Source organism: Kitasatospora sp. NPDC001119 (assembly GCF_053598475.1).
Window position 1 is genome coordinate 1 of sequence record NZ_JBSFKI010000003.1, and the last position, 56,294, is coordinate 56,294.

The following is a 56,294-nucleotide window of genomic DNA, read 5'->3' on the forward strand; positions in this document are numbered from 1 at the left end:
CGGTCCGACAACCGCTCACCCGCAGGCGACTTGACCTGCCCCACCCTCGCCACACCACACCCAACGAGCCAAAGCCATCAAAGTCACTGGCATTGCGGCTAGGACTTGCCCGGTCGATCACGTGACTCACTAGACTCCCCTCATCCCGGAGGGGGTGGCTGAAGCAGTGATGGCTCGTGAGTCGGCCATTGCGATGGTGCAGAAGATCATGGATGGGGACTGCTACAACGACGCCGAGATCGACCGCACGCTGGAGGCACTGGACAGGGGTCTTGGCTGTCCGAGTGGCTACGTCAGCGACTTGATCTACTCGGCCGACGGGCCGGAGCCGACAGCGGCCGAGGTCGTCGAACTGGCCCTGGCCCACCGACCGTTCGCGCTGTGAGAACGACAACCGCTCGGACGTGCTTCAACCAGTGCAGCGCATTGTCACACGGGCGGGTGGGCCGACGGCCGACGCCCGTACGGGAACCGGTGCCGCTGGCAGGATGGCGGCCATGTCGAACACCAGGCGCGTGAAGCCGCCCACCCGTTCCCGGACCGCCCCGGGAACGTCCGTCCACACGATCAAGGTCACCCTGTCCGGTTCCAAGCCCCCGATCTGGCGTCGCCTGCAGGTGCCGTCGGGCACGGATCTGCGGCGGCTGCACGACCTGGTCCAGGCCGCGTTCGGCTGGGAGGACTACCACATGTGGGCCTTCGAGACCGGGCGGGAACGGTACGGCGTCACCGATCGGGACCTGGGGATCCGCAACGCGACGGCGATGCGCCTCGACCAGATCGCCCCCGGCGTCGGCACGCGGTTCCGCTACATCTACGACTTCGGCGACAACTGGGAACACGACATCCTCGTCGAGGCCGTAGGAGACGCCGAACCCGGTGTCTCCTACCCTCACTGCCTCACCGGCCGACGGGCCGGCCCGCCCGAGGACTGCGGCGGGATCTGGGGATACGAGTACCTCGTCGAGGTTCTCACCGACCCCGGCCACGAAGAACACGAGGAACGACTCGAATGGCTCGGCCTCGACTCGGCCGACCAGTTCGACCCCGCCGCGTTCGACCCAGCCGAGATCAACACCGCCCTGGCCGACTACACGGCCGTACTCGTCCACGACTGAAACCGGACCGCGCCCAGCCGATCGCGCCCCCACCCCCGCCGGGGGCGATCAAGACCATCGCAGGATCAACGCGGTGCTGCACCGGGTCTCGATCGCGGTCGTCAGAAGTAGCCGAAGAAGCGGTCCGACCAGGTGGGCCGCTGAATGTACGAGGGCAGTCGGCTCGGCCCGTCGTAGTCGCTCTCCAGTAGTTCCTCGGCAACCACGACATAGCCGAGTCCGGCCAGCGCCCGGTTGACCCTGGCGAGGTCCGCGCCGTCCAGCTCGCCCTCGGTCCGGGCCTCCTCCGTTCCGAGGAAGGCGCCCGGGTTGTCGGCGCAGACCAGCGCCAGTGAGCCGAACTTGCTGACGCAGACGACGATCCGGGTTCCGCAGACGGTCGCGTCCCCGGGAACGACGACACGTCCGTACTCGCTGGAGTCCTGGGCGTCCTGCTCAGCCGGGCAGGGAGCAGCGAAGTCGCCTTCGAGCCGAGCCACCAGAGCACCGAAGCGAACCGCGGTCCCGCGACGGTCGTAGCGCTGCGGCCACTCCAGCCACGCCGGATCATCGAGCTCGCGCAGCAGCGCCGGCAGGTCCGCTTCACTCTCGGTCATGCGCTCATCCTGGCGCGGCAGCCACCCGCGGAACAGTCCGGGGCACCGGCACACTCGGCGCCCCCCGACCTCACCCGCCCAGGTTCAGTAGCATCAGGGATTCCGATCGTGAAGGAGTGCCGACCGCGTGAGACTCGTCAGCGACCCCGTGTACGGCGAAGTGGATCTGGCGGCGTCGGCGGAGGAGCTGAACCGTCTGGCGGACGCGGTGGCCGAGGGCAAGGGGCTTCTCGGCTCTACCCCCTCGCCGGACACCGACGCCCTGGCGGGGATCGAGGTGAAGGGGACCGCCGGCCCGGGCGTCCTTGTCCATCTGGACTCCGAGCGGCAGTTCCTCGTGATCAGCGGTGACTCCGCCGGCCGGGCGGTACTCGCGGACAACCTGCGCGGCATGGCCTCCGCCGAGGACGGCGGCCACCTCCACATCGACTACTTTCCCGGGCACTTCTACCTTGCCGAGGGCTCCCTGCCGCTGGTGGTCAACAGCCCGCACGGAGGCATGCCGACCCGCTGAACCGGCCGTTGGTTGTCTGTGGTGACCGAGGATCCGACCAGCGGGATGCCCGCCGGGGCGGTGGTCGCTTCGTCAGTCCTGGAGCCGGCCGAGCAGTCCCCTCCTGAGCGGCGGTAGCGGTCCCGGAGAAAATGGATTGCCTTGGGGGCGGCGCTCACGTTGGCTGGGCAGCATGGCTGAACTGCGTACCGATCGCCTCGTGCTCCGTCGATGGCAAGACTCCGACCTTGAACCGTGGGCGGCTATGAATGCCGATCCTGAGGTTCGGGAGCACTTGGGCGACCTGCTCACCCGTGAACGGAGCGATGCCTCCGTGGCGCGGTTCCAGGCCGAGTTCGACCGGCGAGGCTACGGATGGTGGGCAGTTCAAGTACAGGCCACGGGCGAGTTCATCGGCTTCGCGGGCTTGGACCAGGTGGATGATGACATGCCGTTCACGGGGGTAGAGATCGGTTGGAGGCTCGCTCGCTCGGCCTGGGGCCAGGGTTACGCCACCGAGGCCGCCCTGGCTGCTCTTGCCTTCGGCTTCGAAACGCTTGAACTCCCCGAGATTCTTGCAGTGACGACCGCCACCAACATCCGTTCCCAAGCAGTGATGCGCCGGATCGGCATGACCCGCGACCCGGCTGACGATTTCGACGACCCCACCGCGCCCGAAGGGCCACTGCGCCCGAACGTGCTGTACCGAATCGCGCGTGGTGTGAGGGCCTGACGCTCTCCCTCCTGGTCGGTCGACCTGCGCACGCGGACAGGCTCAGCCACCACACCCCCAACGGTCGCATCGGACGTCTCCGGACATCCAACCGCTCGAACCGCCGATCCGGCGAACCTTCCCGGTCAGTACGACTAGACCAAGGCCCCCTGCCCTGCGGGCCGGCGCGGGACGCCGTGGAACACCTGGCGCGTGTGCCACTGCCGGTGGCGGTCGGCGACCGGGGGGCGGCCGGGCTGGGGGCCGATGAGCGGGCGGCCGGAGAGTGCGAGCACGTGGCGGCGGCTGGCCTCGCTGCGGCCGACGAAGCGGTCGGAGACCAGGATGCGATGGCCCTCCCCGAGGCCCAACACGCCCTTGTCGAAGAGCTTGTGGTGCAGTGAGCACAGGCACAGGCCGTTGTCGACCTCGTCCGGCCCGTCGTGCGACCACCAGCGCACGTGCGCGGCCTCCAGCCCGACCGGGCTCGCTCCGAGGGCGCCGTCGTAGCCGCAGAAGGCGCACTGGAACTCGTAGGCGGTGAGTATCAGTTCACGCATCCGCCGGTCGCGCTGCCGCCGGGCCGCGGCCTCGGGCCCGCCCACGGCCCCGGTCTCGGCCCGTTCCAGGTCGAGGCCGACCGCCTCGCAGAGGTCGGCGTGCAGGGACGTCGGGAAGTGGGCGTCCAGCAGCACCCGGGCCATCCGGCCCAGCAGGGCCGGCTCCTCGCCGAGCGCGGCCCGCAGCGCGGGCGCGAGCCTGCCGGCGGCCCCGCTCGACCGGAGGACCCCGACCCCGCTGCCGGGGCTACCCGGCCCCTGGTCGGTGCGGACCTCCCACACCCCGTCGCTGACCAGGTGGTGGAACGGGTAGGCGGGGGTCGTCGGACGCGGCGGGCCGTACTCGACGAGCAGCCGCTTCAGCTCCTCCTCGACCGCGCTGTACCGCAGTTCGCCGCCGGCGTCCCGCTGGTAGCCGCCGAGCGCGTAGAGCAGCAGCAACGGCTTGTGCGGCGCACGCTCGCCGCCCTTCGTCCAGCGCCTCAGCCGTGCCACGCGATCGAGCCAGTCCATGCCGGCCAGCGTAGTTCGCGGCACGACGAAGGGATCACCCGGGCCGACGGGTCTGCCCCCGGCTCCCCGAGCCGGTCGAGGTCACTCCGGCCGGAATGCGCTGGCCTCGAGCGTGACGGGTGAGCCACGATGCCCTCTCGTGCCGGTTGAACGGGGGAGAGTCATGGCCGAGGTGGCTCCGATGGATCTTGTCGTTCTCGCTGACGATGAGGGCAACGGCGTCGGCATCACGGTCCTGGGTCGGCACCCGCGATGGTCCGGCGGGCTTGCGGCCGAGATCGCCGTGGCGACGCCCTTCGTGAGTGGGCGCATCGACCTGGTGCTGTCGGCCTCGAAGTTGGAGGAGTGGGGCCTGGCCCTGGACAGGCTCGATGCCGGCCAGGACATCGAGTGGATGGAGATGGGCAGCGGACCGTCCGTCTTCATCCAGCTCACCGGTGAGCGCGGGTGCCCCGAGGTGGTTGTCGAGGACGAGTCGGGCTCGATGGTCACCGTGCGGGTTCCGATCGACCTGCCGGAAGGGTGGATCGCGGACCACCGCGAACGCCTCCGGAACCTGCTGGACGCCTGGAGCCCGATCCCGTCAGGGTAGGGACGGCAACGGCCCGGCCTGCTGTCGGCCGGAGGCGAGCTGGTCGTACTGGTCGTACTGGTCGAGGAGTTCGGCCGTCGCGGCTTGGTCCGGCGCGACCTCCGGGGCTGCGACGAGGTGGTGGCGCGGCGGGCAGGGCCGGATCGAAGGATCGGTGGAATTTTTTTTCCGGATCGACCGGATGCCAACCACCCAACAGCGGCAGGCATTGTCGGCATGCCATCCAAAAGTGCCCACGAGAGCGGCCCGTCCCGCAAAGTTCGGACTTTCGGGCTGGAACGGCGTCGAAATGTGGCGCGCTTCTTTCTGCGGCGATTTCACGAATTCGCAGGTGGAGATGTGCGCTCCGTAGACGAAACCATGGCTCTGACCTGCGGAGATCAGCAATAATTTATATCAATCTGCACTGCTCCAACGGCCCGCACAGGACCATCGCTTCGGAATCAGGAGGCGGTCCACACTCTGCCCGAGCGTGGGTATCCTCGTCACCGGACCCGCAGACGGGCATGAAATGGGCGCCGCTCCCTCGCCGGAACGGCGCCCGTATGCCTCATCGGGTTCGAAATCCGTTATCCGATCCGGAAGGCATTGCCATGCTCTCACAGGAAACACCCGCACCGACCCCGTCCCGGTCCCGGCGACTGCACCTGCGGGTGACCGCCGGCGGTCTCGGCAGCCTGGCGACGGCGGTCGACCTGGGCCTCGGGTGGCGTCTCGTCCGGGCCGGGATGGGCGCGCCCCAGGCCGGGGCGATCTGCGTCGGCCTCCTGGCCGTCCCGGTGTTGGTGGCACTGGCCGCTGTCCTGTGGTCCGCGGACCGGCTGGAGGCCTCTCCCCGGAGCTGACCGAACAGGGATGGTCCGAGCACCCAGTAACGTTACTGGGTGCTCGGACTGCCCTTGCCTGGAGGGGAGTTGTCATGGATCACGTGATCCATGACCTACCCGGCCCGCCGCACCGCCGCTGCGCCGTGCGCCAGGCGGCGGTGACGGCCCGGTGGGCGGCGGCGGTGGCCTCGGGGATGTCGCCGGGCAGGTGGAGCGGGGCGCCGAGGTGGACGTGCAGGGCGGGGCGGCGTACGGGGGCGGTGGCGAGTCCGGCGAGCTGTTTGGCGGTGCCGCCCGAGCTGAGGCGGCGGGCGCCGCACTGGCCGAGCGGCACCACGGGGGCGCCGGTCGCCGCCGCGAGCCGGGCGAGGCCGGTGCGGAAGGCGCCCGGTTCCGCGTCGCGGGAGTCCCGGTGCTTGGGCAGGCCGCCCTCGCCGTAGATGAGGACGACCCGGCCGGCCGCGAGCGCCGTCGCGGCCGCGTCGAGGGCTTCGGCCGCCCGGGCCGTGCCGCGGTGGACGGGGATGTGCCCGCCGGAGCGCAGCACTCCGCCGAGCACCGGTACCCGCCACAGCCCGGCGGTCGCCATCACCACCGGCTCGGTGCCCAGGCGGCGCAGCGCGGCCAGCACCACGCCGGGGTCGGCGGCCGAGGTGTGGTTGGCCGCGACGACGCTGCCCGGGGCGACCGGGCCGGGTGTCTCGGAGGTGACGGAGAGGCGCCCGAGGACGGGCACCAGGGCGGCGGCGATCCGACTGAGCATGGCGGGCCCTCCGTGGCCTCCGGCGTCGTGGGACCGCCATCGTCCCGGCACACCGGCCCCGCCCGCCTGAGTAGCGGTACTCAAACGGGACCGGGTGCCGGCCGCCGGGTCAGCCGCGCTGTACGGTGACCCGGTCCACGGCGGTGCCGTCCTCGGTCAGCGAGCGCACCTCCATCCGGGCGGGCCTGCCCGCGACGGCGGGGCTCACATCGACCGCCACCAGGCAGTAGCCGGTGTACCGGACCCTGGACCAGGTGACCTTGACGGTCTGGTTGTGGCCGCTCCGGTCGGAGACCACCATCGGCACGGGCTTGTCGTTGGCGCTCTCGTGCCCGAGGTAGGTGTCGGCGGCGGGGAAGGAGTAGAGCCCGCCGCCACCGCCGCCCGCGACGACGTAGGTGGTGCCGTCCTTGACCGGGTCGACGGTGTCGCCGGAGGCGACCTTGCGGGTGGGCTTGCCGGCCCGGATGGGGTCGGTCCGCTCGTAGACGTGGTTGTGGCCGCTGAGCACCAGGTCCACCTGGTACTTGTCGAACAGCGGGGCCCAGTCCTGCTGCGCGCCGAGTTCGGCCCCGTTGTCGTGGCAGGTGGAGTACGTGCACTGGTGCAGGTAGACGACGATGAAGTCGATGCCGGTGTCGGCGCGGAGCGCGGCGAGCCGGCTCTCCAGCCACTTCTTCTGCTTGCCCTTGGTGTAGTCGAGGTTGGCGGGGGTGTTGTAGCAGACGTCGTTGCCGTCGAGGCTGATCAGGCCGACGTTCTGGTAGCGCCAGGAGTAGATGCCGGTGGACTGGCTCCAGGCGTTGTCGGGCGTGGTGAAGCGGGCGCGCATGCCGCCGTAGCCGTCGGTCCCGTACCAGGGCTCCATCTCGTGGTTGCCGATCGCCGGCATCCACGGGGTCCGCGCGGCGACGGGTTCGTTCTGTACGAAGAAGGAGTCCCACAGGCGGGCGTCGTACGCGTCGCTGGTCTTGCCGCTGCCGCCGGCGTTGGCGTAGGAGAGGTCGCCCATGTGGAGGTGGAAGGCGGGGTCGAGGCCGGCGATCAGGTTTCCGGTGGCCGCCGCGTTGTACCCGATGCCCTGGTCGCCGAAGGCGGTGAAGGTGAATCCGGCGCCGCGGCCGGGGGCGGGCGCGGTGCGGAAGCTCGCCACGTCGCCGAGCCGGGCGCCCTGGCCGGCCGGGTCGTAGCCCTGGTGGCCGACGACGTAGTAGTAGGTGGTGTCCGGGATCAGCTGGTCCAGCCGCGCGTGCAGGTAGTACTGGGTGACGGTGGTGGGCTTGACGAGGGGCTGGTCCTCGACCGGCTTCTGCCAGGAGAGCTTGCTGACCAGGGTGCGGACCTCGGCGGCGATCGGGGCGCCGTAGTCGCCGGGCTGGACGCCGATGCGGACGAACGGCGCGGTCACCGCGTCCGGCACCTGCCAGGAGACGACGACCTGCTGGGACGGGTCGGCCCCGTAGGCGAGGTGCCGACCGAAGGGCCGCAGCGCGGACCCGGCGGTCCGCTCGCCCCGGGGCGCGGGGACGGTCGGGGCGGCGGGGGAGGTCGGGGTGACGGGGAGGGTCGGGGTGACGGGGAGGGTCGGGGTGGCGAGGGCGGTCGGGCGCGGGGCCGCCAGGGCGGTGCCCGGCAGCAGCAGGCCGCCGGCCGCGAGGGCAGCTCCGCCCGCCGCGCCGGCTCGGAGGAGGTCGCGCCGGGAGTGCCGTGGGGTCTCGGTCTCGGACATGACATCAAGTTAGGAAACTTCCCTAACCTTTGACAAGAGGTCCGGCATCACCGGACGTGTTTTCGATTCCCTTTCGCGGTAGGCGAGTTGGCGCGACAGCGAGGGCCCGCCGCGCACCGGGCGGCGCGGCGGGCCCTCGACGACGGGTGCGCTACCGGCGGGCGCCGGCGACCGACCGGCCCTGCGAGCCCTCGCCCTGGGAGTCCTCACCCTGGTCGTCGTCGCCCCAGCCGTCGCTGCGGTCGCGGTACAGGGTGAAGCGGTCGTACAGCACCGGCGTCGGGAGCGGGGCGGCGGCGGTGGCCGGGACGGAGTGGTAGTAGCTGACGGTGATGGCGGTCCGGCCGCCGGGCACCGCCCCCGGGTCGACGTCGAAGACCGCGACGCCGTAGGGGTAGCGGGTGTCCGGGTCGGTGACGGCGGACCAGTGGGCCTTCTCCTTGGCGTCCGGGTCGGCCTTGTAGGTGAGGCGCTGGGTGCGGACGGTGGCCTCGCGGACGCCGTCGGCGTCGGCGGGCAGGTAGACGTCGTCGTGCCCGGCGGTGCCACCGCCGCCGAGGATCAGGTGGACGGTGCCCTGCGAGGTGTCGATCTGCCGCAGGTCGTCGTCGGCGACGGCCGGCGTGAGCAGGCCGCCCGGGGCGGTGCCGCGCACCGGGTGGGTGCGCTCGTAGTCGTGGTCGTGGCCGGCCAGCACGAGGTCGACGCTGTGGCGGTCGAGCAGCGGCAGCAGCTTCTCCCGGATGCCCATGTCGCCGCCGTGGCTCTGGGCGGAGGAGGACATCGCGAACTGGTGCAGGTAGACCACGATCCAGTCCACCGAGCTGCCGCCCCGGGCCCGCGACAACAGCCGGTCCAGCCAGCGGAGTTGGGCGCCGTCGCTGTACCCGCTGATGTAGATCGACTGCCCGGTGGCCGGGTCGATGCTGGCGTCGTCCTCGACCGCGATCTCGTTGCCGTCCAGGCTGACGAAGAGCACCGAGCCGATCTGGAAGCCGTACCAGGTGCCGCAGTGGTCGCGCGTGCCGTTGTCCGGCAGTTCGAAGCGGGTCAGGTAGGAGGCGTAGCCGAGCTCCCCGCCACCCGCCTCGACCTCGTGGTTCCCGGGTGTGGGCATCCACGGGCGGTGGGCGGCCGATCCGGACATGTTGTTCATGAACGCGTTCCAGGCCTGCGGCTGGCGCTGCGGGTTGTTGTTGGCGTACGCGAGGTCGCCGTTGAGCAGGTGGAACAGCGGGTCGAACCCCTCGACCTGACGGACCGCCGCCGCGCCGTGGATGGAGGACTTGCTGAACACGTTGTCGCCGGTGCCGAGGTCGCCGAAGCTGGTGAAGCGGAACGCGGCCCGACCGGGCGCGGGAGCGGTGCGGAAGGTGCCGCGGACCGGCTGGGCGCCGTCGTGCAGCACCTCGTAGACGTACGTCGTGTCGGGCCGCAGGCCGTCCAGGCGGGCGTGGTGGGTGAAGGTCTCGACCTTGTTGAGGCCGTCCACGTAGCTGCGGCTGCGCGCGTGCACCGTCCGGCCGGCGCCTTCGCGCGGGGTGCCGATCCGCACCCGGGGACGGTTCACGGACGCCGCCGTCGCCCAGGAGACCGTCATCTCGCGGGAGGGCTCGTCGCCCCACTGGAGGTGGACCTGCTCCGGACCGGGCGTACCGGCCACCGCCGGCTGGGTCCACAGCAGGGTGGACGCGGGCAGCGCGGCGAGCGCACCGGCCGCCGCACCGGTGCGAAGGACCGTCCTTCGAGACGTACGGGATGTGCGGGAAGTACGAGAGGGTTGTGCCGCCACTGCCGCCTCCTGGGCTCGGGGAAACGCCGAGGAGGCTCCCAGCCGCACCGCACGGCCGGGTCACGCCCAGCCGTGCGGACGGCGAACGGCAGCCGAACGGCGGGTGGCCGGGAACCCTCGGTGCACGACCTTGTCCCCGGTCGGCCGGGCGGCGCGGGAGCCCCGAGGTCGCGGCACGCGGGCCGGGGCCGCGACGACGGCTGTCGGCGCCGGAAGCGGGCAGCAGGCGCACCAGCGGCGAGGTGACGAGGCACCAAAGCGACGAAACGGCAAGGCGACGAGGAGTACGGCCGGTCGGCCGCCGACCACCGGGGTGGCCCCGGGCCGCCGTGCGGGTGACCCGTCGGACGTGTCGTCCACGGAACGCACCGTCCGGCGTGCATGGGTGGGAGTGCGCCGCCCCCGTGGACGGCGCCGGTCTTGTCCCCGAGTCTGAGAGCCGCCCATGCCTCCCACCGTTCGCCTGCGCCGCATCGTCCCGACCGCGCTCTGCGCCCTCACCGTGGCCCTCGCCGCCCCCGCGGCCCACGCCGCGCCGCCAGGCCGCGACAGCCGGTCCGACCCCGGGAGGGAGGGCGGCGGCTCGTACGACTGGGACCGCGTGGCGGCCTGCGAGAGCAGCGGAAACTGGCGCATCAACAGCGGCAACGGCTACTACGGCGGCCTCCAGTTCGACCAGCCCACCTGGCGGGAGAACGGCGGCCTCGGCTACGCCCCGCGCGCCGACCTCGCCACCCGCGAGCAGCAGATCGCCGTCGCCCAGCTCCTGGCCGAACGTCGCGGCCTCTCCCCCTGGCCCGTGTGCGGCGCCCGCGCCACCCACGGCCAGGGCCGCGACAACGCCCCGCCGCCCCCGGCCCACGCCCACACCCACACCCACGCCGCCCCGGTCGAGTCCGAGGACGGCACCTGGACGGTCCGCGAGAACGACACCCTCGCCGACCTCGCCGAGTCCCTGCGCGTCCCCGGCGGCTGGCCGGCGCTCTACGAGCTCAACCGCGACGCGGTCGGCGAGGACCCGGACCTCATCCATCCCGGACTGGTCCTCGAACTCCCCTCCTAGGACCGGTCGAACCCGACCGCCGCCCGCGCCCGCCCAGGCGCGGGCGGCGGTCCGTCGTTCCGCCCCGGACACGCCGCCGGCCCGTCCGCTCACCAGGAGCGGACGGGCCGGGGCGGACGGACCGGGGCGTGGGGGCCGCAGCGTACGGGCCTCGCAGCGGAAGCAGGCCGTCAGCCGACGTGGACGCGCGGGCGGCGCGAGCGGTCCGGCTCGGCCTCGCGCAGCACCTCGCGGGTGACGGGTGCGACCTCGCCCTGTCCGAACAGGAAGAACCGCAGGAACTGGGCGAAGGGGCTGCCCTCGGTCCACTCGAAGTAGAGGTGCGGCTGCTGCCCGGTGCGGTCCCGGATGTTGAGCGCCAGCGCGGCGAGCGCGTTCGGGATGCTGGAGCTCTCCAGGGTGAGCACCCGGTAGCGGCCGTGCAGCACCTCGCCGCGCACGGTCAGCGCGGCCTCGAAGTCGGAGGCGTCGCGGACGGTCACCTCGACGAAGACCAGGTCGTCCTCGCCGGGGATGTCGTTGTCGGCGCGGATCTGGTGGATCTTGTCGCGGTACTCGGCGAGGTCCCGGTTGTTCGGCTCGTTGGCGATCAGCCGCAGCGGCCGGTGGGCGTAGTCCCTGATGAAACGTTCCGCCACGTCGTCCAGGGCGACGCTGGTGACGCGCAGCTCGAAGGCGCGGCGCAGCCGGGAGAGCAGCGAGACCAGGACGATCCCGGCGATGAAGCAGGCGCCGATCTTCAGGCCGTCCGGCCGCTCCAGGCAGTTCAGCACGGTGGTGTAGAGGAAGATCGCCGCGATGACCGCGAAGGCGACGGTCCAGCCGCGCTCGCGCTTCTTGTGCGCGGCGATGGTCACCGCGATGGCGGCGGAGCTGATCAGCACCAGCACGCCGGTCGCGTACGCGCCGCCCTGGGCGTCCACGTCGGCGTCGAAGATCCAGGTGACCAGGAAGCCGATCAGGGTCAGCACGATCACCATCGGCCGCACCGCGCGGGCCCAGTGCGGGGCCATGCCGTAGCGCGGCAGGTAGCGGGGCAGCAGGTTGAGCATGCCCGCCATGGCGGAGGCGCCGGCGAACCAGAGGATCGCGATGGTGGAGAGGTCGTAGACGCTGCCGAAGGCGCCGCCGAGGTACTCGTGGGCCAGGTACGCCAGGGCGCGGCCGTTGGCGTCGCCGCCGGCCTTGAACTGGTCGGCCGGGATGAGCAGCGTGGTGATGAAGCTGGTGGCGATCAGGAAGCAGCTCATGATCACGGCGGCGGTGGTCAGCAGCTTGCGGGTGCCGCGGATCCGGCCCGCCGGGTTCGCCTCGGTGTCGTCGGGGTCGCCCTTGATGTGCGGCATCACGGCGACGCCGGTCTCGAAGCCGGACAGGCCGAGCGCCAGCTTCGGGAAGGTCACCAGGGCCACGCCGACCATGACGATCGGGTTGCCGTGCTGGGCGGTCAGCGCGTCCGTCCAGTCGGTGACCACGTGCGGCGCCGAGACGATCTTCCAGAGGCCGACGGCCACCACGACCACGTTCAGCACCAGGTACGTCCCGACCAGGAACACCGCCAGGCCGATCGCCTCGCTGAAGCCCTTCAGGAAGACCGCGCCGAGCAGGGCCACCAGGACCAGCGTGATCACCACCTGCTTGCCGCCGAGGAAGCCGGTCAGGTGCGGGTTCTCCACCAGGTGCGCGCTCGCGTCGGCGGCGGACAGCGTGATGGTGATCAGGAAGTCCGTCGCCGCGAAGCCGAGCAGCGCGAGGACGAACAGCTTGCCCTTCCAGAACGACAGCAGCCGCTCCAGCATCGCGATCGAGCCCTCGCCGCGCGGGCTCTCCTTGGCCACCCGCCGGTAGACCGGCAGGGCTCCCAGCAGGGTGACCACCACCAGCACGATGGTGGCGATCGGCGACAGCACGCCCGCGGCCAGGGCGGCGATGCCCGGCTGGTAGCCGAGCGTCGAGAAGTAGTCCAGGCCGGTCAGGCACATCACCCGCCACCAGCGCTGGCCGGCGGGCGTGCCGTGCGCGGCGGAGTCCCCCGCCGCCGCGCCCCCGGTCGGCGCCTCCGGGGCGCCCTCGTCGGCGGACTGCCGCGCGGGCTTCTCCGCGGTCACGTCCTCCAGCAGCCAGCTGCGGAGGCGTATTCGCGCCGACGGCGCGTCCGACTCCGCCGTCTCCGTCGAACCCGACGAAACCACCTTGCACCTCTTGTTTAAAGACCCCGTAAAAACGCCGTCGGGCGACGGCAGTGCGTCAGGCTATGCGACCGGCGTTAAGGATCCGCTACCGGGCCGCGTTAAGAAATCGTCATGACGCCGCAGGTCGGTGCCGGTGGCACGCCGGAGTGCGCCGGGTGCCGGAGACGGCGGGCCCCCGAACCGCCGGAGCGGTTCGGGGTCCTTTCGGGGTGGAACCCGGGCACTTTCGCGCGGGGGGGGGAGTCCGCGATCAGGCCCGGTAGCCGAGGACGGTCATCATGCCCGTCTCCGCGTGGTAGACGTTGTGGCAGTGCACCATCCACAGGCCCGGGTTGTCGGCATCGAAGTCGACGGCCAGGGTCGTGCCCGGCAGCACCACCGCGGTGTCCTTGCGCGGGCCGTCGCCGGGCAGCGCGAAGCTGTGACCGTGCAGGTGGACGGGGTGCCACATGGCGGTGCTGTTGCGGAACTCCAGCCGCACCCGCTCGCCCGCCGCCACCGGGTAGCGCTGCGCCGGGTCGTACCGGCGGCCGTTGAACGCCCAGTCGGCCTTCGCCATCCCGCCGGTGAGCTCCAGCCTCACCGTGCGGTCCGGCGTCCTGGCCGACAGCCGGACGTCCGGGGCGGCCCTGAGCTGCCCCGCGGTGACCAGCCGGCCGTCCAGCTCGGCCGGGCGGACGGCGGCGTCGGGCGCGGCGCCGCCGCCGGTGCGCAGCACGGCCAGGGCGGTGGCGTTCTTGCCCTCGGCCAGCGCGGTGAGCGGGAAGGCGCCGTCCTTGGCGGTCACCAGCACGTCGTAGCGCTCGCCCATGCCGAGCAGCAGCGCCTGGGTGGTGGCCGGTTCGACCGGGAAACCGTCGGTGTGGGTGACGGTCAGCTCGTGGCCGCCGAGGGCGACCCGGTAGGCGGTGTCGCCGCCCGCGTTGACCAGCCGGATCCGGATCCGGTCGCCGGGCTTGGCGGTGAAGGTCTCGGGCGCGGTCGCGAGCCTGCCGTTGACCAGGTGGAACGGGTACGCGACGTCACCGGCGTCGCCTCCCAGCAGCGGGCTCTGAGCGCCCATCAGCATCCGGGACGGGCCGGTGGCGTTCGGGGTGCTGCCCGGGGCGCTGCCCGTCCCAGTCATCCCCGCCATGTCGTGGCCCGGCATCCCCGTCATCCCCGGCATGTCGTGGCCGGAGCCGCCCGAGTGGTCCATCCCGCCCATGCCCCGGGCGAGTTCGGCGAGGACGGCGTCCGGGGTGCTGCCGTCGACGCCGTCCACCCAGTCGTCCAGGACGACGACCCACTCCTTGTCGTAGGCCAGCGGCTCCCTGGGGTCCTCGACGATCAGCGGGGCGTACAGGCCGCGGTCCTGCTGGACGCCGGAGTGCGGGTGGAACCAGTACGTGCCCGGGTGGGCGAGCGCGAAGCGGTACTCGAAGGAGGCGCCGGGCCGGACGTCGGCCTGGGTCACGCCCGGCACGCCGTCCATGTCGTTGCGCAGCGCGAGGCCGTGCCAGTGCAGCGTGGTGGGCTGCGGCAGGTGGTTGGCGAGGGTGACGGCGAGCGTGTCGCCGAGGGTGGCGCGCACCTCCTGGCCGGGCAGGCGGTCGCCGTACGCCCAGCTGCGGACGGTGCGGCCGCCGAGGTCCAGGGTGGTCTCGGTGGCGGTGAGCGCGACCTTCCGCTCCGGGCCGGGGTTGCGCCGGGCCTCGGCGGCGGCGACCTCGGGGCCGTTCGGGGCGAGGTAGCCGGCCGGGGCGGCGGCTCCGGTCGTGCCGCTCGTGGGACCGTGGTTCATGGACCCGTGGTCCATGCCCTTCATGGAGCCGGAGGAGCAGGCGGTGAGCAGGCCGGTCCCGGCGGCGGCGAGCGCGGCGCCGAGGACGGTACGACGGGTGGGTGTGCGCATGGCGGAGTGCACCTCGTGCGGTGTGTGGGTGTGCAGGACGTCGCGTCGGCCGTTCCGTGCGCGGGCGCTGCGGGGCGCGAGCGGGCGCGTGGACGTGCGCGCGGGCGCTCCAGAGCGGGCGCGGGCACGGGACGGCGGGCGCGCGCCTACTGGCGCAGCACCGAAAGTCTGGTGAGGAGTATCCGCCCGCCCCCGGGCGGGGGCAGCGCGCGGACGGCCCGCAGCAGTCGGGCCCGTACCTCGGCGGCGGCGTCGCCGCTGCGGCGCAGCAGCGGGCCGGCGAGGAGCAGCACCAGGGTCCAGCCCGCCAGGACGGCGAGGCAGACCGCCATCGGGTCCATGCCGCCGGCGATGGTCGGGTCGACGGCGGAGGCGGCCGAGAGGGCGGGGTCGACGGCGGAGGCGGCCTCCATGGGCGCGGCGGCCGGGCCGTGGTGGACGGCGGCCGCGGGGTGCGCCTGGTGCACGGCCGAGGCGTGCGTCCCCGCTCCCTCGTGCCCGCCGGAACCACCGTGTCCGCCGTGCCCGCCGCCCGGATGGCCGAGCGTGTGCATCGTCACGATGCCGAACAGCAGCGCGGCGAGCAGCAGCAGGTGCGGCGCCCACGGCACCGGCGGACCGAACGGCCGTGACCGCACCATCCTCCGCCTCCTGTCCCCAGCCGCCGCCATGTACCCCGGCAGGGTATCCCGACCGCACACCGCGGACCGAGCCGGGGCACACCCCCGCGGGGGCTACTCCCGCCCCAGCACCGCGGCCGCCACGTGCTCGCGGAACCAGCGGTGCCCCGGATCGGCCGAGTTGCGCGGATGCCAGGCCATCCCCAGCTCCAGCGGGGCGAGTTCCAGCGGGATCGGGAAGGTGCGCAGGCCCAGCGCGGCGACGGTGTCCGGCAGCCAGTCCTCGGGGACGAGGGTGACCAGGTCGCTGTCCCGGGCGAGCAGCATCGCGCCGGTGTGGCTGGGCACGACCACCGCCACCCGGCGCCGGAGCCCGAGTTCGGCGAGCCCGGCGTCGATCGGGCCGAGCCGCTTGCCACGCCGGGAGACGCCGATGTGGTCGGCGGCGGCGAACCGGCGGGCGGTGATCCGGCGGCCGTCGAACAGCGGATGGCCCGCCCGGGCGAGGCCGACCAGGGGAACGCGGAGGAGCTGCCGGGTGCGGACCTCCGTGTCCAGGTGGCCGAGCACGCCCAGTTCGACGTCCACCAGCCCCTGCCGCAGCGCCGGCCCGTCCTCCAGCGCCTCCGGCAGGAAGACCACGTCCACCCGCGGGGCCTCCGCCCGGACCCGCTCGACGAGGGCGCCCGCCGTCCGTACCAGCATCAGTTCACCGGCCTGCAGCGTGAAGGTCCGGTCAAGGTGGACGGGGTCGAAGCCGGCGCCGGGGCGCAGCACGCTGTCGCAGCCGCGCAGCAACGCGCCGACCTCCTCCCGCAGTTCGAGCGCCCGCGGGGTCGGGACGAGGCCCTGCCCGGCGCGCACCAGCAGCGGGTCCTCGACGGCGCGGCGCAGCCGGGCCAGCATCCGGCTGACGGCCGCCGGCGAGGTGCCGAGCCGCTCGGCCGCGCGGGTCACACTGTTCTCCTGGAGCAGGGCGTCCAGCGCCCGCAGCAGGTTGAGATCCATCGGTCACGCGCTCCTGACCTGGGTCTTTGCATCCTGGACAACTATCCGATGCCGATCCTTGCATGGCTCCCGCCGCGGCTGCCGACGACAGTGGAAACGACCGCGAAACCGCGGAACCACGCAAACCCTCACCGAGGAGTCCTCATGTCGCAGCCCACCCGTGCCGACCGCACCGACCGCACCGGCGACGTCCTCGCCGTCGTCAGCCAGAGCGGCTCGAACGTCCTGTTCTTCGACGCCGCCACCGACCGGCACCTCGACACCGTCCGGATCCTCGCCGAACCGCACGAGCTCTGCTTCGACCCGACCCGGCGGCTGCTCTGGTGCACCAGCGCCTACCACTCGGGCTACTACGGCGCCAACAGCGGCCGCCGCACCGAGGTGACCGTCATCGACGCCGACACCCGGCGCGTCGTCGACGTGGTCGACCTCGCCCCCGAACACGGCCCGCACGGACTGGCCCTGGACACCGCCCGCGGCCGGCTGTACGTCAGCGTGGAGGGCGGCCCGGACCGGCCCGGCGGCGTCGTGGTCATCGACACCGAGACCCGTCGCCCGCTCGGCCGGATCGACACCGAGGCGCCCGGTCCGCACTGGTTCGCCATCACCCCGGACGGCCGGACCGGCTTCGCCACCAACAAGGAGGCACCCTTCGTCTCGGTCGTCGACCTCGACCGGGGCGTGCTGACCGCCAAGGTCGAGGTCCCCGGCAGCGAGGGCCTGGCCGTCTCCCCGGACGGCACCCGGGTCTACGCCGCCGGCCCGTACCTCTCGACCACCACCACGCCCGCCCCGACCCCCGGCATCCGCGTCATCGACGTCGCGACCGCCTCCGTCACGGAGGTCCTCCCGACGGACTCCCCCGCCCTGCCGGTCCACCTCACCCCGACCGGCAGGCTGCTGGCCGGCGAGGTGCGCAGCGTCCCCGACGGCTCCCCGCTGGGGCGCCAACTCCCCGGCCGTCTCACGGTCTTCGCCGCCGACGGCCACCAGCGGCTCGGCTCCGTCGAGGTGGGCCTCTTCCCGCTCACCGTCACCTCCTCCCCCGACGGCCGCCTCGCCTACGTCTCCTGCGCCGTCTCCTCCACCGTCGACGTCATCGACCTGGCGGCGCTGGAGCCGGTGGCCCGACTGGAGGTCCCCCGGCTCGGCGAGGCGGGCGCGCACGGTCTGGCGTACCTGCCCCGTCCTGCCTGAATCCCGGGACGGACCACGGGAGTTCGAGGACCAGGGACTACGAGGCGGCTGTCAGGATGCGGCCGTCGGCGCCCACGGTCAGGTCGAGGCGCACCGCCGGCTGCCCCGCGGCCGTACCCTCGCGGCGGTAACCAAGCGTGCGGGCAGCGCCGTTCGGGCCGGCGGGGGTGACGGTCGGGGTCAGGCCGGCGATCCGGTCGGCGAACCAGGTGTCGGCGAAGGCCCGGCCGGCGGCGACGACCTGCTCCGGGGTGAGGGCGGGCGAGCCGGCCGCGTCGGCGGAGGGTGTGGCGGCGGCGACGGCGAGCAGACGGCCGCTGGGCTGCTCGATCCGGAGGTCGCCGCGGTCGGTGCTGACGTCCATGATCTGCTGGGTGAGCCCGGGGTCGGCGGTGGTCGTGGTGGTGTCCACCAGCGTGCGTGGGCCGAACACGCCCTCCGCCACCCGCTGCGCCGTCGCGATGTCGTCGGACGGCGGGGCGAAGAGGCCCGGCGAGTCCCGGTACGTCCGGATCCCGAAGTGGACCACCAGCCCCGCCCCCGCCAGCCCGACGGCGCCCAGCACCAGCCCGTGGACGAGGTCGCGGCGCAGCCGGGGCAGCCCGCGCCGCCGAACCAGCAGCCAGCCGGCGGCGAGCAGCGTCCCCAGTAGCGCGCCGGCCGCGTTGTCGACGAAGTCCGCAGCGTCGCAGGCGCGTCCGGTCCCGAGCAGGGTCTGGACGACCTCGGTGACGGCGGACAGCACCGCGCAGCCCGCGAGCACGGTGACCGGCCGTCGGAAGAGCAGCACGCCGAAGAACGCCAGTGGCAGGTAGAGCGCGATGTTCATCAGCCCCTGCTGCGCCGTCGCGTCGGCCCACATGCCGGGCCCGATCGTGCAACTCGGCGGCCCCGAGTACCCGGTGGCCGTCGGCGTCAGCGTCACCGCCAGCTCGCCCGCCAGGCTCAGCCCCCACAGCACCGCCGTCGGGACCGGCATGCCTCTCCGGCGGGCCCACCGGGCGGTGCCGAGGGCGAGCGCCGACCCGAGGACGGCGAACACGAGCAGGAGGGCGGGGACGGCCGAGTAGCTTGCTTCGATCATCAGGTCTTCCGGGTCAAGGGTAGGCAAAGGAACGCTACCCCAGCCGTGGCACCGGCCTGCTCCGGCCCCGGACCCACCCTCAGGTCCCTCGCGAGACCGAGCCGTCCACGCGAGGGACCTGCACGTATTCCCTCCCGGGGGCGGCCGCCGGCTGTCCGCATCGCGGAACGCGCGACGGTGGCGGGCTGACACCTTCCGCCTGACCGAAACCTGCCAAGTCGACTGCCGCGCAGCTCATCCGGGGTCGGCGCGACGTCCCCTTCCTGGCCCGAAGCTGCCACGCGTTTGGTGTCACCCTGAACCCGTGTGAGCGCACCGGGGCCCGTGCGAATCTTGGGACCACCGAGGCCGCGGACGAACGAGGGCGGCCCGAAACCCCCCAGGATTCGGAGGACTTCCCCATGTTCACCTCCGCGCGTTCCCGCGGCCCCGTACGCCCGACGACGACCGGGCTCGCCACCGCACCGGTCGCCCCGCTTCCCTTCCGCCCGCTCCCGCAGGCCTTCCCGGCCGCGGTGGGCAGCGGCTTCTCCTGGGGCTGACCGGCCGGTTCCCCCCAGAGCTCCCAGGACTTCCGGTGCACCTCGTCGGCGTGCTGCTGACCGCCGCGACAGGCGGGTCGGCGGGCGCCCGGCCGACCGTCGGGGCCGTGCTCTCGGCCCTGGACAGCGTCACGTCCGCCCGCGACGGCGTCGAGCACCTCCACGTCCACATCACCCCCCGGGGTGTCCGGTTGACCTTCTACCTCGCCGGCTGCGACCTGACCGACGCCGTCGGCCGCGCCATCGCGATCGCCCACCGGGCCGTCGCCGGCCCGACGGCGCTCGCCCGGTTCGCCGTCGCGGACTTCAACGTGCTCGACCGGCCCGCCGGCCCGCGGCGCGACGCCCACTGACGGCCACTGACCGCCACTGACGACCGCCCACGACCGCCCACGACCGCTGACAGGGCCCACGGACGGCCACTGACGCCCGCCCGGACGGCACCGCGGCCGATCCCCCAACGGTGGCTCCCCCCACGGCCGTTGCCTCTCCCCGGCCGCCTCCTCCTGAAGTCGCTCGACCGCCATTGGAGACTCATGCGCATCACATCCGTCGGCCACGCCGGCCTGCTCGTGGAGACCAGTGCCGGGCGCATCCTCTGCGACCCCTGGTTCAATCCGGCGTTCTTCGCCTCGTGGTTCCCGTTCCCCGACAACGAGGCGATGGACACCGCCCAACTGCACACCGCGGAGTACCTGTACGTCTCCCACCTCCACCACGACCACTTCGACGCCGAGTGGCTGCGGACCCGGATGTCCAAGGACACCGTCGTCCTGCTGCCGGACTACCCGGTCCGCGACCTGCGGACGTCCCTGGAGGACCTCGGCTTCCGCCACTTCGTCCAGACCCGGGACCTCGAACCGACGCAACTGGACGGCGGCGTCCAGGTGATGGTCAACGCGCTCACCTCGCCGACCGACGGTCCGATCGGCGACTCCGCGATCCTCATCGACGACAACGGCACCCGGATCCTCAACCAGAACGACGCCCGCCCGGTCGACGAGCCCCGGATCAGGTCCTTCGGGCCGCTCGCCGGGCACTTCCTCCAGTACTCCGGGGCGATCTGGTACCCGATGGTGTACGACTTCCCCGCCCGGATGAAGCAGACCGTCGGCCGCCGCAAGCGCCGCAACGGCATGGCCCGCGCGCTGAACTACGTCGAGCAGTACGGCGCCGAGCACGTCTTCCCGTTCGCCGGGCCGCCCTGCTTCCTGGACGAGGAGCTCTTCCACCTCAACGACCTGGACGGCGACGACGCCAACATCTTCCCCGACCAGTGGGTCTTCCTCGACTTCCTCCGCGAGCGCGGGGTGACCAACACCCACCTCCTCCTGCCGGGCACCGTGGCCGAGTTGGGCCCGGACCGCAGCTGCCGGCTGGAGCAGGTCGACGAGCGGACGGTCGCCCGGATCCGCGACGACCGCACCGGCTACCTGCGCGAGTACCAGGCCCGCCGGGCCGACCGGATCCGCGCGGAGAAGGCCGGCTGGCCGACCACCCGCACCGACCTGCTGACCGGCCTGCGGGAGTGGGTGGAGCCGCTGCTGCAGTACGCCGACCGCACCTGCGAGGGCATCAACGGCCGGGTCCTGGTCGAGGTGGTGGACACCCCGGACGCGACCGGAGCCGAGGAGGGGGCCGACGGCGGGACCGGAGCCGGGACCGCACCCACCGAGCAGATCCTGTTCGACTTCCTGGACCGCCGGGTGGCCCGCTGGGCGGGCGAGGAGTGCCGCTACCGCTTCGAGCTGCCCCGGCCGCTGGTGGAGCGGATGGTCGCCGAGCGCTGCCCCGACTGGGCGAACGAGCTGTTCCTGTCCTGCCGCTTCAAGGCCGCCCGCAAGGGGCCCTTCAACGAGTTCGTGACCACCTTCTTCGCCTCTCTCTCGACCGAGCGGATGGCCTATGTCGAGGGCTACTACGCGGAGTTGAGCCAGACCGAGGAGCGCGCCCGGGCCGGCGACCACGTCGTCCAGCGGCTCTGCCCCCACCTCAAGGCGGACCTGGTCCGGTTCGGCTCCCACCGGGACGGCATCCTCACCTGCCGCCTGCACGACTGGGAGTTCGACCTGGCCACCGGCCGCTGCCTGACCAGTGACGACCGGAAGATCATCAGCGAGGCGCGGGTCAACCCGTCCGACGATGACCCGGACCTGCCCGAGATCCCCGCGGCCTGAACAGGACAGACATGACCCTTCCCCTGGTGTCGGTGGTCATCCCGCTCTACAACGACGCCCGCACACTGCCCGCCTGCCTGGACGCGGTGACCGCCCAGACCTACCCCAACCTCGAGATCGTCGTGGTCGACGACGCCAGCACCGACGACTCCGCCCTGGTGGCGGAGAAGTACCCGTGCCGACTGGTCCGCCAGGAGCGCAACGCGGGGCCCGCCGAGACCCGCAACCGCGGTGCCCGGGAGGCCCGCGGCGAGATCGTGTTCTTCCTGGACGCCGACGTCGGCCTCTCCCCGACCTCGGTCGCCGCCGCGGTGGAGCGCCTCGCCGCCGACCCGGAGACCGGGTCGGTGTGCGGCATCACCGCCAAGGAGCCGCTGCTGCCGACCACCCGGGTCGGGGACTACCGGATCCTCCAGTCGTACTACTGGCGGATCAGCTCCGAGGGCACCGTCACCCCCTGGTTCTCGGCCCTGGCGGCCATCCGCCGGTCGCTGTTCCTGGACTCCGGCGGGCTCAACCCGGCCCTGCGCCAGACCGAGGAGATCGACTTCGGCGTACGGCTGTCGGCCACCCACCGGATCGAGCTCAGCTCCGCGGTGGTCGGGCGGCACAACGACGAGGAGCAGCTGTCCGGGCTGGTCCGCAAGCTGTTCCGCCGGGCGCGCCTGCGGGTGCCGCTCTACGTGGACCACCGGGGCTTCATGCGCGGGTTCGAGACCCGCTCCCGGGCCGTCGCCGCGCTCGCCGCGGCCGGCGCGGTGGCCTCGCTGCCGCTGGCCCTGGTGTCCCGCCGGACGCTGCCGGCCACCGCCGCCCTGGCGGCCGGCGCGGTGCTCGCCGACCGCGGCTTCCACGCCTTCCTGGTCCGCGAGCGCGGGGTCCCGACGGCGGTCGCGTACACCGCCCTGCACTTCGCGGCGGGCACCGCGGTGACGGCGGGCGCGGCGGTCGGGGCCGGCCAGTGGCTGCTGAGCCCGCGGTTCCGGCGGCTGTACCGGCGCCAGGTGCCCCCGGCGGGCGCCGCCCGTCCGCCGCTCGCCGGTGCCCCCGACCCGACCACCCCGCCGGCAGGCCGCCCGTGACCACCGACAGCCCCGTGACGCCCGACGGCCCCCGCCCCACCGCCCGCCCCCAGCGCGTACTGCTCACCGGCGCGGCCGGCTTCCTCGGCAGCGCCCTGGTCCGGCGGCTCGGCAGCTCGCCCGTCCACCGGGTGGTCGCCCTCGACCGCCGCCCGCTGCCGCCCGGACTCGCCGCCCTGCCCTCCGTGGAGGCGGTGGTCGGCGACGTCCGGGACCGCACCCTGCTCGGCCGGCTGGCGGCCGAGGCCGACGTGGTGGTGCACGGCGCCGCCGCCCTGCCGAGCCACCCGGCGGCGGAGATCCGCTCGGTGGACGTCGACGGCACCCGCACCGTCCTGGACGCCGCCCGGCGGGCCGGGACCGACCGGGTGCTGCACATCTCCTCCACCGCGGTGTACGGCCTGCCGGAGCGCACGCCGACCCCGGAGACCCACCCGCTGGTCCCGGTCGACCCGTACAACGCCGCGAAGATCGCGGCCGAGCGGCTGTGCGCCGACTACCGCGACCGGGGCATGTGCGTGCCCGTCCTGCGCCCGAAGACCTTCATCGGCCCGGGCCGGCTGGGCGTCTTCGCGATGCTCTTCGACTGGGCGCTCGACGGCCGGGGCTTCCCCGTCCTCGGCGGCGGCCACACCCTCAACCAGATGCTGGACGTCGAGGACCTCTGCGACCTGGTGACCGCGGTGCTGACCCTGCCGGGCGAGCGCGTCAACCGGGAGTTCAACGTCGGCGCGGCCGAGTACGGCTCGTTCCGCGAGGACTGCCAGGTCGTCCTGGACCTCGCCGGCCACGGCAAGCGGGTCGTCCCGCTGCCGCTCGGCCCGGCGAAGGCCGCCCTGCGGACGCTGGCCGCGCTGCGGCTGTCCCCGGTCTACGGACGCCTCGTCCAGAAGCTCACCCGGGACTCCTGCGTCGACATCACCGACGCCCGCGAGGTGCTCGGTTTCACCCCCCGCCACTCCAACGCGACCGCCATCGAGCGCAGCTTCACCTGGTACCGCGCGAACCGGTCCGCCGTGGCCGGCACCACCGGCCGGACGCACTCCGACCGCTGGCGCGAGGGTGCCCTGCGCACGGTCAAGGTCCTCTTCTGACAGCAGCGAAGGGAACGGAAGTGAGTACTGCGAGCGAGTACCGAAAGGGCCTCGTCGGCCCGCCGGTGCATCCGCCCGACGGGGCCACCGGCCCCCCGCCCGCCGACCTGCCCGAGGAGCCCGGCGGGTCCGGGCTGCCCGGGGAGCCCCGGCGCGGCTCGCTGGTGCGCGGCCTGCTCCGGCTGGTCAGACCGTTCCAGTGGCCGAAGAACGCGGTCGTCCTGGTACTGCCCCTGCTGGCGTCCGGCGCCTCGCCGTGGCCGGCCGTCGCCGACGCCCTGCCCGTCCTGGTCCTGTTCGTCCTCGCGTCCTCGGCCACCTACGTCGTCAACGACCTCGCCGACCGGGAGCGGGACCGCCGCCACCCGGTCAAACGCCACCGCCCGATCGCCTCCGGGGCCGTCCCGGTCCCGGTCGCCATCGTGCTCGGCGCCGTCCTCTACCTCGCCCTGCTGGCCGGCTCGGCGGCCGCGGGGGCCGCCGCCGTCCCCGTGCTCGTCTACGCGGTCACCAACATCCTGTACAGCTTCGTCCTCAAGCACGTCTCGGTGGTCGACGTCTTCGTCATCGCCACCGGCTTCGTGCTGCGGGTCTGCGCCGGCGCGATGGCGGCCTCCGTCCCGATCTCCTCCTGGTTCCTGCTCTGCGTCTTCTCGGTCTGCATCCTGCTCGGCTTCGGCAAGCGCCGGCACGAGCTGACCTCGGTACAGGGCGGGCCCTCGGAGCTGCACCGGCCGGCCCTGCGCGCCTACTCCGTCCCGTTCCTGAACAGCATGGTCACCTTCGCCGCCTCGGTGACCGTGCTCGCCTACGTGTCCTTCCTGCAGAGCGACGCCGCGGCCGGCGGCATGCGCCAGCTGCGGATCCTGCTCTCCACCCCGCTGGCGGTCTTCGCGATCGCCCGCTACCTGCAGATCCTGCTGGTCAGCGAGGGCGGCGGCGAACCGACCCGGACCCTCTTCACGGACCGGACCATGCTCGCCGTCGGCGGACTGTGGCTGACCGGCTTCGGACTCCTGCTGGCGGTGCAGTCATGGTGACGGCCCCTCAGCCCGGGCGCTTCGCGCTCCCCCGGCCCCGGCGGTCCTGGTTCCTCGCCGACCGGGCCGCCACCTGGCCGGTCCGGCTGCTGGCCGCGGTGAGCGCCGGGTGGCTGCTGTTCTGCGCGCTCCAGGAGGCCCTGACCGGCCGGGCCTGGTTCTGGGTCGTCCCCGGGGCCGCCCCGCCCCCGGTCCTGCTCGGCGTCCCGCTGCTGGTGCTGCTGGCCGCGCTCGCCGTCCGGCTGCGCCGCGGCCGCGGCCGGGTGCGCTGGCCCGCCGTCATGGGCGTGCTCTCGCTCACCGTCGGGCTGGACCAGTCGGGACTGACGCTGGCCGCGGCGACGGCCGACCGGACGGTGCCGCCCGGCGCGATCCACGTCGTCGCGCAGAACACCGAGTACTGGGGCTCCGACGTGGACCCGGACCGGTTCTACGCCTACCTCAAGGCCCAGAACGCCGACGTGTACCTGCTCCAGGAGTACCTGCACTGGGACGACGCGGCCGGCGCCGACGGCGCCCGCGAGGTGGACGACACCGCCCGGCTGAAGCGCGAGTTCCCGGGCTACCAGGTGGTCACCCGGGGCGAGTTGGTGACCCTCTCCCGGTTCCCCGTGGTGGCGCAGCCGCCGGTCGGCCCGGACCAGGAGCTGCGGGCGCGCGGGGAGGGCGACTGGTCGCGCGTCTTCGCCGGGGCCAAGGTGCTGCGCACCGACCTCGCGGTCAACGGCTCGGTGATGTCCTTCTACAACGTCCACATGCTCGTGCCGGTCGCCTACGGGATGCCCCCGCAGGACTTCCCGGCCGACGTGCACCGCCGGCAGCGGGAGCGCCGGCAGCAGTTCGACGGGCTGGTCCGGGACGTCCGGGCCAACCCCGACCCCCTGTTCATCGCCGGCGACTTCAACACCAACGCCGGCATGGGCGACCTCAACGAGCTGCGCGGCCTCACCCAGGACGCGGCGGACGCGGGCGACACGGTCCTGCCGATGTCCTGGGACGCCGGCAGCTGGCACGACTGGTGGCGCTTCGACTGGGCGTTCACCGCACACGGCTCCCGGACCCACCGCTACTCGCTGAGCAGCCCCGAGGGCACATCCGACCATCTCCGCCAGGACGCCTGGATCACCGGGCCCGCAACGGGAGGCACACATGGCTGATCCGGAGGCACACATGACCGGTCCGGAGGCACCCACGGCCGACGCACGGCCCACCGTGTCGGTGATCATCCCCAACTACAACTACGAGAAGACCATCGCGGCGGTCGTCGAGTCCGCCCTCGCGCAGACCTACCCCGTGCACGAGGTGCTCGTCGTCGACGACGGCAGCTCCGACCGCTCCCCGGAGATCGTCCGGCGCTACCCCGTCCGGCTGATCACCCAGCGCAACGGCGGGGTGTCCGTCGCCCGCAACCGCGGGGCCGCCGAGAGCACCGGGGAGATCCTGTTCTTCCTGGACTCCGACATCGCGCTGGACCCGGACGCGGTCGCGAACGCCGTGGCCCTGCTGGCGGAGCAGCCCGACCTCGGCTGCGTCCACGGGGTGGTCGGCAAGCGGGCACTGTTCGACGACGGCCCGGTCGAGCGCTACCGCGTCCTGCACGAGTACTGGTGGCGCCGGCGCGCCACCGGCCGGGTGCGCACCGTCTTCTTCGCCATGTGCGCCATCCGGCGGGAGGTGTACGAGGAGATCGGCCCGCTGGACGAGACCCTGCGCGAGTCGGAGGACGTGGAGTACAGCGAGCGGCTGGCGGCGAAGTACCCGATCCTGCTGACCGAGCGCATCACCGGCCGGCACGACGACGTGGAGCGGCTGGGCGCGCTGCTCGGCGAGCAGTACCGGCGCTCGCAGCTGCTGGTGGCGTTCGCCGGCGCCCACCGCTTCAGCCCCGGGGCGCTCAAGGCGAACCGGATGCCGGGCGTGCTGGCCACCGCCGCCACCTGGGGGAGCCTGCCGCTGCTGCTGCTCACGCCCAAGGCGGCCGTCCTCCCGGCCCTGGGCGTGGCCTGGTTCGCGGTGGCGGACCCGGGGCTGGCCCAGTTCGTGGTGCGCGACCAGGGGCTGCGGTACTACCCGGTGTTCGTCGGCTACCACTTCCTGCTGCACACCGCGCTGGTGGCGGGCGTCGCCCGGGGCGCGGTGCGGGCGCTCACCGAACGCGGCTTCCGGCGGCCGCGGCACCCGGCGTCATGACGGACGGTGTCACGAAGGACGGCCTCACGAAAGACGGTGTTACAGCGGACGCGTCCGGGGGCGGTCCGGCCGGCCCGCCGCAGGGCCGGCGGCGGCTGCTGACCGCCGTCCTGCTGGTGGCCGGCGTCGCGGGCCTGGTCGCGGTGGCCCGTAACGACGCCTGGAGCCTGGTGACCAGGATGGCGGACGGCTGGTCCCTGGCCCTGCTGGCGCTGTCCGTGCTGACGAACGTCGGCGGGCTACTGCTCGGCCTGCTGTCCTGGCGGGCCGTCCTGGACGACCTGGGGCCGCCCGTCGGGCTGTTCGGCAGCGCCCGGATCTTCTTCTGCGGGCTGCTCGGCAAGTTCCTCCCGACCCCGGTCTTCGGGCTGCTCGCGCACATCCAGCTGGGCGCCGAGTACGGGGCCACGGCCGGACGGATGGTCACCACCTACGTGGTCAGCCTGGGCATCACCATGCTGACCGCCTGCCTCGCCGCGCTCGGCATCGCGCCCGCCGTGCTCGGCGGCAACACCTGGTGGCTGGCCCTGCCGGTCCTGGTGCTGCTCTGCTTCGTGGTCCGTCCGGGCCTGATCGGCGCGGCAGTGGAGCACGGCGCCCGACTTTTCCGCCGACCGCCGCCGTCCGGGCGCAACTCGCCCCGCGCGGTGCGGGTTTCGCTCGCCCTTGCCCTGCTGTCCTGGTTCTCGGCCGGCCTGCACCTGTGGCTGATCGTGGTCGCCCTGGGCGGGCCGCCCGGCCGCTCGCTGGCGGCCTGCGTCGGGGGGTTCGCGCTCGCCACCGTCGCGGGCACGCTGACGATCGTCCTCCCGGACGGCCTGGGCGCCCGGGAGATGGTCCTGGTGCTGTCGCTGTCGACGGTCGTGCCGGTCTCCACGGCCGGCGCGGCCGCGATCGTCTCCCGGCTGGTCTGCACAGTGGCCGAACTGGGCACCGCCGGGGTAATGATTCTGGTGACCAGGTCGCGGCGGGGCACTGCCCCGGCCGCGCCCGGCGACACCACTGCCGATCCCCCTGGAGGGAAGACTGATGCGGTACCGCAGCCTCGGAGTTGACGGCCAGTCGGCCAGCGTTCTCTGTCTCGGCGCGATGACCTTCGGCACCACCGTCGACGAGGAGACCGCGACGGCGATCCTCGACCGGTTCACGGAAGCCGGCGGGACGTTCATCGACACCTCGAACAACTACGCCTTCTGGGCGCCCGGCGCGAACGGCTACGAGAGCGAGGAACTGCTCGGCCGCTGGACGGCCCGCCGCGGCAACCGCGACGACCTGGTGCTCGCCACCAAGCTCGGCGCCCGCCCGGTGCCCGGACTGCCCTTCCCCGAGCACATCGAGGGCCTGTCCGCCCGCGCGGTGCGGGAGGCGGCGGAGGGCAGCCTGCGCCGCCTCGGCACCGACCGGCTGGACCTGTACTACGCGCACGTGGCCGACCCGGCCGTACCGGTCGAGGAGACCATGGGCGCCTTCGCCGGGCTGGTCGCCGACGGCAAGGTCACCGCCCTCGGGTGCAGCAACCACAGCGCCGCCCAGCTGGCCGACGCCAACGACCTTGCCGCCGACCGGGGTTGGCCCGGCTACCGGTGCGTCCAGCAGCGCCACAGCTACCTGCGGCCGAGGCCCGACGCGGACTTCGGCGTCCAGAAGCACGCCGACGAGGCCCTGCTCTCGTACCTCGCGGCGCGGCCCTCGATGGCGCTGCTCGCCTACTCCCCGCTGCTCGGCGGCTCGTACTGCCGCCCGGACCGCCCGCTGCGCGCGGAGTACGAGCGGCCGGAGACGAAGGCCCGGCTGGCCGTACTGGCGGAGGTGGCCGAGGAGACCGGCGCCACCGTCAACCAGGTGGTGCTGGCCTGGCTGATCGGCCACCCCGTCCCGACCGTCCCGGTGGTCGGCGCCAGCTCCGTCGCCCAACTGGAGGAGAGCCTGGGCGCGTTGGACCTCGTCCTCGACGAGGAGCAGCGCCGACGGCTGGACACCGCGGCCTGACCGGACCTCCCTCCAGCCGTCGGGGCCTGTCGTGCGGGACAGGCCCCGGCCCCGTGCCCGTCGGTCAGAGCCAGCCCTCCTTCGCGGCGCGCACCCCCGCCTCGAACCGGCTGCGCGCGCCCAGCCGGTTCATCAGCTGGGAGCTCATCCGGCGCACCGTGCGCAGCGACAGCCCGAGCCGCCGGGAGGCCACCTCGTCAGTGCAGCCGATGCTCAGCAGGAGCAGCAACTCCCGTTCCTGGGGCGTCAGATCGTGCTCGTTGCGGCGCGGGTCCTGGCCGAACGGCGTGCCCGCCGCCCAGAACTCCTCGAACAGCAGGGCCAGCGCGCTCACCACCCCCGGGGTCCGGACCTCCAGCGCGCCCGCGCGGCCGTCCTGCGGGTCGATCGGCACCAGCGCGGTCTCCCGGTCCACCACCACCAGCAGCAGCGGCAGGAAGGGCACCGTGCAGGCCTGCCCGCCGAGCCGGGTGAACCAGCGGACGTACTCCAGCGTCGCCGGGTCGTTGCGGAAGCTCTCCTGGTAGACGCTCCTGATCCGCACCCCGCGTTCCAGCGCCTGCCGGTCCAGCGGCTCGCTGGCGTCCATGGTGTCCGGCAGCTGGGCACCGCCAGGCAGCAGGGACAGGCACTCGCGCTCGGCGGTGGAGGCCAGGTCCTCCAGCCGCTTGCGGACCATGTCCAGCCCCTCCAGCCGGTGGATGACCTCGTACCGCGAGGCCCGGTTGGCGTTGAACCGGGCGCTCAGCGCCGTCACCGCCTGCTCGGCGGACTCGATCTGCCGCTGGCGCCGGCTGAGGTCGGCGGTCGCCCGCGAGAGCAGGAACCCGAACCCGATGTCCGGGTTGAACGGCACCGCGTCCCGGCAGCCGTCCTCCAGGTTCACCAGGTCCAGCTCGGCCAACCGGTTCAACGCGACCCGCACCCGTTCCTCACTCCACCCCAACCGCTCGGCCATGTCGACGACCCGGAACCCCGGCTCCTCCACGATCAGCCGGTACACCGCCTCCGCCGACGGTTCGATGCCCAGCACCTCAAGCACAGCAGATACCCCCGTATGGTCCCGCTCGTCACCACAGGGAGGCTAAGCCAGTCGGCCGACTAGGTCTATACCAATATTTCTCGGATGCCGACCGCCCCGCCCCGGGAACCCGGCCACCGCCCCACGCCCCCGAGGAGCACCCCTCAGGGGCGTGGACACGGCCGCCCGTGGGTTCACGGCGTCAGTCGCGGTGGACCAGCAGGGTGCCGCCGGCGAGGACGGCGCTGGCGACCAGCGCCCAGGCGGTCTGTCCGTGCAGGACGAGGACGGCTCCGGGGGCGGCGCCGGCGAGCATGGTGACGACGGAGAGGATCTTCCTGCGCTGGCGGGCGGCGGCGCCCCCGGCGAGGCGGGAATCGGCGGCCAGACCGGTCAGGGTGAGGGTCAGCACGGTGGTGGTGAGGTCCGGCACGCCGAGGCTGCGGACGGTGCCGTTGCGGATGCCCATCGCCAGGGCGAGCAGGGCGATCACGACGTACTGCGCGGGCCCGTCCGTGCCCCGGACGAAGACGACCGCGGCGGCGGCGCCGTAGAGCGCGGCTTCCAGGGCGAAGACCGTGCCCAGCCGGGCAGCGCGCCGGGGTCCGGGAGGCCGGGCGGCGAGCCGACCGGCCAGGAGGGCGCCGAGGAGGAAGGCGGCGAGGGAGGTCAGGGAACCGGTCACGGAGAAGCCGGGCGCTCCGGCGAGGGCGAAGGCGATGACGACGACGTTGCCGGTCATGTTCGCCGTGAAGACGTGGCCGAGGCCGAGGTAGCTGACGGCGTCGATGAGGCCGCTGACCAGGGTGAGGCCGAAGAGGGCCAGGGCGAGCGGGTGGCGGTCGTGGATCTGTGGTCCGGGTGGTGGGGTGGTGGTGCGGGAATCGGCTGCGGGCGTGGTCACGACGGCTCCTCGGTCCGGCGGGGGGATGACGGGCGGGAAATGCGGCCGGGGGCACCGCCGCGCTCCGGCGGTGCCCCCGGGCTGGTCCGGCTCCCGATCAGAAGAAGCAGGGGTCCAACGGCACCTGCGCCTGTCCGGGCAGCGCGAGACCGCGCGCCGCGCGCCAGGCGTGCTGCTCGCCGGAGGCGGCCACGGCCTCCAGCACGTCTTCGGCCTGGCGGACCCCGGCGGCCAGGCCGGGGGCGGGGGTGGCGTGGTATCCGCCGAAGCGGGTGACCGGGCTCCAGGAGGGCGTCACCGCGGGCAGGTCGGGGGCCAGGCCCTGGTGTTCCGCGGTGGCGTGGACGATCCGCCCGCCGACGACGGTGAGGACGGACTCGATGTGCGGGATGTCGGCCTCGGGCACGGTGAAGTAGTCGGCGCTGAGCAGCGCGAGGTCGGCGTAGCTCCCCACCGTCAGACGGCCCTTGACCTCTTCCTCACCGGTGAGGCGGGCCCCGCCGAGGGTGTAGAGCTCCAGGGCCTGTTCGCGGCTGAGCCGGTTGTGCTCGGCCGCGAGGCGCCGCCCGGAGACGGCACGGCCGGAGACCAGCCAGTGCAGGGAGACCCAGGGGTTGTAGGAGGAGACCCGGGTGGCGTCGGTGCCCGCGGCGACGGTGAGGCCGCGGTCCAGCATGGCCCGCAGTGGCGGCGCCTCGGCGGCGGCGGGGGCGCCGTACCGGGAGACGAAGGCCTCGCCCTGGAAGGAGAGGCGGTTCTGCACCGAGATCGCGCCGCCCAGGGCCGCGATCCGGTCGAGGCTGTCCGGGCTGACGGTCTCCGCGTGGTCGAAGAGCCAGCGGCCGCCCTGCGGGAAGAGGCCCTCGGCGGCGAGCTTCTCGAAGACCGCGAGGTCGCGGCGGATGGTCTCGTCGTAGGTGGCGTGCAGCCGGAAGCCCCAGCCGTGCTCCGTCAGCAGCCGGACTGCCTTCTCGAACTCCGTCTCGTAGGAGCCGAGTTGCGGCCTGGGTTCGGTGAAGTTCTCGAAGTCGGCGGCGGCCCAGGTGAGGTTCTCCCCCGCGCCGTTGAGGCGCAGCCAGGCGTCACCCTCCCCCGGGCGCACGGTGTTGACCCAGCGGGTGAGGTCGTCCAGCTCCTGCCCGGCGGTCTGCGGGAAGAGGTGGTAGGCGATGCGCAGGCTCAGTTCGCCCCGACGGGCGAGTTCCATGACGGTGCCGTAGTTCTCGGGGAAGCTCTGGAAGCCGCCGGCGGCGTCGATCGCGGAGGTGAGGCCGAAGCGGTTCAGCTCGCGCAGGAAGTGCCGGGTGGAGCCGATCCGGTCGGCCTCGTCCAGCGTCGGGGCCTTGGCCAGGGTGGAGTAGAGCAGCAGGGCGCCCGGGGCGGCGATCAACAGGCCGGTCGGTTCGCCGTCGTGGCCGCGCACGATCTGGCCGCCGGTCGGGTCGGGGGTGTCCCGGGTGAAGCCCGCGGCGCGCAGCGCGGCACGGTTGAGCAGCGCCGACTGGTAGAGGTGCAGCACGAAGACGGGGGTGTCGGGTGCCGCCGCGTTGAGCTCCTCCAGGGTGGGCAGCCGACGCTCGGCGAACTGGTCCGCGGACCATCCGCCGACCACCCGCACCCACTGGCCGGGCGGGGTGCGCTCGGCCTGCAGTCGGAGCATGGCGAGCGCCTCGCGCAGCGTCGGGACGCCGTCCCAGCGCAGCTCCAGCACGTAGTTGAGGCCGCCGCGGATGACGTGCAGGTGCGCGTCGTTGAGGCCGGGGACGGCCCGACGGCCGAGCGCGTCGACCACCCGGGTACCGGGGCCGACCAGCGGAGCGACGTCCGCGTCGTCGCCGACCGCCTGGATCAGTCCGTCCCGGACGGCCACGGCGGTGGCCTGCGGGCGGCGCGGGTCGTTGGTGTGCACCTTGGCGTTGCGCACGACGAGGTCGGCGGGCCGCTCGGGAGCACCGGGGCGGATTCCGGCGACGGGCATGGTGGACAAGGGAGGTCCCTTCGTTGGGTGGTGTTCGGTGGTGGGGGTCGCGGGTGTGCGCGGGGTCAGTGGAGTCCGAGCGCGGAGGGAGACACTGCCGGGCGCTCGCGCTCGGTCGGCGCCCGCCCCGCGGTGGGGTCGACGGTCACATCGCCGACGCCGAACATCCCGAACTGCATGGGCTGCCGCCTTTCCGCTGGCTGCTCGCGGCCCGACGGGGCCACCCGGCGAAACCTAGGCAGCCGGCGGTGCGCGAAGGACTTCCGCAGCGCATGACCAGTGGCCCCGCAGCGCACTGAGGCGCTCGACCGACCCACCCCGGACCGTCGTGCGTTGTCAGGACAGTCCCGGGCGCACAGCGGGCAGAACACCGGGGGCGGCCCGCACTAGCGTCGTCGGACGAGGCACCCCGGCGATCCGGGACGATCGTCTGACGCGGTGTCAATTAATCGAGTTCCCAAGGAAAGAGAAGACCAATGGTCGACTTCGCCAACGTCCACGCCGCCCCGAGCCCGGACCTGCTGACCCCCGACAACGCGATGATGCTGTTCGTCGACCACCAGCCGCAGATGTTCTTCGGCACCGGCAGCGGTGACCGCACCGCGATCATCAACGCCACGGTCGGCCTGGCGAAGGCCGCGAAGATCTTCGGCGTTCCGACGGTGCTGTCCACCGTCGCCGCCGAGTCCTTCTCCGGCCCGATCCTCCCGCAGCTCAAGGCGGTGTTCCCCGACCAGGAGATCATCGACCGCACCAGCATGAACGCCTGGGAGGACGAGGCCCTGGTCGAGGCGGTCAAGGCCACCGGCCGCACCAAGATCATCCTGTCCGGCCTGTGGACCGAGGTCTGCCTCGTCCTGCCGGCCCTCTCCGCGCTGGACCAGGGCTACGAGGTCTACGTCGTCGCCGACGCCTCCGGCGGCGTCAGCCCGCTGGCCCACGAGCACGCCCTGCAGCGGATGACCGCCGCCGGCGCCGTGCCCGTCACCTGGATCCAGGTCCTGCTGGAGCTCCAGCGCGACTGGGCCCGCGCCGAGACGTACGTCCCGGTGACCGAGCTGGTCATGGAGCACGGCGGGGCCTACGGCCTGGGCCTGGTCTACGCCCACTCCATGATCGACCCGCACGCCGCCGGCTGACGGACCGCACCGAACCAACGGAGTCCGACATGAACACCGGCCTTCTCCTGCTGCGCCTGGTCGCCGGCCTGCTGATCGCGGGCCACGGCGTCCAGAAGATCAGCTTCCACCTCGGTGGCGGCGGCCTGGAGGGCGGCAGCGCCGAGTTCCGGGGCGACGGCTTCCGCGGCGGCAAGCTCACCGCGCTGTCCGCCGGCGGCACCCAGATCGGGGCCGGACTGATGCTGGCCGCCGGTCTGCTCACCCCGCTGGCCGGCGCGGGCCTCATGGGCGTGATGACAGTCGCCCTGACGGTCAAGTGGCCGCACGGGCTGTGGGTGCAGCACGACGGGTACGAGTTCCCGTTCGTCCTGATCGTCATCGGCGCGGCGCTGACCGCGACCGGCCCCGGCCAGTGGTCGGTCGACGGCGCCCTCGGCCTGGCGCACTGGCCGCTGTGGTGGCTGCCCGCGGCCGTGGTCGCCGGGGTGGGCGGCGGCCTGGCCACCCGGCTCGCCCTGCACCGCGCCTGAGGCGGACGCGACCGAGCGATCCCGGGCCCCTGGCGGCGCAACCGCCCAGGGGCCCGGGACCGCTCGTACACCGACGCGCGGCTGAGGCGGACGTCGCAGCCGAAGTCACAGAGCAAAACGGGCGACCGCCGAGGCGGTGGTCGCCCCGAGGACACGAAGTACCGAGAGCAAGGAGCGAAATCATGGTGGTGGCGTCGAGAGAGGACGAGCGGGTGCGCGAACCGGACCCGAGGGTGGCCGGGATCGAGACGCCCACGGGCACGGAGACGGTGGCCGGCACCGGAGCCGAGCCGGACGCACACGCGATGACACGGATCACCCTGCGGCCCATCGCCTCGCCGATGCCCCTGGGCTTCTTCACGGTGGCCATCTCCTCCGTCGTGACCAGCAGCCTGCAGCTCGGTCTGATCGACGGTGCGAACCGGCAGGCCGTGGCGCTCACGGTCTTCTCCGCCTTCGTGCTCCAACTCCTGGTCAGCATCCTCGCGTTCGGCGCGCGTGACGTCATCGCGGCGACGCTGATGGGCGGATTCGCCGGCGCCTGGCTGGCCAACGGCCTGGTCACGTCGACGGACGCCCACGGCGGGGCGCAGGTGCTCGGCGTGATGAACCTGGTGTTCACGGTCTTCGCCGCGCTGATGGCATCGGTCGCCAAGCCGAAGAAGGTGCTGTGGCTGCTCCTGCTGATCGCCGTGCCGCGCTACTTCGTCGCCGGCGTCTACGGCCTCTCGGGCGCGGCCTGGCTGGGCCACGCCGCCGGGGCACTCGGCATGCTCCTCGCGGCGGTCGCGATGTACGCCGCCTACGCCCTGATGCTGGAGGAGCTTCGCGGCCGGGAGGCCCTGTGGATCGGACGCAGCGGTCCCGTGCGGGACGCCATGCACGCGGGACTGGCCGACCAGCTGAACCGGCTGGAACAGCAGGCGGGTGTGCGCCGGACCCTGTAGCCGGCGGCCCGTCCGACCGCCCGGATCCGCCGGCGGAACGCGATTCGGCTGTGCTCGTACCCGGTCCTCGGGTACGAGCACAGCCGAATCGCGTTTCGTCCACGGCCCGCGGAGTCCGCGACCCCGGAGCCGGTGGACGGCATGGAAAAGTGCCGGGCCCGCCGACGAGCGGACCCGGCACTGAGCGGGCCGGGCCCGCCGACGAACGGTCCCGGCCCGCGGTCACGCCCCGGTCTCGGGGGTGACGACCAGGTGCTCGGCGAGGAACCAGACCTGGGTCTCGCCGGTGCGGATGATCTGGGAGACCAGGAGGTCCTGGGTGCCGTCGTCCCCGAGCCCCGCCGTGCGGGTGGCGGCGTCGCGGACGTCTGCGAGGATGGTCTCGTGGGCGTCGAGCAGGCGCGAGAGCATCGAGTGCACGTCCTCCGCGCCGTCCGGCGGGCGCGGCACCCCGGTGATCAGCGCGGCGTGCCGGGGGTCGCCCACGGCGACGCCGCCGAGCGTCTGCACCCGTTCGGCGAGCGCGTCGACCAGCTCCAGCTGCTCCCGGGCGTGCTTGTCGAAGAGCAGGTGCAGCTGGTAGGCGGTCGGCCCGCGCATGCCCCAGTGGCACTTCTTGTACAGCGAGTACAGGAACTGGGTGTCCGCGAGGACGCGGTTGAGCCGCTGGCACGAGTACTGCCGGGCGTCGTGGGAGAGCGCGATCGGCAACTGGGTGACGGTGCCGAACTCCTGGATCTCCGCCGCGTGTTGGTGGAGGTGTGGCTGGCTGCTCATGGTGCTCCTGGGAATGGCCGGATGGTTCGGGGATCAGGCTAGGAACGCGCGGGCCCTCGGCCTGTCCCGACGGCGCACCGCCTGCGTTCCTTCCGCGCACCCGCAAAGGATTCGGGCCGGTGCGAATCGCCCGGCGCACCCGGAGCGCTCTCGGGCGACACCGGGTGCTCTCCGAGGCAACCGGCCGGTGACAGCCGCCCCTAGCGTGAGCCCCATCGCAGCCATCCGCTGACCGAGAGATAGGAAAACCATGCCGTTCATCACCGTTGGCCAGGAGAACTCCGCCTCCATCGACCTCTACTACGAGGACCACGGCACCGGGCAGCCGGTCGTCCTGATCCACGGCTTCCCGCTGAGCGGACACTCCTGGGAGCGGCAGAGCGCCGAACTGCTGGCCGCCGGCTACCGGGTCGTCACGTACGACCGGCGCGGCTTCGGCCAGTCCTCGCAGCCGACCACCGGCTACGACTACGACACCTTCGCCGCCGACCTCAACACCGTGCTGGAGACCCTCGACCTGCGGGACGCCGTGCTGGTCGGCTTCTCGATGGGCACCGGCGAGGTCGCCCGCTACGTGTCCACCTACGGTTCGGCCCGCATCGCCAAGGTCGCCTTCCTGGCCTCCCTGGAGCCGTTCCTGCTGAAGACCGACGACAACCCGGACGGCGCCGCCACGAAGGACTTCTTCGACGGCGTCGTCGCCGCCGTGAAGGCCGACCGGTACGCCTACTACACCGCCTTCTACCAGGACTTCTACAACCTGGACGAGAACCTCGGCAGCCGGATCAGCGAGGAGGCCGTCCGCAACAGCTGGGACGTCGCGGCGAGCGGCGGTTCTTTCGCCGCCTCGGCCGCCCCGACCACCTGGTACACGGACTTCCGCGCCGACATCCCGCGCATCGACGTCCCCGCCCTGATCCTGCACGGCACCGGCGACCGCATCCTGCCGGTGGAGAACACGGCCCGGCCGTTCCACCGCGCGCTGCCCTCCGCCGAGTACGTGGAGATCGAGGGCGCGCCGCACGGCCTGCTCTGGACCCACGCCGAGGAGGTCAACACCGCGCTGCTCGCCTTCCTCGCGAAGTGACCCGGACGGCCGCCCTCCCCCGGCCGCGGCCGTCCGCCCCGTCGTCGGTACCGCCGTCGCCGGTCCCAGGCCCGGCCGGCGACGGCGGTACCGACCACTGACCCGCGCCCGGCGCCCGTTTCCCACGGGCGCCGGGCGCGCACCATGTCGCGATGGTCCGGTTCCCGGGCGGCCACGTCGCGGAGACCCACACCGACCGCTGACCCCCGTACCGTGCCCGGCGCCGCACCGCCCGTCCTCACCAGGACCGGCGGTGCGGCGCCATGTGCACGGTGTCGCGATCAGGAGGCGTGGTGGCCGCCCCCGGCCCCGGTGGCGTAGGCCTGCCACTCACGGGGCGAGATTCCGAAGGCCTCGCGGAACGCCCGGCTGAAGTGGGAGTGGCTGACGAAGCCCCAGCGGTGCGCGACGGCGGACACACTGGCCTGCCGACGGGACGGGCGCCCCAGCTCCCGACGGCAGGCGTCCAGCCGGCGCCGTCGCACCCACTGACCCACGGTCATCCCGTCCTGCTGGAAGAGCTTGTGGAGGTAGCGCACCGAGATGTGCTGCGAGCGGGCGATCGATCCGGGCGAGAGGTTCGGGTCGGCGAGGTTCTGCTCGATGTGGACGCGGATCCGGGACAGCAGCTCGGCCGGGCCGTTGGGGTGTTCCGGGTCCTCCCGGTCGAGCAGCTCGGTCACCAGGATGGCGACGATGTCGGAGGCGCTGAGCGCGAGGTGGTGGTCCGGCCGGGCCCGGTGGGCCCGCGTCCGGGTGGCCAGGGTGTGGAGGAACCGGGACGCGAGCGAACCGATCCCCTCGTTCCCCCGCGCCATCAGCCCGCCCGCGCGCCGGACGTCGCTCTGGCGGACGCCCAGGTAGAAGCAGGGGACGCGGAAGCGGACCATCCGGCAATCGGAGTCCCGCAACAGGCCCGCCGGGTGCGGGGTGGCGCTGATCAGCAGGTCCCCCGGAGCCAGCACGGTGCTGGCATCGCCGCGTCGGACGGAGGCCGCGCCGTGGACGTGCAGGGCGACGTAGAGGCAGTCCTCGGGATCGGTCCCGGGCGGCGGGGAGAGGATGTCGATGCAGCCGTTGCCGCCACCGCGGGCGGCCTGATCGAGCAGGTGGGTTTCGGCTTCGGGCGCCGGGGTTTCGAGCATGGGCGAGGGACCCGACTGGTTCACGGGGGACTCCGACCGGTTGGAAGTGGTGCTGTGCGAATGCCGGCGAGGGCGGCTCGCCGCACGATGGGGCGGCGGCGCCGGGCAACGGGGCGCTCAGGAGGGGACGTTCTTCTGACGCCATTCATACAAGGAGCGGAACGACTGGACAAACATTCAACAAACCGGGCTTCCAGCGGCTCCGGCGACCCGGACGGCGCCCATCCCGAGCGGCGTCCGCTCCTCCGCGAAGGCCTTGACGGTGCCTCGGACTGAACGCCAAAGAGCTTGCTGGGCAACGAAGTTCGGCCACCGGCAGCGGCCCGGCGGCGATCGGTGGAACCGCCTGACCGCACCGCTCCCCTCCAACGGGCACGGCCACGACGAACCCGCTTCCCGGCCGTCGGACGGCCGGGAAGGTGCACGGGCCGTCACGTCGCCGTGCACCACCGGAACATCCCCGCCGACCCCCTTTCCTAGCCTGAACGGCGGATCCGCCACCCCGGGTCCACGGCGGCTCCGGGGCCCGGGGCCGGACCACTGCGCCGCCCCACCCGGTCCCGCCCCACCTCTCGCGCACCGGCGCGGGCACCCGCCCCGGCACCCGCGCCGACACCGACACCGACACCGCCCCAGGAGAACCCATGCCTGCCCACCAGTCGCTGCCCGGCTCCTCCCAGCCCCGCCCGGAGGCCGCCTGCACCGAGGTCCTCCTCGACGCCCGACTCGTCCTGGGCGAGCACCAGTCCCTCGACGTCCCCGTGCGCCTGGGCTACCGCAGCGACGACCCGATCGCCGTCGCGCTCGAGTTCCTCGGACCGGCCGCCGAGGCGGGCGTCTGGCTGTTCTCCCGCGACCTCCTCTGGGAGGGACTGCAGCGGCCGGCCGGCCACGGCGACGTCCGGATCTGGCCCCCCTGCACCTGCCACGGCCGGGCGGCCCTGCGCGTCATGCTCCGCAACGGCGACGAGGTCGTCCTGATCGACCTCCCGTCCCGTCAGGTGCGGCGCTGGCTCCGCCGGGAGACCTTCGCCCTCGTCCCCCCGGGCACCGAGGCCGACGCGATCGACTGGGACGCCGTGCTGCCCGGCCGCACCGGCTGAGGGTCCCGCTGCCGCCACCTGCGGCGCAGCGGCCGACCGCCACCGCGTACCCTCTGGTAGCGCCTGGGGCAGAAGCTCGGGACGACGGCACGGCCGGAACCCGACTCCGGTCGGCGTGGGTGGACGGGAAGAAGCTCGAATGGCAGGGTCAGGCGGTCCGCTGTCCCATCGCGGTCTGCGCGGCCGCGAGGCCGAGCTCGCACGGCTCCAGGCGCTGGTCACCTCGGTGGCCGGCACCGGCAGTGGCGGACTGGCCCTGATCCAGGGGGAACCGGGCATCGGCAAGACCACCCTGCTCGCCGAGGCCGTCTCCCGGGCCGCCGCGGCGGGGTTCTCCGTGGGCCTCGGCAAGGCCGACGAGCTGCACCACATCGTGCCGTTCTCGTCGTTGGCGGCCAGCATCCTGCAGGGCGACCGGCCGCTGCTGTCCGGCGACGACCTCGCCGATCTCGCCCGCAACCACGACCAGCGGATCTGGCTCGTGGAGCGCCTGGCGGAGGCGATCGAGGCCCGGGCCGCCGACGCCCCGGTGCTGATCGGTCTGGACGACGTGCAGTGGGCCGACGCACTGAGCCGGTTCGCCCTCCAGCAGTTGCCGGCCCGCCTGCGGACCTCGCCGGTCCTGTGGATGCTGACCGGGCGCCGCGAGCCCGCGGGCCCGGCGGAGGAGATCGTGGCGGCGGCCGCCGCCGGCGACCTTCCGACGGTCACGGTGTCCCTGGGCCCGCTGTCCGGCGCGGCCATCGGCCAACTGACCGACGACACGCTCGGGCCGGCGGTCGACCCGTGGGTGCGGGACCTGCTCGACGGCGCCGGCGGCAACCCGTTCCTGGCGGTCGAGATGCTGGCCGGACTGCGGGCCGCCGACGCCGCGCAGGACGTCGTACCCTCCCGGCTCGTGGTCGGCGTGCGCGGCAGGCTCCGGTCCCTGCGGCCCGAGACGCTGTGCTTCCTCCAGATGGGCGCGGTGCTGGGCCGCCGGTTCGGCTTCGACGACGCCGCCGTGCTCTGCGACCGCCCGGCCGCCGCCCTGCTCCCGGCGCTCGAGGAGGCGGTGCGCGCCGAGCTCCTGGACGACGACGGCGACCACCTGGTCTTCCGGCACGATCTGCTGCGCCAGGCGGTCTACGCCGACATCCCGCCGTCGGTCCGCAAGGCCCTGCACCGCGAGGCCGCCCACCGCCTGGTCGCCGCGGGCCGACAGCCGGCCGACGCCGTGCCGCACATCCTCCGGGGCGCCGTGCCCGGGGACGAGGAGGCCGTGGCGCTGCTGCGGCGAGCGGCCGACGACGTGCTGGCGGTCACCCCCGGCCCGGCGGCCGACCTGATGCTGCGCGCCCTCGAACTGACGCCGGCGGCAGGGGCGTTGAAGTTCGAGGTGGGCGAGCAGACGATCCTGTGCCTGACCCGGGCCGGCCGCGACCGCGAGGCGCTGGAGACCGGTGACCGGCTGTTGGCCGACCGGCCGCCACTGGAGACCTTCGGCCGGCTCCAGTCCGCCCTGGGAGGGGCGCTGTGGACCATGGACCTCGCCGACGAGCTGCGCCGCCGGGCCGAGGCCGCGCTCGCCGCCGGCGGCTCCGCCCCGGAGATCTGCGCACGGCTGGCCGCCCTGCGCGCCCTGGCCCTGTCCCGGGGCCGCGACCTGGCCGCGGCACGGGAGGCCGGCGAGACCGCGCTGCGCACCGCCACCGAGATCGGCGACCGGGAGGCCCACGTACTGGCCCTGTCGGGGCTGGGCGAGATCGCGCTGAACGCGGGGGAGAACACCGTCGCGCTGGAGCGCTTCGCCGCGCTGAGCGCCATCGACTCCGCCTTCCTCCCCGAGGAGGTCGTCGCACACGTGCACATGGACGACTTCGCCTCCGCCGAGCGCCTGCTCCTGCGGGCGGCCGACCGGGGCGGTGCCGTGCGTCAGGCCATGCTGCTGTGGGCCCAGGGCCAGCACGACCTGGGGCTCGGCCGGCTCGACGACGCCGAGGCCGGCTTCGTGACCATGGAGCGTCTGGAGGACGAGGTTCGGGTGCCCGTCCAGCAGCTGAACGGCCGGGTGATCCGCTCCCGGATCGCCCTGCTGCGCGGCGACCGGGAGGCGGCCGGGGAACACCTGCTCGCCGCCCGGGAGCACCTGGCCGTCAAGCCGAACCCGGGCAACACGGCCGCGGTGCGCTTCCTGGAGGCCGTCCACGCCGAGGCCGACGGGGACGTCGCACTCGCCGTCGACCGGATCCGCCGGGTGCAGGAGCAGGGACCCTTCATGCGGTGGCGGCTGCTGCGCGACTGGGTCGACGCCGCGGTCCGGATGTCCCTTCGCGGCGGGGATCACCGGCTCGCCGACGACCTGGCCGCGCAGGCCGAGGCCCACGCCGGACGCAACCCGTCCGTGCCCACCGCCACCGGCGTCGCGGCACAGGCCCGCGGGCTCGTACGGAACGACCCGGCCGTACTCGAACGCGCCGTGGACCTGCTCGGGGCGAGCCCCCGCCCGCTGACCCGGGCCGCCGCCCACGCCGATCTCGGCCGGGCCCTCCTTGCCGCGGGGCGACGACGCCGGGCGGTGGCCGCGCTGGCGCAGGCGCGGGACGCGTTCGCCGAGTCGGGCGCCCACGCCGCGGCGGCGCAGGTCCGACGCGTCCTGGAGGGCGACGGGGCCGACACCCGCCGGACGGCGACCGTGCGGCGCCCCGTCCAGGGCTGGGGTGCCCTCACGGCCTCGGAGGAGAAGGTCGCCCGCCTCGTCGCCCAGGGCCACACCAACAGGTCGGCCGCCGACGTGCTGGTGGTGTCCCCGCACACCGTCAACACCCATCTGACGTCCGTGTTCCGCAAGCTCTCGATCGGCTCCCGGGTCCAGCTCGCCAACCTGGTCGCGTCCCTCCCCGAGGCCTGAGGGGCATCAGGTGGGTCACGGACAGCGGGGGCGGCGTCGCGGCGGGAGCCGGTGGGCCGCCCCGGGCGCCGTCGCGGCCCCTGGAGACGGGGCCGGGGTCGGCGGGGCGGAGCTGAGTCGTTTCGGCACGGTCTTCTCGGCGTCTCCGGAGTAGTGGTCGCTCAGGTCACTCGCGGCACGAGGCTAGAGCCGCCCCGCCGCCGGGTTCGTCCGACCGCGCACCGCCGTTCGCCCGAGAGCGCACAGGCCGTCCCGGTCGTCGCCCGGGATCGTCGAGCAGCCCGCGCTCGGCCGCCGGACGGTCCGCCAGGGCTCGGCACGCCTCCTTGGTACGTTCACGCGATGCCCCGCCACGGCCGGACCGGCTTGGCTGGGACTCCCCCTGTCCCGCTCCGCCGCCCAGTCGAAGGCCATCGGCATGCACAGACCCACCCCCGTTCCACCGACCGTCGTCCTGGTGCACGGGGCGTTCACCGACGCCTCGACCTGGTCGGAGGTCATCGGGCCGCTGCGCGCCGCCGGTCTGACGGTGCACGCCCCCGCCAACCCGCTGCGCGGCCTGGCGCAGGACGCCGCGTGCGTCCGGAGCCTGCTGCGCCGGCTCGGCACCCCCGTCGTCCTGGTCGGCCACGGGTACGGCGGCGCGGTCATCACCCAGGCGGCCGACGACTCCGACCAGGTGGTGGCCCTGTGCTACGCCGCCGCGTTCGGCCTCGACGCCGGCGAGTGCGTGCTGGACATCACCGACCGCTTCGCCCCCTCCCCGCTGGCCGACGCGACCGTCACCACCACCCTCCCCTCCGGGGCCGGCAGCGAGGTGTCCATCCACCCGGAACGGTTCCGGCAGCTGTACGCCGACGACCTGTCACCCGCGGCCGGGCAGGCGCTCGCCGCGGCACAACGCCCGATGGCCTGCGGCGCGCTGACCGACAGGTCGGGCTCGCCGGCCTGGGCGGACAAGCCGTCCTGGTACGCCATCGCGACCGCCGACCGGATGCTCAACCCTGCCGCCCAGCGCTTCATGGCCCAACGCATGGCGGCCACCGAGTACGTGCTGGACGCCTCGCACGCCCTCCCGCTCTCGCGGCCCGACGCCGTGGCGGCGATGATCCGGGAGGCCACCGGGCACGCCACGGGTACTCCGGGGGGTGTTTAATGTTCGTTCGAACGGAGGAGTCCGATCGGACCCCGCCCCCGAGTACCCGGCAAAGGCACCAACATGATCTCACCGGCCAGATCGTCGGCCCGGCGGATCGCCGCCCTCCTGACCGGGCTCCTCCTCCTGGTGCCGGCCGCCACCGGGTGCGGTCGCGCCACCGGCTCCGGGCAAGCCGGGGGCGAGGTCACCGCCATCACCGCGCTCGACTACTACACCGACCGGACCGAGCACGCCCAGTGGGGCGACCTGCTCACCGCGTGCGGGCGAACGGTCGGGGTCCGGGTCGAGCAGACGAGCGTCCCGGGGGCGTCCCTGATCCCCAAGGTCCTGCAGCAGGCGTCCTCGCGGACCCTCCCCGACCTGCTGATGCTCGACAACCCCGACCTGCAGCAGATCGCCCGGGCCGGCGCGCTGACCCCGCTGGACGGCTACGGCATCGACGCCGACGGCTTCGCCCCGGGCATCGCGTCCGCGGGCAGCTACCAGGGCAGGCTGTACGGGCTGGCCCCCAACGTCAGCACCGTCGCCCTGATCTACAACAAGGACATGCTCGCCGAGGCCGGCCTCGCCGTCCCGCGGACCTGGGACGAACTGAAGGCCGCCGCGGCCGCGCTGACCCGTCCCGGGCGCTACGGCATGGCGGTCGACGCGAACGCCACCTTCGAGGGCACCTGGCAGTTCCTGCCCTTCCTGTGGTCCAACGGCGGTGACGAACGGCGGTTGGACACCCCCCAGGCCGCGCAGGCGCTCCAGCTCTGGGTCGACCTGGTGAAGAGCGGGTCCATGTCGAAGTCGGTGCTGAACTGGACCCAGGCCGACGTCCACGACCAGTTCATCGCCGGACGGACGGCCATGATGATCAACGGCCCGTGGCGCGTCCCCGCCCTGGAACAGGATGCGGACCTGCACTGGGGAGTGGCACCCGTACCCGTCCCCCGTCCGGGGCAGACCCTGGTCACCCCGCTCGGCGGCGAGGTGTGGACGGTGCCGCAGAACCCCTCCAAGGCCCGGCAGGAGAAGGCCGCCCAGGTCCTCGCCTGCCTGAACTCCCCCTCGAACATGCTCACCGTGGCCCGGGACCACCACACCGTGCCCTCCCGCACCGCGGTGGCCGCCCGGCACGCCGAGGAGAACCCGTCGGTGGCCGCCTTCGCCCAGAGCGTGACGACGGCACGCTCCCGTACCAGCGAGCTCGGCGTCGAGTGGCCCAGGGCGGCGACGGGGATCTACACCGCGATCCAGTCCGCGCTGACGGGCGAACAGACACCGGAGGAAGCCCTCCGCCATGCGCAGCAGACCGCCGCGGGCCGCTGACCCGTCGCCGGTACGGCGCGGGGAGCGATGGACCCGGTGGCTGTTCATCGCGCCCGCCGCGGCGTACCTGCTGCTGTTCTTCGGCTACCCGATCGTCGACAACGTCGTGACGGGCTTCCAGCAGTACACCGTCACGAGCTTCTACACCGGTGACGCCCCGTTCACGGGCCTGCGGAACTACGCGGCGGTCCTCTCCTCCTCCGCCTTCCCCCGGACCCTGCTGACCACGGCCGTGTTCACGGCGGGCTCGGTCCTGGGGCAGTTCGCCCTCGGCCTGGCCCTCGCCCTGTTCTTCCGGCGCCGCTTCCCGCTCGGCGGCGTGCTGCGCTCACTCCTGCTCCTGCCGTGGCTGCTGCCGCTGGTCGCCTCCGGAACCGTCTGGAAGTGGATGCTCGACCCCGACACCGGAGTCGTCAACGCGGTGCTGCGCGGCCTCCACCTCACGTCGTCCGGCGTCCCCTGGCTCACCGGCACCTCCCAGGCGCTGCTGTCGGTGGTCCTGGTCAACATCTGGGTCGGCGTCCCCTTCAACACCGCGATCCTGTACGGCGGTCTCCAGGACATCCCCCCGCACCTGTACGAGGCGGCGAGGCTGGACGGCGCCGGTCCGGTGGCCTCGTTCCGCCACATCACCTGGCCGCTGCTGCGGCCGGTGGTCCGCGTGGTGCTCGTGCTGGGCGTCGTCTACACCGTCAAGGCGCTGGACGTCATCCTGGTGGTCACGGGCGGCGGGCCGGCCGGCGCCACCGAGACCATCGCCACCCAGGCCTACGAACTGTCCTTCCGGCAGTTCGACTTCGGGCGCGGCGCGGCGATGGGCAACCTGCTCATCGTCCTCTCGCTGGCGTTCGCCGTCCTCCACCTGCGCGCCGACCGTCGCGCCCGGACCGTCTGACCGCCGGAGAGTCGCTCCCGTGAAACGCCCACCCGGCCGTGGCGGCCCGCTGTCCACCCTCGTCGGGATCGTCCTGCTCGCGCTGATGCTGTTCCCCGTCTACTGGATGGTGAACGCCTCCCTCCAGCCGGCCGGCAACACCCTGCGCGGAGGTTGGTTCCCGCTCCACCCGGACCTCGGCGGATACGCCACCGCGCTGCGCGACCAGGGGCGCAACCTCGTCACCAGCCTCACGGTGGCCCTCGGCAGCGCGCTGCTCAGCCTGCTGCTCGCCGCACCGGCGGCCCACGCGCTGGCCCGGTTCCGCCTGCGCGGCACCAGGGTCGTGCTCCTGGGCGTCCTGACCACCCAGGCGGTGCCGGGCATCGTGGTGGCCAACGCGCTCTACGGCGCCTACAACGACCTGGGGCTCCTGAACTCCCGCCTCGGGCTGGTCCTCGCCGACTCCACCGCCGGCGTCCCCTTCGCGATCCTTGTCCTGCACTCGTTCATGCGGAGCATCCCCGAGGAGGTCATCGACGCCGCGCGGGTGGACGGCGCCGGCCGACTGCGCGTCTTCCGTTCCGTGGTGCTGCCGTTGAGCCGGAACGCGCTGATCACGGCCGGCGTCTTCACCTTCCTCCTCGCCTGGAGCGACTTCCTCTTCGCCCTCACCCTGACCACCACGGACACCGTCCGGCCGATCACCCTGGGCGTCTACCAGTACCTCGGCGCCCACACCGACCGCTGGAACGCCGTCATGGCCACCGCCGTCCTGGCCTCCGTGCCCGCCGCCGTCCTGCTCGTCGCCGCCCAGCGCCACGTCACCGGCGCCGCCACCGGTGCGGCCGAGAAGTGAGGCCACCCCCGATCTACTAGGTTCACGCGATGTCCCGCCCCGGGCCCGCTGGCATGGTGGTCGGGACGGCGCAGCGGTGGACGGGGCCACCGGTGGCCGACCGACCCGAGAGGAACCCGGTGCCCGCATCTCTCTCCACCGCGCGACTGTCCGCCTCCGACCGGGCGGAGAGCTGGCACGAGGCGGTGTCCCACGCCTTCGTGCCGATGGCCGTGGACCTCCTGGAGGAGGTTCCGTCGCCCGGGGCGATCGTCGGCCACCAACTCGGCCCGATCCGGATACTGCGGGTCCAGGCGGGGCCGCAGGTGGTGACGCGCACCCGGCGCATGCTCGCCGACGACGGTCCCCCGTCGCTGATCCTCAGCCTGCAGGAGCGCGGCAGGGCACTCAAGGAGCAGGACGGCAGGGAGTCCGTCATCCGGCCGGGCGAGTTCTCCTTCACCGACACCTCCCGGGTCTTCCGCAAGAAGATCGAGGAGGGGTTCGTCTTCACCTCCTTCCACTTCCCCCGCGCGGAACTGGACGTCTCGGAACGGGACCTACGGGCACTGACCGCCACCTCCTTCAGCGGCGCCGAGGGCAGCGCCGCCCTGGTCGCCACCTACCTCTCCCGGATGGCGCGCGAGGCGCGGGTCCTGGACGAGGCCGTCGGCCGCCGGGCCGCGACCACCGCACTCGACCTGCTGGCCCTCCTCGTCGACGACCGCTCCGTCCGCTCCCGCCGACAGGCCCCGCGGAGTACGGCCTCCCTGGAACGGGTCAAGGACCACATCCTGCGCAACCTCCACGACCCGGACCTCCGCCCGTCCACCATCGCGGAGGCCACCTTCATGTCGGTCCGGTTCCTCCACAAGCTCTTCCACCTCGAAGGCACCACGGTCAGCAGCTGGATCCGCGCCCAACGCCTGGAGCGCTGCAGCCGCGACCTCCTCCGCCCGGTCGCCGCGGAACTCGGCATCGCGGGCATCGCCCGCCGCTGGGGCTTCGCCAACTCCAGCCACTTCAGCCGCGCCTTCCGCGCCGCCTACGGCATGCCCCCCAGGGACTGGCAGCTCGGCAACAACCCGGCACGGTGACCCCCCGCCGGCCGCTCCACCGGGCTTGCCCGTCAGTGCCCATCACTGTGCCGACTCTGCACCTCTCCGGAGGCCCGATGCCGAACGCGCGCGTTCGGGCGTGGGTGTTCTCTCCGAACGACGGACCCGGACTTCCGCCCCACCTCTTTCACGTCGAAAGTCCTTGACTATACGTCATATATCTTTTACACCAAGCGAGTTGACGGCCGAAGCGCCGCGCCGTGGCGCTCCCCCGCATCCCCGCCGTCGACCCGGCCGGACGCCCGGCCCGTCCGGCCGAAGGCCGCCCGTACGGGCCGATCGACCCGCCCCGGGCGCGCCCCGCCGCGTGGCACAGTGCTGTCCGGAAGAAGAACCGCGGCGCCCGAACGGCGCCGCTCCCGGACCGGACGGACCGTCAGTCCGTGGGTCCGGCAAGCGAGAGAGAAGACGATGAAGAGGCACACCACCGTCCGCGCACGGCTCCGTTCGGTCCTCCTGGCAGGCGTGGGCCTGAGCATGGCGCTCACCGGCGTGCTCGGCGCGGCCGGAACCGCCGAGGCCCGCACCGAGTGGCGCCACATGTCCCACGTGTGGTTCGACCTGTCGGACAGCCCCAGCGACAACGAGCGGATGCGGTACTCCAACTTCCTGGGCAGCCTGCGGGCGGCGGTGGCGGGTTACAACGTGCAGGAGACCCAGCTCGAGGACGTCGGTCTCGTCCAGGTCTCGCTGAGCGCACTCGACGACCACGACCAGCGCCACCGCACCGACATCTGGATCAACCCCTCCAACCTCTACGTGTGGGGCTTCTCCAACGAGCACGGCGACACCTACCAGTTCGGCGACCTCAACGGCGCCCTGCAGGCTCGGATCTCGGAGACCACCGCCCCGGCGCCGCCGGTCAGCCACAACGTCCAGACCCTGAACTTCGGCTCGAACTACAACTCGCTGGCCGGGGCGGCCAACCGGAACCGGGAGAACACGCCCATCAGCTGGCGCGACGTGCGGGGCTCCATCCTGCAGCTGGCGATCGTGACCAACCCTTGGGAACAGCGCCAGGCGACCGCCCGGTCACTGAGCCTGATGATCCAGACCCTGTCCGAGGCCGCCCGGTTCAACGACGTCGAGGGCACCTTCCGCGCGGCGATGACCGACTGGAGCGTGCGGACCCTGCCGATCCAGCAGCAGGCGTTGGAGAACAACTGGGACGCCCTGTCCCGCTTCTACACCCGTGTCTCGTCGGGTCAGAACGCGACCGCGGTCGAGGTTCCGACCGTCGGATGGGTCGACAACCTCGGCACCCTGCGCCGGTACGTGCAGATGACCATGGGCGGCCCCCACACCGACAACGGGGACTGGAACCACGACGAACTCTGACGGGCCCGCCGGCCTGTCGACCCGCCCGCCGCCTCCATCCGTACCGCGGTCCACGACCGGGTGGAGCTCCGGCGGGCACGGTTCCTTCCTTGACCTGGGGTTATGTTACCTTCGGGCCGTAAGGCGAGGGTTGTTCTCAGCCGAGTGAAGGCATGTCGGGACGCTGGTCCCCGGGATGAAGTCATCCGCACCCGAGTGAGCCGACGCTCTCGCGGTGGTGACTCCGGACGGGGACGTGTTGTACGGGCGTGACGGCGAACTGCGGTTCCTGTCCGACTTCCTCTCCCGCTGCTTCGACGGGGCCGGCGACGCCCTGCTGCTGCGCGGCGAGGCCGGCATCGGGAAGACCGCCCTCCTCGGCGCGGCCCGGGAAGCCGCCCTCGCCCGTGGCGGCCGGGTCCTGTCGGCACTCGGCGTGCAGTCCGAAGCCTCCGTTCCCTACGCCGGACTGCACCAGCTGCTCGCTCCGGTCCTGCCCGACCACGCTCCGTCCCTCCTGGAGCCCCAGCGGCAGGCCCTGTACGCGGCCTTCGGCATGAACGACGGCGCCGCGCCGGGGATGTTCTCCGTGGGGCTGGCCTCGTTGGAGCTGATCAGCAGCCTCGCCGACGAAGCCCCCGTCGTCCTGCTGATCGACGACGTGCAGTGGATCGACCGGGCGAGCAGCGAGGTGCTCGCCTTCGTCGCCCGACGGCTCGAAGGCGAGCGGGTCGCCCTGCTCACGGCCGTCCGCGAGGGCCAGGAGAGCGTGCTGAACGACGCCGGCCTGGCCGAGATGCAGCTCCACCGGCTCGACGACGACGCGGCGGCGGCGCTCCTGCGGGCACGCACGCCCGGGATCGACCCTTCCCTCGGTCAACGGATCCTGGCCGAGGCCGCCGGCAATCCGCTGGCCCTGGTCGAACTGCCGACGGTGCCGCGCGGGGACGGGAGCGTCCCGCCGGCACTGCTGCCGCTGGTGCCGACCACCCGCCGCCTGGAGCGGTCCTTCCTCGCCCGCGCCTCGGACCTGCCCGAGCTCACCCGGACCGTCCTGCTGGTCGCCGCCGCCGACGACGGCGCCGACCTCGCGGAGATCATCGAGAGCGCGAAGGTCCTGGTCGGCGGCGACCTCTCGGTCACCGCCCTGGAGCCCGCCGTCGACGCGGGGCTGCTCGAGCTCCGCGGGCACGAGGTGCACTTCCGCCACCCCCTGGTCCGCTCGGCCCTCTACCATGCCGCCAACCCGTCCCGTCGGCTGAGCGCGCACGCGGCACTGGCGAAGGCCATGGCGGGGCAGCCCGAACGCAGGGCCTGGCACCGTGCGGCCGCGACCCCCGGGGCCAACGACGACGTGGCACTCGACCTCGAACAGGCCGCCCTCAGAGCACTGACCCGGGGCGCCCCGCGGGCCGCGGCCGAGGCGCTGCGGCAGGCCGCCCTCCGCAGCCTCCCCCACACCCACCGGGGCCGGCTCCTCCTGCGCGCGGCAGAGATCAACTTCGAACTCGGCGAGGCCGCCACGGCACGCCGGCAGCTCGCCGAGGCACAGTCCGCGGAGCTCCGGACCGAGGAGAGGCTGCGCCTCACCCTGTGGAGCGAGGTGCTGAACCACGAGAGCTGGCTCGGGCCCGAGCGGGTGAGGGCATTCGCCGACGTGGCGGACCAGCTGGCCGGCACCGACAGCGAGGGCGCCGCACTCGCGCTCAACGCGCTGTGGCCCCTGTCCATCAGGTGCTGGCACGACAACCCGACGCAGGAGACCCGCGACCTCTTCGTCCAGGCGGCACGGCGGCTGCAGCGGCACGACAGCGACCCGATGGCCCTGTCCGTCGCCGCCCTGGGCGACCCCGTCGGTCAAGCGGCCCGGATCATCGACACGACCACCCGGATCGCCCCGGGGGCCGTGGACGACCCGGCCGAACAGCACGCCCTGGGCTCGTCGCTCACCGGGATCTGGGCGCTCGACCTGTCCTGGCCCTACCATGACGCCGCCGTCGACGGCCTGCGCCGGCAGGGACGCCTGGGACTGCTCGGCGAAGCCCTGGTGTGCCAGGCCTGGGCCGCGCTCCACCTCGGCAAACACCGGCTGGCGCACACCGCGGCGGACGAGTCCCGGCGGCTCTCCCGCGACACCGGCCGATCCCTGTGGGCGTGCGCCGCCGACCTGGTACTGGCCACCCTGGCGAGCGAACGCGGGGAGTCCGACACCGCGGACGAACTCATCCGGGGGGCCGAGGCGGAACTGCTCTCCGCCGGAGCGCACTCGATGCTCGGATTCGCCCAGTTCGCCAAGGGGCGTCACGCCATGGCCGACAAGCTGTACAACGACGCCTACGAGCAGTTGACGCGGGTGCTGGATCCGGCCGACATCACCTACCACCCGGTCCTGGGCCTCTTCGGCGCCGCGGACCTCATCGAGGCAGCGGTCCGCACCGACCACACCGACGAGGCCGCGCACCATCACGCCCGGCTCAGCGCGCTGGCCGAGAAGACGACCGCCCCGCTCCTGAAGGCCATGGTCACCCGCACCCGGCCCCTGGTCGTCGCCCCCGACCTGACGGAGGCCTCCTACGTACAGGCCCTTGACGACAGGACGCTGGTCAACTGGCCTTTCCACCGAGCACAGTTGCAGCTGTCCTACGGTCGATGGCTGCGCCGCCGGCGCCGCATCCTGGAGGCCCGACGGCCCCTGCGGGCGGCCGTGGAGAGCTTCGACGCGCTGGGTGCCACCGTCTTCGCCCAGGACGCGCGGTCCGAACTGCGCGCGGCGGGCGAAGCCGTCCGCCGGGCCGCACCGTCCACCGCGGACACCCTCACCCCGCAGGAACTCCAGATCGCCAGGATGGCGGCGACCGGGATGACCAACCGCGAGATCGGAACCCGACTGTTCATCTCCCACCGCACGGTGGGCCAGCACCTGCGCAGCATCTTCCAGAAACTCGACATCACCTCCCGCGGCCGGCTCCACCTGACCGACCTCGGCGGCGAATAGCGACCCCGTCAGACGTTGTGGAGGGCGGCGCGAAGAATGTCGGCGGCAGGCGTGATGGCGTCCGACCCTCAGGAGGGCATCGGGGCCGTACCTTGTTGCCACGCTATGTCGCCGGACATGGGGCGCTGTGCCAGAAGTGCACACGACCGCCCCCACAGCGCACACGCCGATCGGGGCTCCTGCCAGGACGTTTGTGGCCCGCACCCGCGGCGACGGTCCGTGGTCACGACAGGGCCTGCCATTCGCTGGGGCTCATGCCGTACTCCTCCCGGAAAATGCGGCTGAAGTGCGACGCGCTGACGAAGCCCCAACGGTTCGCCACCGCCGAGACGGCGATCCTGCGGTTCGGTGTGCGCCTCAGGTCGTTCCTGCAGGATTCCAACCGGCGCTGCCGCAGCCACTGACCCACCGTGATGCCCTCGTGCTGGAAGATCTTGTGCAGGTAGCGGACCGATATGTGGTGGGCGCGGGCGATCGAATACGGCGACAGGTCCGGATCCGTCAGGTGCTTCTCGATGTGGTTCTGGATCTGCGCGAGCAGTTCGCCACGGGGAACCGTCGAAAGGTCTTCTCCCTCCGTCTGGAGAAGTTCCATGACAAGGACGACGAGCAGATCCACGGTGGTGCGGGTGAGCCGGTGGAGGGTCTCGGGCCTGTGGTCCCGCCCCCCGCTGGTGAGCTCGGCCAGACAACTCGACACCAGTGCACCCAAGCCGCTGCCGCCTCCCGAGACCATTCCCGTGAGGCGGTCGCAGTCCGTTTCCGACAGCTCCAGAAGGCAACGGGGCAGGCGAAGGAAAGCGATCCGGCCGCCATCGGCGAACCTCGGGGAGCGAGACCGGCCCGGATCACAGAAAACCAGGTCGCCCGCCTTCAATGGGATCTCGTCACCATCCCTGCTGATCATCACCGAAGCGTCGATGGTCAGTGCCAGATGGAGGAACTCCTCATTCCTCAGAGGCATCGGGGAGACGGCCTGGGTATGCCAGGACATCGTCGTCATCGAGTTTCTCCCGTCGAATCACGGCCCGGAAAGCAGCAGGACCCGCGCATCCATCGCGCGGTCGAGGCCGGCACCCGCCTCGACGGCTCGGTCGCGAGCGAGTGCGACGGCGGGCAGGGCACACGGCCGTTCCCGGCGTCAGGACATGCCGCCGCAGGCGGCCTCATGCACCTCACTGTGGCAGGGAGCCTTGCGCACAGGCATGCGTCACATGACCGTCGACACGACGATGCACCCGGCCGCCTGGCGGGCGCCCCCCCGACGGCAGCCGGCCCGACGCCGTCGTGGTCCTTCGCGAACTCACCGGCCCGCACCGACTTGACCGTCAGCGTCCTCGGCTGTGCGGGTCCCGCACGGTGGTGGACGTGCGGCGGCGAGGCTCGGTGTTCCGGCGTGGGTTGGCAGGTTCGGGTTCCAGCCTTGTAGGCCGACTCCTGCCGAACTCCTTGGGCGTCCCCCACGCCGACAACGGGGACCGGAGCCACGACGAACTCTGACGGCCCTGCGCCGACCGCGGCCGGGCCCCGGCCGGAGAGGGCCCCCGGCGGGAAGACCGGGTGCGGCACGCGAAGCCCTACCCGGCGAGGGCTCGCGCGCCGCCTCATCACCAGGGGCCACGCGGTCGTGCGGTCCGTCACCGTCTCCCGAGGCGGCAGCCGCTGGGACTGCCACCCGGACCGGTCCCTGAGGAACGACCCCTAAGGGCGTAGACACGCGCACCGGCGGGCATGGCACGGTTGCAGTGCAACGTCATCAGCCGTGAGAAGGTACCGAGCATGAGTGCAGTGAAGTTCATCCTCAATGTCATCTGGTTGATTTTCTGCGGCATTTGGATGGCGCTTGCCTACGTGCTCGCCGGAATCATCTGCTGCGTGCTCATCGTCACCATCCCGTTCGGCATCGCCTCGTTCCGGATCGCCGGCTTCATACTGTGGCCGTTCGGCAGGATGACCGTCGAGCGGCCGGACGCCGGTCCGGCGTCGTGCGTCGGGAACGTGATCTGGCTGGTCTTCGCCGGGTGGTGGCTGGCGATCGGGCACCTGCTCACCAGCATCCCGCTGTTCCTGTCGATCATCGGCATCCCCTTCGGGTGGGCCAACCTGAAGATGATCCCGATCTCGCTGATGCCGCTCGGCCGCGAGATCGTGCCGACGGACCGGGAGTGGGGCGCGCGGTAACCGGGACACGGACCTCGACGGCCGGCGACGGGCAGCAGCCCGCGCCGGCCGTCCGCGTTCGCCGGGGGGGTGGCAGGGGGGCGGGCGTCAGCGGCCGAGGCGGGATTCCAGGGCGCGCAGGTCCGCGGTGAGGGCGGACCGCACGGGGCGGGACATCAGCGGGCCGGCCAGGCGGCGGCCGCCGCGGACCCGGATGCGGGCGAAGGTGCCGGTCCGGGTGGGCTCGAAGGTGTAGGTGACGCGCATGGGCATCGGCCCGGCGACGGAGACCATGTCGAGCACCGTCGGCGGGTCGTGGCGCGACACGCGCAGCACGTACGAGAAGGACCGGCCCAGGAAGTGCGCGGTCCGGGTGACCTCGGCGCCCGCGCCGAAGCCGCCGGTGTCGGCCTCCCGGGTGAGGGTGGCGCTGCGGATGCCCCGGGTCCACTCGGAGTCGTGGCGCCAGTCCATCGCGTAGGCGGCGACCGTGGCGGGCGGGAGGGGGATCAGGCGTTCCACTGTGACGTCGAGCATGATCACACTCTCCCGCCGGGCGGGCCGGCGCGCTCCCCGGACTCGCCCGGGCGGAGGCGCGCCCCCGGTCAGAGCCCCAGGATCCGCTGGGCCTGCGCCCGCATCTCGACCTTGCGGATCTTCCCGGTGACCGTCATCGGGAACTCCTCGACCACGTGCACGTAGCGCGGGATCTTGACGTGGGCGAGCCGGCCGGCGCAGTACCCGCGGACGGCCTCGGCGGTGAGCGGCTCGGCGCCCTCCCGCATCCGGATCCAGGCCATCAGCTCCTCGCCGTACTTGGCGTCGGGGACGCCGATGACCTGGACGTCGAGGATGTCCGGGTGGGTGTGGAGGAACTCCTCGATCTCGCGCGGGTAGAGGTTCTCGCCGCCGCGGATCACCATGTCCTTGATCCGGCCGGTGATGGCGAGGTAGCCGTCCCCGTCCATCACCGCGAGGTCCCCGGTGTGCATCCAGCGGGCGGCGTCGACGGCCTCGGCGGTGCGCTCCGGCTCGCCCCAGTAGCCGAGCATGACGGAGTAGCCGCGGGTGCAGAGCTCGCCGGGTTCGCCGCGCGGGACGGTCCGACCGGTGGCCGGGTCGACCACCTTGACCTCCAGGTGCGGGCCGACCCGGCCCACCGTGGCGACCCTCCGCTCGACCGGGTCGTCGACCCGGGTCTGGGTGGAGACCGGCGAGGTCTCGGTCATGCCGTAGCAGATGGAGACCTGCGCCATGCCCATCCGCCCGATGACCTCCTTCATCACCTCGCTCGGGCAGGGCGAGCCGGCCATGATGCCGGTGCGCAGGCTGCCGAGGTCGTAGCGGTCGAAGTCCGGGTCGGCCAGCTCGGCGATGAACATGGTCGGCACGCCGTACAGCGAGGTGCAGCGCTCGGCGGCGACGGCGGCCAGGGTGGCGCCGGGCTCGAAGGAGGGGGCGGGGATGACCATGCAGGCGCCGTGCGAGGTGGCGGCGAGATTTCCCATCACCATGCCGAAGCAGTGGTAGAACGGCACCGGGACGCAGATCCGGTCCTGCTCGGTGTAGGCGAGCAACTCCCCGACGAAGTACCCGTTGTTGAGGATGTTGTGGTGGGAGAGCGTCGCGCCCTTCGGGAAGCCGGTCGTCCCGGAGGTGTACTGGATGTTGATCGGGTCGTCGGGGGCCAACTCGCCCTGCCGTTCGGCGAGTCGGGCCGGGTCGGCGCGCCGTCCGGCGGCGGTCACCGCGTCCCAGTCGGGGCCGCCGAGCAGCAGGACGTGCTCCAACTCCGGACAGCGGGGCCGAACTTCAGAGATCATCCCGGCGTAGTCGGAGGTCTTGAAGCGCTCGGCGGCGACCAGCAGCCGGATGCCGGCCTGGTTCAGCACGTACTCCAACTCGTGGGCGCGGTAGGCCGGGTTGACCGTGACCAGGATCGCGCCGAGCTTGGCGGTGGCGTACTGGGTGAGCGTCCACTCGGCGCAGTTGGGGGCCCAGATGCCGACCCGGTCCCCCTTGGCGATCCCGAGTTCCAGCAGGCCGAGTGCCAGGGCGTCGACGTCGGCGGCGAGTTCGGCGTACGTCCAACGGCGGGCGGTGGCCCGGTCGACCAGGGCGTCGCGCCCGGCGAAGGCGCGCACCGCGC

51 protein-coding genes (1 of these 51 running past the window's edge) are annotated in these 56,294 nt (G+C 73.0%); 32 read left to right on the forward strand and 19 right to left on the reverse strand.

All coding sequences use genetic code 11. The features are described 5' to 3' along the window. The first annotated feature begins 154 nt into the window (after positions 1-154). A complete protein-coding gene (locus ACWDD9_RS04235; protein ID WP_449810738.1) occupies positions 155-385 on the forward strand; it encodes an e9imm peptide in 231 nt (76 codons plus the stop codon). Positions 386-497: 112 nt separating this feature from the next. Next, the gene (locus tag ACWDD9_RS04240) at positions 498-1,118 is read left to right on the forward strand and encodes a plasmid pRiA4b ORF-3 family protein (protein ID WP_449810739.1); all 621 of its coding nucleotides are present in this window, start codon (positions 498-500) and stop codon (positions 1,116-1,118) included. Positions 1,119-1,219: 101 nt separating this feature from the next. Here ACWDD9_RS04240 and ACWDD9_RS04245 read toward each other — a convergent pair whose 3' ends face one another. Further along, a complete protein-coding gene (locus ACWDD9_RS04245; protein WP_449810740.1) occupies positions 1,220-1,714 on the reverse strand; it encodes a hypothetical protein in 495 nt (164 codons plus the stop codon). A 127-nt stretch (positions 1,715-1,841) separates the two neighbouring features. On the opposite strand from ACWDD9_RS04245, the gene ACWDD9_RS04250 reads away from it, so the two are divergent. After that, positions 1,842-2,228 carry an Imm32 family immunity protein gene (locus ACWDD9_RS04250; protein WP_449810741.1) on the forward strand — a complete coding sequence of 129 codons (387 nt, stop codon included), beginning with the start codon at positions 1,842-1,844 and terminating at the stop codon, positions 2,226-2,228. Positions 2,229-2,400: 172 nt separating this feature from the next. Further along, a complete protein-coding gene (locus ACWDD9_RS04255) occupies positions 2,401-2,940 on the forward strand; it encodes a GNAT family N-acetyltransferase (RefSeq protein ID WP_449810742.1) in 540 nt (179 codons plus the stop codon). Positions 2,941-3,074: 134 nt separating this feature from the next. Here ACWDD9_RS04255 and ACWDD9_RS04260 read toward each other — a convergent pair whose 3' ends face one another. Next, complete coding sequence (locus ACWDD9_RS04260; RefSeq protein WP_449810743.1) at positions 3,075-3,992, reverse strand: phosphorothioated DNA-binding restriction endonuclease; 918 nt, start codon at positions 3,990-3,992, stop codon at positions 3,075-3,077. A gap of 163 nt (positions 3,993-4,155) precedes the next feature. Here ACWDD9_RS04260 and ACWDD9_RS04265 point away from each other — a divergent pair, with 163 nt between their 5' ends. Further along, the gene (locus ACWDD9_RS04265; RefSeq protein ID WP_449810744.1) at positions 4,156-4,584 is read left to right on the forward strand and encodes a DUF5959 family protein; all 429 of its coding nucleotides are present in this window, start codon (positions 4,156-4,158) and stop codon (positions 4,582-4,584) included. On the opposite strand, the gene ACWDD9_RS04270 is transcribed toward ACWDD9_RS04265, so the two are convergent. Beyond that, on the reverse strand, positions 4,576-4,971 hold the full coding sequence (locus ACWDD9_RS04270; RefSeq protein ID WP_449810745.1) for a hypothetical protein: 396 nt from the start codon (positions 4,969-4,971) through the stop codon (positions 4,576-4,578). The genes ACWDD9_RS04265 and ACWDD9_RS04270 overlap by 9 nt on opposite strands. 206 nt (positions 4,972-5,177) lie before the next feature. Between ACWDD9_RS04270 and ACWDD9_RS04275 the strand changes: the two genes are divergently transcribed. After that, positions 5,178-5,429, forward strand: a complete 252-nt coding sequence (locus ACWDD9_RS04275; RefSeq protein WP_449810746.1) for a hypothetical protein — start codon at positions 5,178-5,180, stop codon at positions 5,427-5,429. A gap of 79 nt (positions 5,430-5,508) precedes the next feature. On the opposite strand, the gene ACWDD9_RS04280 is transcribed toward ACWDD9_RS04275, so the two are convergent. The 3 genes from ACWDD9_RS04280 to ACWDD9_RS04290 form a co-directional block, all read right to left on the reverse strand. Next, on the reverse strand, positions 5,509-6,174 hold the full coding sequence (locus ACWDD9_RS04280; protein ID WP_449810747.1) for a lysophospholipid acyltransferase family protein: 666 nt from the start codon (positions 6,172-6,174) through the stop codon (positions 5,509-5,511). Between the two features lie 109 nt (positions 6,175-6,283). Continuing rightward, positions 6,284-7,903 (reverse strand): purple acid phosphatase family protein, encoded by a 1,620-nt coding sequence (locus ACWDD9_RS04285; RefSeq protein ID WP_449810748.1) that lies wholly within the window; start codon positions 7,901-7,903, stop codon positions 6,284-6,286. 151 nt (positions 7,904-8,054) lie between these two features. Beyond that, on the reverse strand, positions 8,055-9,695 hold the full coding sequence (locus tag ACWDD9_RS04290; protein WP_449810749.1) for a purple acid phosphatase family protein: 1,641 nt from the start codon (positions 9,693-9,695) through the stop codon (positions 8,055-8,057). A 445-nt stretch (positions 9,696-10,140) separates the two neighbouring features. Here ACWDD9_RS04290 and ACWDD9_RS04295 point away from each other — a divergent pair, with 445 nt between their 5' ends. After that, the gene (locus tag ACWDD9_RS04295) at positions 10,141-10,758 is read left to right on the forward strand and encodes a LysM peptidoglycan-binding domain-containing protein (RefSeq protein WP_117487051.1); all 618 of its coding nucleotides are present in this window, start codon (positions 10,141-10,143) and stop codon (positions 10,756-10,758) included. Between the two features lie 170 nt (positions 10,759-10,928). On the opposite strand, the gene ACWDD9_RS04300 is transcribed toward ACWDD9_RS04295, so the two are convergent. The 4 genes from ACWDD9_RS04300 to ACWDD9_RS04315 form a co-directional block, all read right to left on the reverse strand. After that, on the reverse strand, positions 10,929-12,950 hold the full coding sequence (locus tag ACWDD9_RS04300) for an amino acid transporter (protein ID WP_449810750.1): 2,022 nt from the start codon (positions 12,948-12,950) through the stop codon (positions 10,929-10,931). Positions 12,951-13,200: 250 nt separating this feature from the next. Further along, entirely contained in the window at positions 13,201-14,844 is a 1,644-nt protein-coding gene (locus ACWDD9_RS04305; RefSeq protein ID WP_449810751.1) for a multicopper oxidase family protein, read from the reverse strand. A gap of 146 nt (positions 14,845-14,990) precedes the next feature. Then, positions 14,991-15,485: a hypothetical protein gene (locus ACWDD9_RS04310; protein WP_449810752.1), complete on the reverse strand. Its 495-nt coding sequence runs from the start codon at positions 15,483-15,485 to the stop codon at positions 14,991-14,993. A 93-nt stretch (positions 15,486-15,578) separates the two neighbouring features. Beyond that, on the reverse strand, positions 15,579-16,472 hold the full coding sequence (locus ACWDD9_RS04315; protein ID WP_049657470.1) for a LysR family transcriptional regulator: 894 nt from the start codon (positions 16,470-16,472) through the stop codon (positions 15,579-15,581). Between the two features lie 144 nt (positions 16,473-16,616). On the opposite strand from ACWDD9_RS04315, the gene ACWDD9_RS04320 reads away from it, so the two are divergent. After that, on the forward strand, positions 16,617-17,669 hold the full coding sequence (locus tag ACWDD9_RS04320) for a YncE family protein (protein ID WP_449810753.1): 1,053 nt from the start codon (positions 16,617-16,619) through the stop codon (positions 17,667-17,669). 37 nt (positions 17,670-17,706) lie between these two features. On the opposite strand, the gene ACWDD9_RS04325 is transcribed toward ACWDD9_RS04320, so the two are convergent. Continuing rightward, positions 17,707-18,753, reverse strand: a complete 1,047-nt coding sequence (locus ACWDD9_RS04325; protein ID WP_449810754.1) for a VanZ family protein — start codon at positions 18,751-18,753, stop codon at positions 17,707-17,709. 401 nt (positions 18,754-19,154) lie between these two features. Between ACWDD9_RS04325 and ACWDD9_RS04330 the strand changes: the two genes are divergently transcribed. The 10 genes from ACWDD9_RS04330 to ACWDD9_RS04375 all read left to right on the forward strand — a co-directional run bounded on the left by ACWDD9_RS04330 (position 19,155) and on the right by ACWDD9_RS04375 (position 28,867). Further along, the gene (locus ACWDD9_RS04330; protein WP_388045126.1) at positions 19,155-19,295 is read left to right on the forward strand and encodes a hypothetical protein; all 141 of its coding nucleotides are present in this window, start codon (positions 19,155-19,157) and stop codon (positions 19,293-19,295) included. A 35-nt stretch (positions 19,296-19,330) separates the two neighbouring features. Next, a complete protein-coding gene (locus ACWDD9_RS04335; RefSeq protein WP_387823214.1) occupies positions 19,331-19,648 on the forward strand; it encodes a hypothetical protein in 318 nt (105 codons plus the stop codon). Positions 19,649-19,831: 183 nt separating this feature from the next. Continuing rightward, positions 19,832-21,472: a Rieske 2Fe-2S domain-containing protein gene (locus tag ACWDD9_RS04340; protein ID WP_449810755.1), complete on the forward strand. Its 1,641-nt coding sequence runs from the start codon at positions 19,832-19,834 to the stop codon at positions 21,470-21,472. 11 nt (positions 21,473-21,483) lie between these two features. Beyond that, positions 21,484-22,554, forward strand: a complete 1,071-nt coding sequence (locus ACWDD9_RS04345) for a glycosyltransferase family 2 protein (protein WP_449810756.1) — start codon at positions 21,484-21,486, stop codon at positions 22,552-22,554. After that, positions 22,551-23,648 carry an NAD-dependent epimerase/dehydratase family protein gene (locus ACWDD9_RS04350; protein ID WP_241852879.1) on the forward strand — a complete coding sequence of 366 codons (1,098 nt, stop codon included), beginning with the start codon at positions 22,551-22,553 and terminating at the stop codon, positions 23,646-23,648. The genes ACWDD9_RS04345 and ACWDD9_RS04350 overlap by 4 nt, the downstream gene beginning before the upstream one ends. Positions 23,649-23,668: 20 nt before the next feature. Further along, positions 23,669-24,688 carry a decaprenyl-phosphate phosphoribosyltransferase gene (locus ACWDD9_RS04355; RefSeq protein ID WP_375877123.1) on the forward strand — a complete coding sequence of 340 codons (1,020 nt, stop codon included), beginning with the start codon at positions 23,669-23,671 and terminating at the stop codon, positions 24,686-24,688. Continuing rightward, positions 24,682-25,845, forward strand: a complete 1,164-nt coding sequence (locus tag ACWDD9_RS04360) for an endonuclease/exonuclease/phosphatase family protein (RefSeq protein WP_449810757.1) — start codon at positions 24,682-24,684, stop codon at positions 25,843-25,845. Before ACWDD9_RS04355 ends, ACWDD9_RS04360 begins: the two co-directional genes overlap by 7 nt. Further along, on the forward strand, positions 25,838-26,878 hold the full coding sequence (locus tag ACWDD9_RS04365) for a glycosyltransferase family 2 protein (RefSeq protein ID WP_449810758.1): 1,041 nt from the start codon (positions 25,838-25,840) through the stop codon (positions 26,876-26,878). The genes ACWDD9_RS04360 and ACWDD9_RS04365 overlap by 8 nt, the downstream gene beginning before the upstream one ends. Further along, complete coding sequence (locus tag ACWDD9_RS04370) at positions 26,875-27,933, forward strand: lysylphosphatidylglycerol synthase transmembrane domain-containing protein (protein WP_449810759.1); 1,059 nt, start codon at positions 26,875-26,877, stop codon at positions 27,931-27,933. Before ACWDD9_RS04365 ends, ACWDD9_RS04370 begins: the two co-directional genes overlap by 4 nt. Next, complete coding sequence (locus ACWDD9_RS04375) at positions 27,908-28,867, forward strand: aldo/keto reductase (protein WP_449810760.1); 960 nt, start codon at positions 27,908-27,910, stop codon at positions 28,865-28,867. Before ACWDD9_RS04370 ends, ACWDD9_RS04375 begins: the two co-directional genes overlap by 26 nt. Before the next feature lie 64 nt (positions 28,868-28,931). Here ACWDD9_RS04375 and ACWDD9_RS04380 read toward each other — a convergent pair whose 3' ends face one another. From ACWDD9_RS04380 to ACWDD9_RS04390, 3 genes are all read right to left on the reverse strand, one after another. Continuing rightward, positions 28,932-29,909: a LuxR C-terminal-related transcriptional regulator gene (locus tag ACWDD9_RS04380; protein WP_449810761.1), complete on the reverse strand. Its 978-nt coding sequence runs from the start codon at positions 29,907-29,909 to the stop codon at positions 28,932-28,934. A 181-nt stretch (positions 29,910-30,090) separates the two neighbouring features. After that, positions 30,091-30,792: a YoaK family protein gene (locus tag ACWDD9_RS04385; RefSeq protein WP_449810762.1), complete on the reverse strand. Its 702-nt coding sequence runs from the start codon at positions 30,790-30,792 to the stop codon at positions 30,091-30,093. 97 nt (positions 30,793-30,889) lie between these two features. Further along, positions 30,890-32,770, reverse strand: a complete 1,881-nt coding sequence (locus tag ACWDD9_RS04390; protein WP_449810886.1) for an amidohydrolase — start codon at positions 32,768-32,770, stop codon at positions 30,890-30,892. 476 nt (positions 32,771-33,246) lie between these two features. On the opposite strand from ACWDD9_RS04390, the gene ACWDD9_RS04395 reads away from it, so the two are divergent. The 3 genes from ACWDD9_RS04395 to ACWDD9_RS04405 all read left to right on the forward strand — a co-directional run bounded on the left by ACWDD9_RS04395 (position 33,247) and on the right by ACWDD9_RS04405 (position 35,368). Continuing rightward, positions 33,247-33,909, forward strand: a complete 663-nt coding sequence (locus ACWDD9_RS04395; protein ID WP_449810763.1) for a hydrolase — start codon at positions 33,247-33,249, stop codon at positions 33,907-33,909. A 29-nt stretch (positions 33,910-33,938) separates the two neighbouring features. Continuing rightward, entirely contained in the window at positions 33,939-34,421 is a 483-nt protein-coding gene (locus ACWDD9_RS04400; RefSeq protein ID WP_380462156.1) for a DoxX family protein, read from the forward strand. A gap of 182 nt (positions 34,422-34,603) precedes the next feature. Beyond that, on the forward strand, positions 34,604-35,368 hold the full coding sequence (locus ACWDD9_RS04405) for a GPR1/FUN34/YaaH family transporter (protein ID WP_449810764.1): 765 nt from the start codon (positions 34,604-34,606) through the stop codon (positions 35,366-35,368). A gap of 222 nt (positions 35,369-35,590) precedes the next feature. On the opposite strand, the gene ACWDD9_RS04410 is transcribed toward ACWDD9_RS04405, so the two are convergent. Next, positions 35,591-36,145 (reverse strand): Dps family protein, encoded by a 555-nt coding sequence (locus ACWDD9_RS04410; RefSeq protein ID WP_388045117.1) that lies wholly within the window; start codon positions 36,143-36,145, stop codon positions 35,591-35,593. Between the two features lie 250 nt (positions 36,146-36,395). Here ACWDD9_RS04410 and ACWDD9_RS04415 point away from each other — a divergent pair, with 250 nt between their 5' ends. Beyond that, positions 36,396-37,232 (forward strand): alpha/beta fold hydrolase, encoded by an 837-nt coding sequence (locus ACWDD9_RS04415; RefSeq protein WP_388045116.1) that lies wholly within the window; start codon positions 36,396-36,398, stop codon positions 37,230-37,232. Between the two features lie 281 nt (positions 37,233-37,513). Here ACWDD9_RS04415 and ACWDD9_RS04420 read toward each other — a convergent pair whose 3' ends face one another. Next, entirely contained in the window at positions 37,514-38,377 is an 864-nt protein-coding gene (locus ACWDD9_RS04420; protein WP_449810765.1) for a helix-turn-helix domain-containing protein, read from the reverse strand. A 644-nt stretch (positions 38,378-39,021) separates the two neighbouring features. On the opposite strand from ACWDD9_RS04420, the gene ACWDD9_RS04425 reads away from it, so the two are divergent. The 9 genes from ACWDD9_RS04425 (at position 39,022) to ACWDD9_RS04465 (ending at position 51,985) form a co-directional block, all read left to right on the forward strand. Further along, the gene (locus tag ACWDD9_RS04425; RefSeq protein WP_388045114.1) at positions 39,022-39,480 is read left to right on the forward strand and encodes an SsgA family sporulation/cell division regulator; all 459 of its coding nucleotides are present in this window, start codon (positions 39,022-39,024) and stop codon (positions 39,478-39,480) included. A 139-nt stretch (positions 39,481-39,619) separates the two neighbouring features. Further along, positions 39,620-42,370: a helix-turn-helix transcriptional regulator gene (locus ACWDD9_RS04430; protein ID WP_449810766.1), complete on the forward strand. Its 2,751-nt coding sequence runs from the start codon at positions 39,620-39,622 to the stop codon at positions 42,368-42,370. A gap of 418 nt (positions 42,371-42,788) precedes the next feature. After that, positions 42,789-43,526: an alpha/beta fold hydrolase gene (locus ACWDD9_RS04435; protein WP_449810767.1), complete on the forward strand. Its 738-nt coding sequence runs from the start codon at positions 42,789-42,791 to the stop codon at positions 43,524-43,526. 63 nt (positions 43,527-43,589) lie between these two features. Further along, positions 43,590-44,843 (forward strand): sugar ABC transporter substrate-binding protein, encoded by a 1,254-nt coding sequence (locus ACWDD9_RS04440; RefSeq protein WP_449810768.1) that lies wholly within the window; start codon positions 43,590-43,592, stop codon positions 44,841-44,843. Continuing rightward, a complete protein-coding gene (locus ACWDD9_RS04445) occupies positions 44,815-45,738 on the forward strand; it encodes a carbohydrate ABC transporter permease (protein WP_449810769.1) in 924 nt (307 codons plus the stop codon). The genes ACWDD9_RS04440 and ACWDD9_RS04445 overlap by 29 nt, the downstream gene beginning before the upstream one ends. Positions 45,739-45,757: 19 nt before the next feature. Beyond that, complete coding sequence (locus ACWDD9_RS04450; protein ID WP_449810770.1) at positions 45,758-46,576, forward strand: carbohydrate ABC transporter permease; 819 nt, start codon at positions 45,758-45,760, stop codon at positions 46,574-46,576. Between the two features lie 119 nt (positions 46,577-46,695). Continuing rightward, positions 46,696-47,652: a helix-turn-helix domain-containing protein gene (locus tag ACWDD9_RS04455; RefSeq protein WP_449810771.1), complete on the forward strand. Its 957-nt coding sequence runs from the start codon at positions 46,696-46,698 to the stop codon at positions 47,650-47,652. A 432-nt stretch (positions 47,653-48,084) separates the two neighbouring features. After that, positions 48,085-49,011, forward strand: a complete 927-nt coding sequence (locus tag ACWDD9_RS04460) for a ribosome-inactivating family protein (protein WP_449810772.1) — start codon at positions 48,085-48,087, stop codon at positions 49,009-49,011. A gap of 214 nt (positions 49,012-49,225) precedes the next feature. Continuing rightward, positions 49,226-51,985, forward strand: coding sequence for a helix-turn-helix transcriptional regulator (locus ACWDD9_RS04465; RefSeq protein WP_449810773.1), 2,760 nt, complete (start codon positions 49,226-49,228; stop codon positions 51,983-51,985). Between the two features lie 223 nt (positions 51,986-52,208). On the opposite strand, the gene ACWDD9_RS04470 is transcribed toward ACWDD9_RS04465, so the two are convergent. Next, the gene (locus ACWDD9_RS04470; protein ID WP_449810774.1) at positions 52,209-52,988 is read right to left on the reverse strand and encodes an AraC family transcriptional regulator; all 780 of its coding nucleotides are present in this window, start codon (positions 52,986-52,988) and stop codon (positions 52,209-52,211) included. Between the two features lie 776 nt (positions 52,989-53,764). Between ACWDD9_RS04470 and ACWDD9_RS04475 the strand changes: the two genes are divergently transcribed. Further along, on the forward strand, positions 53,765-54,166 hold the full coding sequence (locus ACWDD9_RS04475) for a YccF domain-containing protein (protein WP_449810775.1): 402 nt from the start codon (positions 53,765-53,767) through the stop codon (positions 54,164-54,166). Positions 54,167-54,253: 87 nt separating this feature from the next. Here the strand turns inward: ACWDD9_RS04475 and ACWDD9_RS04480 are convergent, their stop codons facing one another. Beyond that, positions 54,254-54,685 carry an SRPBCC family protein gene (locus ACWDD9_RS04480; RefSeq protein ID WP_449810887.1) on the reverse strand — a complete coding sequence of 144 codons (432 nt, stop codon included), beginning with the start codon at positions 54,683-54,685 and terminating at the stop codon, positions 54,254-54,256. A gap of 65 nt (positions 54,686-54,750) precedes the next feature. Continuing rightward, positions 54,751-56,294, reverse strand: partial view of an AMP-binding protein gene (locus ACWDD9_RS04485; RefSeq protein WP_449810776.1) — the 3' portion only. Its footprint extends 88 nt past the window's final position; only the last 1,544 of its 1,632 coding nucleotides appear in the window; its start codon lies beyond the right edge, outside the window; its stop codon occupies positions 54,751-54,753.

What these genes read in the sequence shown, in the direction of transcription:
- ACWDD9_RS04240 (WP_449810739.1), top strand. Translation starts at nt 498, where the DNA reads ATGTCGAACACCAGGCGCGTGAAGCCGCCCACCCGTTCCCGGACCGCC.
- ACWDD9_RS04245 (WP_449810740.1), bottom strand. Translation starts at nt 1,714, where the DNA reads ATGACCGAGAGTGAAGCGGACCTGCCGGCGCTGCTGCGCGAGCTCGAT.
- ACWDD9_RS04255 (WP_449810742.1), top strand. Translation starts at nt 2,401, where the DNA reads ATGGCTGAACTGCGTACCGATCGCCTCGTGCTCCGTCGATGGCAAGAC.
- ACWDD9_RS04260 (WP_449810743.1), bottom strand. Translation starts at nt 3,992, where the DNA reads ATGGACTGGCTCGATCGCGTGGCACGGCTGAGGCGCTGGACGAAGGGC.
- ACWDD9_RS04265 (WP_449810744.1), top strand. Translation starts at nt 4,156, where the DNA reads ATGGCCGAGGTGGCTCCGATGGATCTTGTCGTTCTCGCTGACGATGAG.
- ACWDD9_RS04275 (WP_449810746.1), top strand. Translation starts at nt 5,178, where the DNA reads ATGCTCTCACAGGAAACACCCGCACCGACCCCGTCCCGGTCCCGGCGA.
- ACWDD9_RS04280 (WP_449810747.1), bottom strand. Translation starts at nt 6,174, where the DNA reads ATGCTCAGTCGGATCGCCGCCGCCCTGGTGCCCGTCCTCGGGCGCCTC.
- ACWDD9_RS04285 (WP_449810748.1), bottom strand. Translation starts at nt 7,903, where the DNA reads ATGTCCGAGACCGAGACCCCACGGCACTCCCGGCGCGACCTCCTCCGA.
- ACWDD9_RS04295 (WP_117487051.1), top strand. Translation starts at nt 10,141, where the DNA reads ATGCCTCCCACCGTTCGCCTGCGCCGCATCGTCCCGACCGCGCTCTGC.
- ACWDD9_RS04305 (WP_449810751.1), bottom strand. Translation starts at nt 14,844, where the DNA reads ATGCGCACACCCACCCGTCGTACCGTCCTCGGCGCCGCGCTCGCCGCC.
- ACWDD9_RS04310 (WP_449810752.1), bottom strand. Translation starts at nt 15,485, where the DNA reads ATGGTGCGGTCACGGCCGTTCGGTCCGCCGGTGCCGTGGGCGCCGCAC.
- ACWDD9_RS04315 (WP_049657470.1), bottom strand. Translation starts at nt 16,472, where the DNA reads ATGGATCTCAACCTGCTGCGGGCGCTGGACGCCCTGCTCCAGGAGAAC.
- ACWDD9_RS04320 (WP_449810753.1), top strand. Translation starts at nt 16,617, where the DNA reads ATGTCGCAGCCCACCCGTGCCGACCGCACCGACCGCACCGGCGACGTC.
- ACWDD9_RS04325 (WP_449810754.1), bottom strand. Translation starts at nt 18,753, where the DNA reads ATGATCGAAGCAAGCTACTCGGCCGTCCCCGCCCTCCTGCTCGTGTTC.
- ACWDD9_RS04330 (WP_388045126.1), top strand. Translation starts at nt 19,155, where the DNA reads ATGTTCACCTCCGCGCGTTCCCGCGGCCCCGTACGCCCGACGACGACC.
- ACWDD9_RS04340 (WP_449810755.1), top strand. Translation starts at nt 19,832, where the DNA reads ATGCGCATCACATCCGTCGGCCACGCCGGCCTGCTCGTGGAGACCAGT.
- ACWDD9_RS04345 (WP_449810756.1), top strand. Translation starts at nt 21,484, where the DNA reads ATGACCCTTCCCCTGGTGTCGGTGGTCATCCCGCTCTACAACGACGCC.
- ACWDD9_RS04360 (WP_449810757.1), top strand. Translation starts at nt 24,682, where the DNA reads ATGGTGACGGCCCCTCAGCCCGGGCGCTTCGCGCTCCCCCGGCCCCGG.
- ACWDD9_RS04365 (WP_449810758.1), top strand. Translation starts at nt 25,838, where the DNA reads ATGGCTGATCCGGAGGCACACATGACCGGTCCGGAGGCACCCACGGCC.
- ACWDD9_RS04370 (WP_449810759.1), top strand. Translation starts at nt 26,875, where the DNA reads ATGACGGACGGTGTCACGAAGGACGGCCTCACGAAAGACGGTGTTACA.
- ACWDD9_RS04375 (WP_449810760.1), top strand. Translation starts at nt 27,908, where the DNA reads ATGCGGTACCGCAGCCTCGGAGTTGACGGCCAGTCGGCCAGCGTTCTC.
- ACWDD9_RS04390 (WP_449810886.1), bottom strand. Translation starts at nt 32,770, where the DNA reads ATGCCCGTCGCCGGAATCCGCCCCGGTGCTCCCGAGCGGCCCGCCGAC.
- ACWDD9_RS04395 (WP_449810763.1), top strand. Translation starts at nt 33,247, where the DNA reads ATGGTCGACTTCGCCAACGTCCACGCCGCCCCGAGCCCGGACCTGCTG.
- ACWDD9_RS04400 (WP_380462156.1), top strand. Translation starts at nt 33,939, where the DNA reads ATGAACACCGGCCTTCTCCTGCTGCGCCTGGTCGCCGGCCTGCTGATC.
- ACWDD9_RS04405 (WP_449810764.1), top strand. Translation starts at nt 34,604, where the DNA reads ATGGTGGTGGCGTCGAGAGAGGACGAGCGGGTGCGCGAACCGGACCCG.
- ACWDD9_RS04410 (WP_388045117.1), bottom strand. Translation starts at nt 36,145, where the DNA reads ATGAGCAGCCAGCCACACCTCCACCAACACGCGGCGGAGATCCAGGAG.
- ACWDD9_RS04415 (WP_388045116.1), top strand. Translation starts at nt 36,396, where the DNA reads ATGCCGTTCATCACCGTTGGCCAGGAGAACTCCGCCTCCATCGACCTC.
- ACWDD9_RS04420 (WP_449810765.1), bottom strand. Translation starts at nt 38,377, where the DNA reads ATGCTCGAAACCCCGGCGCCCGAAGCCGAAACCCACCTGCTCGATCAG.
- ACWDD9_RS04425 (WP_388045114.1), top strand. Translation starts at nt 39,022, where the DNA reads ATGCCTGCCCACCAGTCGCTGCCCGGCTCCTCCCAGCCCCGCCCGGAG.
- ACWDD9_RS04430 (WP_449810766.1), top strand. Translation starts at nt 39,620, where the DNA reads ATGGCAGGGTCAGGCGGTCCGCTGTCCCATCGCGGTCTGCGCGGCCGC.
- ACWDD9_RS04435 (WP_449810767.1), top strand. Translation starts at nt 42,789, where the DNA reads ATGCACAGACCCACCCCCGTTCCACCGACCGTCGTCCTGGTGCACGGG.
- ACWDD9_RS04440 (WP_449810768.1), top strand. Translation starts at nt 43,590, where the DNA reads ATGATCTCACCGGCCAGATCGTCGGCCCGGCGGATCGCCGCCCTCCTG.
- ACWDD9_RS04445 (WP_449810769.1), top strand. Translation starts at nt 44,815, where the DNA reads ATGCGCAGCAGACCGCCGCGGGCCGCTGACCCGTCGCCGGTACGGCGC.
- ACWDD9_RS04460 (WP_449810772.1), top strand. Translation starts at nt 48,085, where the DNA reads ATGAAGAGGCACACCACCGTCCGCGCACGGCTCCGTTCGGTCCTCCTG.
- ACWDD9_RS04470 (WP_449810774.1), bottom strand. Translation starts at nt 52,988, where the DNA reads ATGACGACGATGTCCTGGCATACCCAGGCCGTCTCCCCGATGCCTCTG.
- ACWDD9_RS04475 (WP_449810775.1), top strand. Translation starts at nt 53,765, where the DNA reads ATGAGTGCAGTGAAGTTCATCCTCAATGTCATCTGGTTGATTTTCTGC.